The organism is Nonomuraea sp. NPDC052116 (assembly GCF_040680035.1).
GTDB lineage: Bacteria > Actinomycetota > Actinomycetes > Streptosporangiales > Streptosporangiaceae > Nonomuraea > Nonomuraea angiospora_A.
Map to the genome: position 1 here is coordinate 1 of NZ_JBFAWA010000022.1, position 57,671 is coordinate 57,671.

At 71.6% G+C, this 57,671-nt stretch carries 49 protein-coding genes and 2 pseudogenes (1 of these 51 running past the window's edge); 45 read left to right on the forward strand and 6 right to left on the reverse strand.

Annotation, left to right across the window (positions count from 1 at the left end):
- Positions 1 to 275 precede the first annotated feature (275 nt).
- From AB0L65_RS36020 to AB0L65_RS36105, 18 genes are all read left to right on the forward strand, one after another.
- Positions 276 to 1,055: a hypothetical protein gene (locus AB0L65_RS36020; RefSeq protein WP_364254748.1), complete on the forward strand. Its 780-nt coding sequence runs from the start codon at positions 276 to 278 to the stop codon at positions 1,053 to 1,055.
- Between the two features lie 127 nt (positions 1,056 to 1,182).
- A complete protein-coding gene (locus AB0L65_RS36025; RefSeq protein ID WP_364254751.1) occupies positions 1,183 to 1,473 on the forward strand; it encodes a hypothetical protein in 291 nt (96 codons plus the stop codon).
- A gap of 89 nt (positions 1,474 to 1,562) precedes the next feature.
- The gene (locus AB0L65_RS36030) at positions 1,563 to 1,856 is read left to right on the forward strand and encodes a hypothetical protein (RefSeq protein WP_350736926.1); all 294 of its coding nucleotides are present in this window, start codon (positions 1,563 to 1,565) and stop codon (positions 1,854 to 1,856) included.
- Positions 1,857 to 1,862: 6 nt separating this feature from the next.
- Positions 1,863 to 2,579 carry a hypothetical protein gene (locus AB0L65_RS36035; protein ID WP_364254754.1) on the forward strand — a complete coding sequence of 239 codons (717 nt, stop codon included), beginning with the start codon at positions 1,863 to 1,865 and terminating at the stop codon, positions 2,577 to 2,579.
- A complete protein-coding gene (locus tag AB0L65_RS36040) occupies positions 2,572 to 4,737 on the forward strand; it encodes a cysteine peptidase family C39 domain-containing protein (RefSeq protein WP_364254757.1) in 2,166 nt (721 codons plus the stop codon). Before AB0L65_RS36035 ends, AB0L65_RS36040 begins: the two co-directional genes overlap by 8 nt.
- Positions 4,734 to 7,331 (forward strand): ATP-binding cassette domain-containing protein, encoded by a 2,598-nt coding sequence (locus AB0L65_RS36045; RefSeq protein ID WP_364254759.1) that lies wholly within the window; start codon positions 4,734 to 4,736, stop codon positions 7,329 to 7,331. Before AB0L65_RS36040 ends, AB0L65_RS36045 begins: the two co-directional genes overlap by 4 nt.
- 1 nt (position 7,332) lies before the next feature.
- Entirely contained in the window at positions 7,333 to 10,515 is a 3,183-nt protein-coding gene (gene lanM / locus AB0L65_RS36050) for a type 2 lanthipeptide synthetase LanM (protein ID WP_364254762.1), read from the forward strand.
- Between the two features lie 14 nt (positions 10,516 to 10,529).
- A complete protein-coding gene (locus AB0L65_RS36055) occupies positions 10,530 to 12,788 on the forward strand; it encodes a TOMM precursor leader peptide-binding protein (RefSeq protein ID WP_364254765.1) in 2,259 nt (752 codons plus the stop codon).
- On the forward strand, positions 12,785 to 14,170 hold the full coding sequence (locus tag AB0L65_RS36060) for a SagB family peptide dehydrogenase (RefSeq protein WP_364254768.1): 1,386 nt from the start codon (positions 12,785 to 12,787) through the stop codon (positions 14,168 to 14,170). The genes AB0L65_RS36055 and AB0L65_RS36060 overlap by 4 nt, the downstream gene beginning before the upstream one ends.
- Positions 14,170 to 14,484 (forward strand): hypothetical protein, encoded by a 315-nt coding sequence (locus AB0L65_RS36065; protein WP_364254771.1) that lies wholly within the window; start codon positions 14,170 to 14,172, stop codon positions 14,482 to 14,484. Before AB0L65_RS36060 ends, AB0L65_RS36065 begins: the two co-directional genes overlap by 1 nt.
- A gap of 45 nt (positions 14,485 to 14,529) precedes the next feature.
- On the forward strand, positions 14,530 to 14,838 hold the full coding sequence (locus tag AB0L65_RS36070; RefSeq protein ID WP_364254774.1) for a hypothetical protein: 309 nt from the start codon (positions 14,530 to 14,532) through the stop codon (positions 14,836 to 14,838).
- Positions 14,835 to 15,752, forward strand: a complete 918-nt coding sequence (locus AB0L65_RS36075) for an ABC transporter ATP-binding protein (RefSeq protein ID WP_364254777.1) — start codon at positions 14,835 to 14,837, stop codon at positions 15,750 to 15,752. Before AB0L65_RS36070 ends, AB0L65_RS36075 begins: the two co-directional genes overlap by 4 nt.
- Positions 15,749 to 16,552: an ABC transporter permease gene (locus AB0L65_RS36080; RefSeq protein WP_364254780.1), complete on the forward strand. Its 804-nt coding sequence runs from the start codon at positions 15,749 to 15,751 to the stop codon at positions 16,550 to 16,552. The genes AB0L65_RS36075 and AB0L65_RS36080 overlap by 4 nt, the downstream gene beginning before the upstream one ends.
- Entirely contained in the window at positions 16,531 to 17,727 is a 1,197-nt protein-coding gene (locus tag AB0L65_RS36085) for a histidine kinase (protein ID WP_364254783.1), read from the forward strand. Before AB0L65_RS36080 ends, AB0L65_RS36085 begins: the two co-directional genes overlap by 22 nt.
- A complete protein-coding gene (locus AB0L65_RS36090; protein ID WP_355201267.1) occupies positions 17,724 to 18,362 on the forward strand; it encodes a response regulator transcription factor in 639 nt (212 codons plus the stop codon). The genes AB0L65_RS36085 and AB0L65_RS36090 overlap by 4 nt, the downstream gene beginning before the upstream one ends.
- 69 nt (positions 18,363 to 18,431) lie before the next feature.
- A complete protein-coding gene (locus AB0L65_RS36095) occupies positions 18,432 to 19,562 on the forward strand; it encodes a histidine kinase (protein WP_364254787.1) in 1,131 nt (376 codons plus the stop codon).
- A complete protein-coding gene (locus AB0L65_RS36100) occupies positions 19,559 to 20,182 on the forward strand; it encodes a response regulator transcription factor (protein ID WP_364254790.1) in 624 nt (207 codons plus the stop codon). Before AB0L65_RS36095 ends, AB0L65_RS36100 begins: the two co-directional genes overlap by 4 nt.
- Positions 20,183 to 20,329: 147 nt before the next feature.
- Positions 20,330 to 20,830 carry a hypothetical protein gene (locus AB0L65_RS36105; RefSeq protein WP_364255282.1) on the forward strand — a complete coding sequence of 167 codons (501 nt, stop codon included), beginning with the start codon at positions 20,330 to 20,332 and terminating at the stop codon, positions 20,828 to 20,830.
- 26 nt (positions 20,831 to 20,856) lie between these two features.
- On the opposite strand, the pseudogene AB0L65_RS36110 reads toward AB0L65_RS36105, so the two are convergent.
- Positions 20,857 to 20,991, reverse strand: a pseudogene (locus AB0L65_RS36110) (transposase domain-containing protein); the annotation flags it as partial.
- Between the two features lie 634 nt (positions 20,992 to 21,625).
- On the opposite strand from AB0L65_RS36110, the gene AB0L65_RS36115 reads away from it, so the two are divergent.
- From AB0L65_RS36115 to AB0L65_RS36150, 8 genes and pseudogenes are all read left to right on the forward strand, one after another.
- Positions 21,626 to 22,132, forward strand: coding sequence for a F0F1 ATP synthase subunit B (locus AB0L65_RS36115; protein ID WP_364254793.1), 507 nt, complete (start codon positions 21,626 to 21,628; stop codon positions 22,130 to 22,132).
- 40 nt (positions 22,133 to 22,172) lie between these two features.
- Positions 22,173 to 22,548: pseudogene (locus tag AB0L65_RS36120) on the forward strand (transposase); the annotation flags it as partial.
- Between the two features lie 602 nt (positions 22,549 to 23,150).
- Positions 23,151 to 24,176, forward strand: a complete 1,026-nt coding sequence (locus AB0L65_RS36125; RefSeq protein WP_364254796.1) for a hypothetical protein — start codon at positions 23,151 to 23,153, stop codon at positions 24,174 to 24,176.
- A 38-nt stretch (positions 24,177 to 24,214) separates the two neighbouring features.
- Entirely contained in the window at positions 24,215 to 25,585 is a 1,371-nt protein-coding gene (locus AB0L65_RS36130; protein WP_364254799.1) for a vWA domain-containing protein, read from the forward strand.
- Complete coding sequence (locus tag AB0L65_RS36135) at positions 25,582 to 26,532, forward strand: DUF6569 family protein (protein ID WP_364254801.1); 951 nt, start codon at positions 25,582 to 25,584, stop codon at positions 26,530 to 26,532. The genes AB0L65_RS36130 and AB0L65_RS36135 overlap by 4 nt, the downstream gene beginning before the upstream one ends.
- A 235-nt stretch (positions 26,533 to 26,767) precedes the next feature.
- Positions 26,768 to 29,656 (forward strand): M36 family metallopeptidase, encoded by a 2,889-nt coding sequence (locus AB0L65_RS36140; RefSeq protein ID WP_364254804.1) that lies wholly within the window; start codon positions 26,768 to 26,770, stop codon positions 29,654 to 29,656.
- A gap of 126 nt (positions 29,657 to 29,782) precedes the next feature.
- Entirely contained in the window at positions 29,783 to 31,015 is a 1,233-nt protein-coding gene (locus AB0L65_RS36145) for an amidohydrolase family protein (protein ID WP_364254807.1), read from the forward strand.
- Positions 31,016 to 31,328: 313 nt separating this feature from the next.
- Positions 31,329 to 32,570: a low temperature requirement protein A gene (locus AB0L65_RS36150; RefSeq protein ID WP_364254810.1), complete on the forward strand. Its 1,242-nt coding sequence runs from the start codon at positions 31,329 to 31,331 to the stop codon at positions 32,568 to 32,570.
- On the opposite strand, the gene AB0L65_RS36155 is transcribed toward AB0L65_RS36150, so the two are convergent.
- Entirely contained in the window at positions 32,534 to 33,451 is a 918-nt protein-coding gene (locus AB0L65_RS36155; RefSeq protein ID WP_364254812.1) for an RNA polymerase sigma-70 factor, read from the reverse strand. The genes AB0L65_RS36150 and AB0L65_RS36155 overlap by 37 nt on opposite strands.
- A gap of 203 nt (positions 33,452 to 33,654) precedes the next feature.
- Here AB0L65_RS36155 and AB0L65_RS36160 point away from each other — a divergent pair, with 203 nt between their 5' ends.
- The 3 genes from AB0L65_RS36160 (at position 33,655) to AB0L65_RS36170 (ending at position 35,751) form a co-directional block, all read left to right on the forward strand.
- Positions 33,655 to 33,999 carry a hypothetical protein gene (locus AB0L65_RS36160; protein ID WP_364254814.1) on the forward strand — a complete coding sequence of 115 codons (345 nt, stop codon included), beginning with the start codon at positions 33,655 to 33,657 and terminating at the stop codon, positions 33,997 to 33,999.
- A gap of 135 nt (positions 34,000 to 34,134) precedes the next feature.
- Positions 34,135 to 35,109 (forward strand): alpha/beta hydrolase, encoded by a 975-nt coding sequence (locus AB0L65_RS36165; protein ID WP_364254817.1) that lies wholly within the window; start codon positions 34,135 to 34,137, stop codon positions 35,107 to 35,109.
- Positions 35,110 to 35,157: 48 nt separating this feature from the next.
- Complete coding sequence (locus AB0L65_RS36170; protein WP_364254820.1) at positions 35,158 to 35,751, forward strand: NAD(P)H-dependent oxidoreductase; 594 nt, start codon at positions 35,158 to 35,160, stop codon at positions 35,749 to 35,751.
- Between the two features lie 145 nt (positions 35,752 to 35,896).
- Here AB0L65_RS36170 and AB0L65_RS36175 read toward each other — a convergent pair whose 3' ends face one another.
- The gene (locus AB0L65_RS36175) at positions 35,897 to 36,310 is read right to left on the reverse strand and encodes a hypothetical protein (protein WP_364254823.1); all 414 of its coding nucleotides are present in this window, start codon (positions 36,308 to 36,310) and stop codon (positions 35,897 to 35,899) included.
- Positions 36,311 to 36,434: 124 nt separating this feature from the next.
- Positions 36,435 to 37,754, reverse strand: coding sequence for a serine hydrolase domain-containing protein (locus tag AB0L65_RS36180; RefSeq protein WP_364254826.1), 1,320 nt, complete (start codon positions 37,752 to 37,754; stop codon positions 36,435 to 36,437).
- Positions 37,755 to 38,008: 254 nt separating this feature from the next.
- On the opposite strand from AB0L65_RS36180, the gene AB0L65_RS36185 reads away from it, so the two are divergent.
- From AB0L65_RS36185 to AB0L65_RS36240, 12 genes are all read left to right on the forward strand, one after another.
- Positions 38,009 to 39,001, forward strand: a complete 993-nt coding sequence (locus tag AB0L65_RS36185) for a LacI family DNA-binding transcriptional regulator (RefSeq protein WP_364254829.1) — start codon at positions 38,009 to 38,011, stop codon at positions 38,999 to 39,001.
- A gap of 310 nt (positions 39,002 to 39,311) precedes the next feature.
- A complete protein-coding gene (locus AB0L65_RS36190; protein WP_364255273.1) occupies positions 39,312 to 40,208 on the forward strand; it encodes a sugar ABC transporter permease in 897 nt (298 codons plus the stop codon).
- Positions 40,201 to 41,028: a carbohydrate ABC transporter permease gene (locus AB0L65_RS36195; protein ID WP_364254832.1), complete on the forward strand. Its 828-nt coding sequence runs from the start codon at positions 40,201 to 40,203 to the stop codon at positions 41,026 to 41,028. Before AB0L65_RS36190 ends, AB0L65_RS36195 begins: the two co-directional genes overlap by 8 nt.
- A gap of 22 nt (positions 41,029 to 41,050) precedes the next feature.
- A complete protein-coding gene (locus AB0L65_RS36200) occupies positions 41,051 to 42,331 on the forward strand; it encodes an ABC transporter substrate-binding protein (RefSeq protein ID WP_364254835.1) in 1,281 nt (426 codons plus the stop codon).
- Positions 42,332 to 42,356: 25 nt separating this feature from the next.
- Complete coding sequence (locus AB0L65_RS36205) at positions 42,357 to 43,454, forward strand: Gfo/Idh/MocA family oxidoreductase (protein WP_364254838.1); 1,098 nt, start codon at positions 42,357 to 42,359, stop codon at positions 43,452 to 43,454.
- Complete coding sequence (locus AB0L65_RS36210) at positions 43,451 to 44,356, forward strand: PmoA family protein (protein WP_350733993.1); 906 nt, start codon at positions 43,451 to 43,453, stop codon at positions 44,354 to 44,356. The genes AB0L65_RS36205 and AB0L65_RS36210 overlap by 4 nt, the downstream gene beginning before the upstream one ends.
- Positions 44,353 to 45,168, forward strand: coding sequence for a cupin domain-containing protein (locus AB0L65_RS36215; protein WP_364254841.1), 816 nt, complete (start codon positions 44,353 to 44,355; stop codon positions 45,166 to 45,168). Before AB0L65_RS36210 ends, AB0L65_RS36215 begins: the two co-directional genes overlap by 4 nt.
- A gap of 58 nt (positions 45,169 to 45,226) precedes the next feature.
- Entirely contained in the window at positions 45,227 to 49,165 is a 3,939-nt protein-coding gene (locus AB0L65_RS36220) for a carboxypeptidase regulatory-like domain-containing protein (protein WP_364254844.1), read from the forward strand.
- Positions 49,166 to 49,170: 5 nt separating this feature from the next.
- Entirely contained in the window at positions 49,171 to 50,205 is a 1,035-nt protein-coding gene (locus AB0L65_RS36225; protein ID WP_364254847.1) for a LacI family DNA-binding transcriptional regulator, read from the forward strand.
- A 56-nt stretch (positions 50,206 to 50,261) separates the two neighbouring features.
- Complete coding sequence (locus AB0L65_RS36230; protein ID WP_364254849.1) at positions 50,262 to 50,741, forward strand: hypothetical protein; 480 nt, start codon at positions 50,262 to 50,264, stop codon at positions 50,739 to 50,741.
- Positions 50,722 to 51,045, forward strand: coding sequence for a transcriptional regulator (locus tag AB0L65_RS36235; RefSeq protein WP_364254852.1), 324 nt, complete (start codon positions 50,722 to 50,724; stop codon positions 51,043 to 51,045). The genes AB0L65_RS36230 and AB0L65_RS36235 overlap by 20 nt, the downstream gene beginning before the upstream one ends.
- A 52-nt stretch (positions 51,046 to 51,097) precedes the next feature.
- Positions 51,098 to 51,820, forward strand: a complete 723-nt coding sequence (locus AB0L65_RS36240) for a class I SAM-dependent methyltransferase (protein WP_364254855.1) — start codon at positions 51,098 to 51,100, stop codon at positions 51,818 to 51,820.
- On the opposite strand, the gene AB0L65_RS36245 is transcribed toward AB0L65_RS36240, so the two are convergent.
- Together AB0L65_RS36245 and AB0L65_RS36250 are read right to left on the reverse strand one after the other, a co-directional pair.
- Positions 51,817 to 52,947 (reverse strand): hypothetical protein, encoded by a 1,131-nt coding sequence (locus AB0L65_RS36245; RefSeq protein ID WP_364254858.1) that lies wholly within the window; start codon positions 52,945 to 52,947, stop codon positions 51,817 to 51,819. The two genes, AB0L65_RS36240 and AB0L65_RS36245, sit on opposite strands and share 4 nt — an antisense overlap.
- Positions 52,947 to 53,228 (reverse strand): hypothetical protein, encoded by a 282-nt coding sequence (locus AB0L65_RS36250; RefSeq protein ID WP_364254861.1) that lies wholly within the window; start codon positions 53,226 to 53,228, stop codon positions 52,947 to 52,949. Before AB0L65_RS36250 ends, AB0L65_RS36245 begins: the two co-directional genes overlap by 1 nt.
- Before the next feature lie 145 nt (positions 53,229 to 53,373).
- Here AB0L65_RS36250 and AB0L65_RS36255 point away from each other — a divergent pair, with 145 nt between their 5' ends.
- The 4 genes from AB0L65_RS36255 to AB0L65_RS36270 form a co-directional block, all read left to right on the forward strand.
- Positions 53,374 to 53,790 carry a YbaB/EbfC family nucleoid-associated protein gene (locus AB0L65_RS36255; protein ID WP_364254864.1) on the forward strand — a complete coding sequence of 139 codons (417 nt, stop codon included), beginning with the start codon at positions 53,374 to 53,376 and terminating at the stop codon, positions 53,788 to 53,790.
- A gap of 93 nt (positions 53,791 to 53,883) precedes the next feature.
- Positions 53,884 to 56,046 (forward strand): hypothetical protein, encoded by a 2,163-nt coding sequence (locus tag AB0L65_RS36260; RefSeq protein WP_364254867.1) that lies wholly within the window; start codon positions 53,884 to 53,886, stop codon positions 56,044 to 56,046.
- Complete coding sequence (locus AB0L65_RS36265) at positions 56,043 to 57,167, forward strand: DUF58 domain-containing protein (protein ID WP_364254870.1); 1,125 nt, start codon at positions 56,043 to 56,045, stop codon at positions 57,165 to 57,167. The genes AB0L65_RS36260 and AB0L65_RS36265 overlap by 4 nt, the downstream gene beginning before the upstream one ends.
- A 167-nt stretch (positions 57,168 to 57,334) precedes the next feature.
- Positions 57,335 to 57,671, forward strand: the 5' end (the start) of a protein-coding gene (locus AB0L65_RS36270) for a transglutaminaseTgpA domain-containing protein (protein WP_364254873.1). It continues 1,820 nt past the right edge of the window; 337 of the gene's 2,157 nt are visible here — the first part of the coding sequence; the start codon lies at positions 57,335 to 57,337; its stop codon lies beyond the right edge, outside the window.

Sequence of the window (57,671 nt, forward strand, 5' to 3'; positions counted from 1 at the left end):
GGCCGAGCCGACGGACAGGATCGTGCTGCCCCGCTTGCCGCTGATGATGTCGCTGAACGCCTGCGGATCGACGCACCACCGCCCCATCCCCGGCCGGGCGGGCAGATGTCTCCCCGGTCGGGGCGGGCTCGCGGGTGACGGTCACGCCTCCGGTCGGCGGCGTCGGGATGAACGGCGCCGGATTGTTCGGTGCGGAAGCCACGAAAATTCCGATATGTGCGAAAAGTAACCAGTGATGCGTTGCCACCGCCGAGATCGGTTGTCATGATCCGCTTGTGACCCAGACAGGGGCTCCCGGTTCGAGGGCGACGGCTCGCGCGCCACTGGAGGTGCGGCTCGGCCGCGCGGCGATCGTGGCGTTCGCCATCTATCTGATCTTCCCCACGTTCGCGTACTACATCGAGAATCCACATCCCTGGCGCATCCCAGGCATCCTCCTGGCGATCGCGGTCCTCGCCCTCTACATCGCGGCCGGCTGCACCGGCCCGCGCGGGCCGTGGCACCGGTGGGCGGTGGGGGTCATGGCGCTCCTGGTCTACCTACCGCTTCCGTTCCTGGGCGAGTGGTGGGCCGCGTCGGGCGTCTTCCTCGCCGCGATGGCGCTGGGGCTCCTGCCCAGGCCGTACCCCCTGCCGGCGTTCCTGCTGGTGGCCGTCGCCGAGACGGCCAAGTCGATGGTGCTCGGCGACGATCTCGTGGGAGGGCTGTCCTGGACCCTGTCCCTCTCCGTGGCGGCCATCCCCCTGGCGGGTCTGACGCATTTCGCGGAAACGGCGCGGGTCCTCTACGCGACCAGGGCCGAGCTGGCCATGGTCGAGGTGGCGGCGCAGCGCGCACGGGCGATGGGCGAGCTGGAGGGCATCCTCGGCAGCCGGATCGACGCCATCGCCGAGCAGGGCCGCAGGGCCGTCGCCGGCGTGGAGGGCGACGCGGAGAACGTCAAGAAAGAGCTGGGCCGCATGCTCGACATGGCCCGCGAGGCCCAGAGAGAGATGCGCGGTTTCGCGCATCGGGAGCAGCGGCTCCCATCAGGAAATCCTGACTACCAGAAATGATGAACATCACGATATGTCGGTGTTAGTTGTTTCTGGCGGCTTTTGCCGCTGATGACGAATCTGGACCTCGTAGGCGGCCGCCCCTGACCCACCCGGAACCCCGGGGCCTCACCAACGAGGTGACCTCATGCCAGAAGACCCCACCCTGTCCCCGGAACTGCGCAGACAGATCGCCAGATTCGTCGCACGTGCCTGGTCCGACGAGTCGCTCAGGCGGGAGTTCGAACGAGACCCGCGCGCCGCCCTCGCCGAAGCGGGCGTCGACTGGCCGAGTGAGCTGGCCCCGCCCGACCTTCCTGACCAACCCGGCCAGGCCATCGACCTGGAGAGCCTCGAATCGTCCGCGGGCGGCGCCCTCGGCACGATCGGCACGGTGAGCTGCCCGACCGGATGTTTCTCCGGCGGACAGAGCGCCTGACGACCTCGTAAGGCGTGGTGGTGGGCAGTCCAGATGCCCACCACCTCGCCGGACCAGCATCTCACACACCCGCGGCGGGAGGACTTGTGATGACTGTGGACACGATCGGCTGGGACACGACTCAGCGCAGGGCGTTCGGCGAGCTGACCGCGAGGTCGTGGCTCGACGCCGACTTCAGACTCCGGTACGAGCGCGACCCCCTCTCGGTCCTGGCCGAGTACAACCTCCGGCCGGCCGACGGGGCGGGCGCCCCGACGCTGCCGCCGGAGCCCGGCGCCGAGCTCGTCATCGAGATCCTCGACGGGTCCGCGGAGATGCCGCCGCCCCCTCCGTGCCTGCTCAGCCTCTGCTTCTGCCTGTACACGCCGACCCCGGGAGAGTGACACGCGATGACCATGACCGCGACGGAGGCGCCAGGAGGCGAGCGGATCGACGAGCTCGTCTCCACGGTGCGGGCCAAGGCATGGCTCGCCGCGGCCGCGCTCATCCTGGTCGCGGGCTGCGCGGCGAGCTGGGCCTGGCTGGGGCAGGTCCGTGACGTGGTAGCCGGCACCGGCGTGCTGGTGGCGGGCGCCGGTCCCGTGCCGGTGGCCGCCCCCGTGCCCGGCAGCGTGGCCGAGGTCCTGGTCCGCGTGGGCCAGGAAGTGACCCCGGCGACGCCGTTGGCCGTGCTGGCCGACGAGCGGGGACGCAGGCACGTCGTGACGGGCACCGCGAAGGGACGGGTGCTGCGTACGGCGGCCCCCGGCGCGGTCCTGGCCGCGGGCGGCACCGTCGCGGCGGTCGACCCGGCCGCCGGCCCCCTGCGGGCGCTGCTCATGGTCGGCCGGGACAGGATCGGCGCGCTAGCCCCGGGTCAGACCGTCACGTTCGGCGGCACGGGCGCGCGGGGCCGGGTGAGCGCGGTCGAACCGTACCCCGCCTCGGGCGAGCTGCTGCGCCCGCTGTTCGGCGAGGCCCTGCGGGCGGACGGGCGGCACCTGGTGACCGTCGACCTCGACCGGCCGGCCTGGCCGGGCGCCACGCTCACCCCGGTGTCTGGGGAGATCACCGTCGCCGTCGTCCGCCCCGTGGACGCCCTGTTCTCCGGAGGGCGTCGTGGCTGAGCGCGCGACCAGGCCGCGGCCGGTCCGCACCGAGCGCCGGCCGCAGATGGAGGACGCCGACTGCGGGCCCGCCTGCCTGAGCACGATCTTCGCCCACCACGGCCTGCGCGTCCCCGTACGCGAGATCAGAGAACGGTGCGGAGTGGGCAGGGACGGCCTCACGGGAGCCGGGCTCAAGGCGGCGGCCGAGGAGTACGGCTTCACCATCGGCGGCTGGCGGGTGGAGGCCGACGCGCTGGAGAGCTTCCCCGTCCCCTCGATGATCTTCGTCGACCAGCGGCACTACGTGGTGCTGGAGGGAATGCGCAGGCGGTGGGCCTACCTCAACGACCCCGCCGTGGGCAGGATCCGGCTGAGCAGGGAGGAGTTCCGGCGGCGATTCAGCGGGATCGTGCTGGTACCGCGTCCGGGCGAGGGCTTCACGCCGGGAGGGCCGCGGTTCCCCATGGCCCGCTCGGTGCTGGCGAAGGTGCGGCCGTACCTGTCCACGCTGCTCGCCATCGCCGTCATGGCCTTCATGCTGGCCCTGCCCGCGGCGGTCACCGCGCTGCTGACCCGGCTCCTGCTGGGCAAGGTGCTGGTCGCCGGCGGCGCGGCCTGGTCCGCGCCCGTGCTCCTCGGGCTGCTCGGCTGCGTCGGCTTCACCCTGGCCGGCATGTGGGCGCAGCAGCGGCTGCTCGGCGCCGTGCAGCTGGCGATGGCGGCCGACCTGTCCGGCCGGTACGTGTGGCGGCTGCTCAGGCTACCGGGCGACCACTTCCACCGGCGGCAGACCGGTGGCCTGGTGACCAGGACGTCCTTCGGCGCGGGCCTGGCCCTGCTGCTCTCGGACCGGGTCGCCGCCGTCATCGCGGCCCTGCTCACCATGGTGGTGCACTCGTCGATCCTGTTCGCCTTCCACCCAGCCTTCGCCGCCGTCGCCGTGCTGCTGGCGGCGGTCAATCTGGTGGCGATGCGCGCGGTCAGCCGCCGCACCGCCCCGCACCAGCAGCGGCTCATCTTCGACGAGCACCGCAGGGACAGCATGGCGTTCAACGGCGTCTCGATGGCCGAGTCGCTGAAGGCCGACGGCGCCGAGGGATGGTTCTTCGCCAAGTGGGCGGGGCTGTCGGCGCGGACCATGTCGGCGGTCCAGGAACTGATGCGGGTCACGCAGGCGCTGATGGTGGTGCCCGCCGCGCTCGGCTCGCTCGCCGGGGCCACCATGGTGATCACCGGAGCGGTGCTGATGGCCCGCGGTGAGGTCACGATGGAGACCGTCATCGCGGCCCAGCTCCTCGTCGGCGCCTTCCTCGTACCCATGTCCTCGCTGGTCGGGGTCGGCGCCGAGGCACAGGTCGCGGTCGCGCAGACCAGCATGCTCGACGACGCGCTGCATGCCGAGCCAGACCCCCGCCACGCCGAGCCCCCCGGCGCCCCCGAGGGGGCGGGGGGCCTGCGCGGCACGGTGGAGTTCGACGGGGTCACCTTCGGTTACGACCGCCAGCACGGGCCGGTGATCGAGGGGCTGACGTGGCGCGCGGAGCCCGGCCAGCGCATCGCCATCGTCGGCCGCACCGGCAGCGGCAAGTCCACGGTCGCCCGCCTGCTCACCGGAGCGGCCGTGCCGTGGTCCGGGCAGATCAGGTTCGACGGCGTGCCGAGGGACGAGATGCCCAGGGAGACGCTGTCCACCTCGATCGGCTACGTGGAGCAGAGCCTGCAGGTGTTCGAGGGCACGGTGGCCGACAACCTGACGCTGTGGGACCCGACGGTTCCCGCGTACCGGCTGCGCCGGGCGCTCGGCGACGCCTGCATCGCCGAGGTGGTCCACCGCAGGGGAGGGCTGTCGGGCGGCTGGGTCGAGGAGCGGGGCCGCAACCTGTCGGGCGGCGAGCGGCAGCGCCTGGAGATCGCCAGGGCGCTCGCGCTGTCCCCCTCGGTGCTGGTGCTGGACGAGGCCACCAGCGCGTTGGACGCGGAGACCGAGGCCCTGGTGGACGCCAACCTCAAAGCCAGGGGCTGCACGTGCGTCGTCATCGCGCACCGGCTCAGCACCGTACGCGACAGCGATCTGATCCTCGTGCTGGACCGCGGCAAGGTCGTCCAGCGGGGAACCCACGCCGAGCTCATCGCCGAGTCCGGTCCCTACCGCACACTCGTCGAGGAAGCGGCATGAACGGCTACCCCGTCAGCGAGATCGAGCTGATCGACCCCTATGCCTGCTGGCACGTGGTCAGCGGCTCCGTCGACGTCCTGCTGGCGCCCGTGGACGGCCAGGGCCCCCGCCGCCGCGTCGTCCGCGTGGAGAGCGGGCAGCTCATGCACGGCTTCGCCGCCACCGACCTGCCGGGGGGATACACCGTTCTGGCCTCCCCGGCCGACGGGACGTCGGTGCGCCGCGTCCGCAGGGACGCGGGCGCGGTGTCGGCCTGGGCGCGCCGCCTCCACGGGCCCGGCGCGCAGGACGGCGCGGGCGGCGGCCGGCCGGCGCTCCGCCGCGCCGGCGCGGCGCAGGACCCGCCGAGCGAGCGCGAGCTGCGCGCACTGCACCGCGGGGCGCTGGAGCAGGTGCTGCTGCTGGCCGAGGCGGAGGAGGCCGACCGGGACAACTGGCGCGTGGCCAGGGTGGCGGCCACGAGCGAGACGCTCCGGCGGTCGTTCGCCGATGTCGGGGTGGCCGCCGGCGCGCCGCCCTCTCCCGACCGGCCCCGGACGACCGCCGAACACGCCGCGAAAGTGGTCAAGACGCTCGGCGACCACTGCGGGTTCGCCGTGCGGGAGAGTGCCCCGGGCCCCGACGCCGGCTCGGCGTCCGGCGACCCGCTCGGCGCGGCGCTGGACGCCGCCAGGGTCAGGCACCGGCGGGTACGCCTCTCCGGACGATGGTGGCGCACGGCCACCGTCCCCATGATCGGCTTCACCCAGGAGGACGGGCGGCCGGTGGCGCTCCTGCCGCACCGGGGCGGCTACCGCGCCGCGGACCCGGCGGCGGACCCATGCCGGGTGACCGAGTCCGTGGCCGCGCGCCTCGCCCCGGACGCCTGGCAGATCTACCCGCCGCTCGGCGAGGGCGTCGCCACCCCCGTCGCGCTGCTCAGGTTCGGCCTGCGCGGCGCGGGCAGGGAGCTGGCCTGGCTCCTCGCGGCCGGCGGCGGCGCCGGGCTGCTCGCGCTCGGCGTCCCCCTGTTCACCTTCAGCCTGCTGACCTCCGCGTCCAACCCCGCCGACCGGCCCGCGACGATCTGGACCGCGGTGATCATCGCCGCCATGGTGTGCGCGAGCGCCCTGCTCCTCGCCGTGCGCAACTCGGTGCTCGTACGCGTCCACGGACGGCTCCAGGAACGGCTCGAACCCGCCGTCTGGAGCCACCTCATCTCCCTCGACCTGCCGTTCTTCAACCGGTACAGCACCGGCGAGCTGGTCCAGCGCGCCAACGCCATCTCCGACATGCGCAAGGCGCTCGGCGAGGCCGCGGTCAGCTCCCTCCTCGGCGGCATGTTCTCCCTGTTCGGCCTGCTGGCGCTGCTCGCCGTGGACTGGCGGCTGGCCCTGGTCGCGCTGGGCGGGGTGGGCGCGCTGCTCGCCGTGCTCGCCGGGCGCGCGGTCCGGCAGCAACGGCACGAGCTGGTCATGCACGAGCAGTACGGGAAGGTCTACTCCCTGCTGTACGCGTGCCTCGGCGCGATCGACAAGATCCACGTCGCGGGCCGGGAGGCCCAGGTGTTCGGGCTGTGGTCCCGGCTGTTCGCGACACAGCAGCGCGCGGCCGAGGCGATCCAGCGCGAGCGGGCGGTGTCGACGGCGATCGGCGCCTCGGCGCAGCCGGCGCTGCTGCTGCTCCTCGCCACCACCGGCCTGGCCTGGGGCGTCCCGACGGCGTCCTTCGTGATCGCCGCCGTGGCGCTCGGCCAGTTCGTGCTCGCGCTCGGCCAGATGAACAGGGCGGTGGAAGCGGCCTTCGCCCTCCTGCCCCGGTTCGAGCGGCTGCGCCCGGTGCTGGAGCGGGCGCCGGAGACGTCGCCCGGCGCGAAGGACCCGGGCGAGCTGAACGGGCTGGTACGGCTCAGCGGCGTCTCCTTCGCCTACCCCGGCACCGCGATGCGGATCCTCGACGACGTGTCGATGGTGTTCAAGCCGGGCGAGTTCGTCGCGGTCGCGGGCCCGTCCGGCGCGGGCAAGTCCACGCTGGTACGGCTGCTGCTGGGCTTCGAACCGCCCCGCACCGGCCAGGTGCTCTACGACGGCGGCGACCTGCGCGACCTCGATCTGCGCCGCGTGCGCGCCCAGGTGGGCGTGGTGATGCAGCAGGCCAGAGTGCTCAGAGGCTCGATCCTGGAGAACATCATCGGCGACGTGCCCGGCGCGACGGAGGAGGACGCCTGGTGGGCGGCCCGCCTGGCCGACCTGGACGGCGACATCGCCGCGATGCCCATGGGCCTGCACACCGTCGTCGGAGAGGACAACGCGTCCTTCTCGGGCGGTCAGCTCCAGCGGCTGCTCATCGCCAGAGCGCTGGTGAAACGCCCGCGCGTCCTCATCCTCGACGAGGCGACGAGCGCCCTGGACAACCACACCCAGGCGCTGGTCAGCCGGAGGATCGCCGAGTTGGACATCACCCGGATCGTGATCGCGCACCGGCTGAGCACCATCAAGTCGGCGGATCGGATCTACGTACTCGACCAGGGGAGGGTCGTCGCCGACGGCCCCTTCGAGGAGCTGATGGACGACAACCGGCTCTTCGCCCGCATGGTCCGCCGACAGGAGGTCTGAGATGACGGTCTCGGTGCACGCCGGATACGCCGAAGCGCAGGGCGAGGGCCTGCTCGCGGTTCCCGGTGGGGACGAACGGCTGATAGCCGTGCTCGCCGCGGCGGCGCCCTTCCCCGAGCGCGTGTCGGGAGAGTTCTTCGTCCCCGTGGCGGGGCGCAGCCCGCGCCAGGCGTCCGAACGCACCACACGCTGGCTGAAGGCCGCCGTCGGCGACGACGAGGACGCCAAGCGGGCGCTGCTGCACCACCGCAGGCGCTCCGGCCGAGACCTCGGCGCCGGGCTCGTCGACGTCCGGCTCGCCGACCCGGGCAGGCTGCCCGACTGGGGTTACGCCCTGGTGGACTTCCTGCTCGCCCAGCCGCCCACGGCCGCGGCCGACCCCGCGTCCGGGCGGCCCGGCTCACCGTTCGTGGCGTTCAGGCGCGCCGTCAACCGGCTGGTGGACATGAAGGACGGGACGGTACGCGGAGTCCCCGTCACCCCCGAGGCGTGCGAGGACATCGCGGGCCAGCTGATCGAGCGCCTGACGCAGGTCTGCTTCTCCGGCTTCGCGTTCGAGGCGCAGCTCGCCGGCACCGCCAACGACGTGTCCGCCTGGCTGCAGAGCCCCGGTCTGGACGTCAGTCAGTCCGGCTGGCTCGACCGGCTGGAGACGCTCCCGGGGCTGGCCTACGTCATGGGCATGGCCTGCCTGCAGTGGCGGCGCGTCGTCCACGAGCTCTTCGACCGGTTGAACGCCGACCTGCCGGAACTGCGCAGGACGCTGTGGGGCTGGACCGCCCCTGGACCGGTCTCGGGATACTCCGGCGACTCGGGCGACCCGCACAACCACGGGCGGGTGGTCACGTTGCTCACCTTCGCCTCGGGCGAGCGGGTCGTCTACAAGCCGAAGGACCTGCGCTCGGTGGTCGGGCTGATGGACGTGTGCACCCTGCTGAACAACCACGGGCTGCCGCTCACCCTGCACACCCGCACGGTCGTCCTGCGCGACGGCTACGGCTGGGAGGAGTACGTCACCGCCGAGCCCGCCACCGACGAGGACAGCGTACGGCGCTACTACACGCGCCTGGGCATGCTGGCCAGGCTCGCCCAGTTCCTGGAGTGCCGCGACCTGTGGGCCGACAACCTGGTCGCCAAGGGGGACACGCCGGTCTTCATCGACCTGGAGAACGTCCTCCAGGGCCGCATCAGCAAGCCCGCCCTCATCGGCGACCGCATCCAGTCCCTGTGGGGGCAGGTCGAGGAGACGGTGGTCAAGACCGCCGTCATCAGCTTTCCCCGGGTGATCGCGGGCGGCGTCCAGTCGCACGACATCGGCTGCATGGCCGGACTGCAGGAGCAGGTCGCGCAGAACCCCCAGTTGTACCCGCTCGGCTGGGAGGCGCCGCCGTACCGGCCCACGTGGGGCGCGGGCGAGCTGGCCGACCCGAGCCGCTACGCCGACGAGGTGGCCGAGGGCTATCGGCAGATGCAGGACTGCCTGACGCGCAACCGCGAGCTGCTCGCCGACGCCTGCGGCCCGCTCGCGCTGTTGGAGGACGCGCCGGTCCGCTACATCTGGCGCAGCACCTGGGACTGCGTCGAGCTGCTCGGCATGAGCCTGAGCCCGGGGGCGCTGATCGACGGGATGGCCAGGGAGATCACCTTCGCCCACCTGTTCCGCAGCGCCCGCGAGACGCTGCGGCGGGACCCGGGGCGCGAGGACATCCTGGAGATCGTCGAGCAGGAGATCGACGCGTTCCGCCGGATGGACGTCCCCCTGTTCGTCTCCAGGCCCGGCTCGGACTCGGTGTTCACCCCCGACGGCGTCGAGATCCCCGGGCACTTCTCGGGCACGGCGTGGCAGCGGCTTCAGGACCGCCTCGCCGACCTGGCGGGGTTCCCGGTGGACGAGCAGCTCGCCGTGCTGGAGACCTGCCTCGACTTCACGGGCGCGGGGCAACTGCCCACCTTGTTCCCCGGCCCCGGGCCCCGGCCCCGCACGGTGCGCGAGCTGGGCCAGTACGTCTACGACCTGTCAGGCCGGCGGGCGGAACCCGAGGCCGAGGTGCTGCTCGCCCGCGCCGGCGAGCTCGCCGACCAGGTGCTCGCCAGCGCCGTCCCGCTCGGCACGCCCGCGGGCGGCCCCATCGGCGAGCGGTCCGGCTGGATCGGCGTGGTCACCTATCCCGCGCACGGCCTGGACCAGGTCGAACCCCTTCAGGGTGACCTGCTCACCGGTACCGCCGGCCTCGCCGTCTTCCTCGCCGAGCTGTACGCCAACACGGGCGCCCCCGGCCACTGGACGGCCGCGCAGGACGCGCTGGACGCCTCGGCCGAGTTCGCGACGCTGTCCACGCAGTCGGGCGTCTACCGCAGGATGTGCGGGACGCTCGCGCCCGTCGGGGCGTTCGTGGGCCTCGGCTCGACCATCTACGCGCTGAGCCGCTGCGGCGCCACCCTGGCCGACACCAGGCTCGTGGAGCGGGCGGTCGCGCTGGTGCCGCTCGCCGAGGCCCAGCTGTCCCTGCCGACCAGCGCCGAACCCGTGCTGGGCCGGGCCGGGCTGCTGCTCGCCCTGCACAAGCTGCGCGAGGCCGCCCCGACGGCGGTCCCCGCGGCCGAGGCGCTCGCCGCGCGGCTGCATGAGGAGCTGCTGGCCGAGCTGGCCGGCGGCGGCGCGGCCCGGTCGCCGTACCCGCCGGGCGTGCCCGCGCTCGACGGGGTGCCCACCGGGGTGGACGGGCTGGTGTGGGCGCTGGCCGCCAGCGCGAGCGCGCTCGGGAAGATCGGCGCTGCCGCCGCGCCGCTGCTGGCGCACCGGTTCGCCCTCGACACGCCCGGCTCGCTGCTCGCCGCCGTCGCCACCGCCCACCTCCTCACCGGCGAGGTGCCCGGCGACCTGCGGGAGCGCGTGGCCAGGTACTGCGCGCCCGACGCCGGACGTTCCTGCGCGCGGCTCGTCGTGGACGCCGAGGTGGCGCTGCACACGGCCCGCCTGACCGGCGACGCGGCGCTGGAGCGGTCCGCCCGCGAACTGGCCGCCGAGCTGCTGCGCCGCCGCGACCACACGGGCCGCTGGTTCGCCGACCGGCGACGCGCCGACCGCCTGTCCCTGTCCGCCACCGACGGGCTCGCCGCGGCGGGGCTCACCCTCCTCCGGCTCGCCGACGACCAGGTCGCCTCGCTGCGCCTCGTGCACTGACCGAAAGGAACGTTATGGACGCCCGACCAGCTTTCCGCCGCCATTTCAGGGTCGAGGTCATCGAGGGAGACGGGGTCTTCCTGATCAACGAGCGCGACACGCACGTGCTCACCGGCCGGTCGATCGAGGCGGTGGCCGGCCTGCTCGACGGCAAGCACACCGTCAACGACATCCTGGTCGCGGTGGAGCCGGACATCCCGCCGGAGAACGTCTACTACGTGCTCCACACGCTCAGGCAGCGCGATCTGCTGGTCGACGTCACCGAGGACGTGGATCGGAGGACGGCCGCCTACTGGGAGATGGCCGGACTCCAGGCGCAGGAGGCGGTGACCGCGGTGCGCGGCGGGCGGGCCGAGCTGCTCACCGTCGGGGAGGTGCCCGCCGAGGAACTGCGGGACCTGCTGGTCGCCGAGGGGGTGGAGGTGACCGGCCCCGGGGAGGACGCGGCGCTGACCGTCGTGCTGACCGACGACTACCTGCGCGGCGAGCTGGCCGACGTCAACCGGCGGCACCTGGCGGAGCGGCGGCCGTGGCTGCTGGCCCGCACGACCGGCCCCGTCCTCTGGCTGGGCCCCGTCTTCCAGCCGGGGGAGGGCGACGGCGGCTGCTGGCGATGCCTGTCCCAGCGGCTGGAGGGGCACCGGCAGTCGCTGACGTACGTGGAGGATCGGCTGCGGGCTGGCCGCCCGCTGGCCCTGCCCGCCGCCGACCTGGCGCTGACCCGCGGCGCGGGCGTGCGGCTCGTCGCGGCCGAGACGGCGAAGTGGCTGGCCGGGGCGAGGAACCCGCAGCAGCGCGACCTGGTCACCTTCGACACCATGCGCCTCGGCGCCACCCGCCACGAGCTGCGGCGCAGGCCGCAGTGCCCGGAGTGCGGCGACGACGGCCTGATGGCCGCGGCCGCGGAGTCCCCGGTCGAGCTGCGCTCACGACCCAAGACCTTCACCGCCGACGGCGGCCACCGCTCCAAGCACCCGGAGGACACCGCCGAGCGGTACGCCCACCTGGTCAGCCCGGTCACGGGCGTCATCCGCGAGCTCACCCGGATGGACACCAGGACGCCGTTCGTCAAGGCGTACGTGGCCGGGCACAACTTCTCCCGGGAGACCCGTGACCTCGCCATGCTGCGCAAGGGCCTGCGGACCCAGAGCGCCGGCAAGGGCATGACCGACCTGCAGGCCAAGGTCAGCGCCATGTGCGAGGCGATGGAACGCTACTCGGGCATCTTCCAGGGCGACGAGGCCAGGCGCACGGCGAGCCTGCGGGAGCTCGGCGCGGACGCCGTACACCCGAACGCCTGCTCGCTCTACAGCGACGCCCAGTACCGCACCCGCCGGGAGCTCCGCGCCACCTCCAGCTACTCCTACGTCAACGACCCCTTCGACGAGGACGCCGCGATCGAATGGACGCCCGTGTGGTCGCTGACCGAGCGGCGGCACAAGTACCTGCCCACCGGCTACCTCTATTACTACTACAACGACCAACGCTCCACCGGCCCGCTCTACACCTGGGCCGACTCCAACGGCAACGCCGCCGGCTCCTCCCTGGAGGACGCCGTCCTTCAGGGCTTCATGGAGCTCGTCGAGCGGGACGCGGTGGCCGTGTGGTGGTACAACCGCCTGCGCCGGCCCGCCTTCGACCTCGGCACCTTCGCCGACCCGTGGATCTCCGAGTTCCAGGAGGTCTACGCCGGTCTCGGCCGCGACCTGCACGTGCTCGACCTCACCAACGACCTCGGCGTCCCGGTGGCCGCCGCGGTCAGCCGCCGGGTCGACGGGCCGACCGAGGACATCCTCATGGCCTTCGGCGCCCACTTCGACGTGCGCATCGCCGTCCAGCGCGCCCTGGCCGAGCTGAACCAGTTCATCCCCGCGGTCATCGACGTCGGCCCGGACGGCGTCACCCGTTACCGGTTCCCCGAGCGCGACCAGGTCGACTGGTGGACGAACGCGCGCGTCGCCGACCACCCCTACCTCTCGCCCACCTCGATCTCCGTGCCCGCGTCCGCCTACGCCCGGCCGGCCACCGCCGACCTGCTCGACGACGTCGAAGCGGCCCGCGCGCTGGTCGAGGAGCGCGGGATGGAGATGCTCGTGCTCGACCAGACCAGGCCCGACATCGGCCTGCCGGTCGTCAAGGTCATCGTGCCCGGCCTGCGCCACTTCTGGCGGCGGCTGGCCCCCGGCCGCCTCTACGACGTGCCCGTACGGCTCGGCTGGCTCGCCGAGCCCACACCGGAGGAGCAGATGAACCCCATCACGATGTTCCTGTGACCGGCCCGGCACCCCTCCCCATGGTGGGGCTGCGCGAGGACGCGGTCGTCGAGTCCGCGGACGGCGTGCTGACCATCGCGCAACCCTTCGGCACGGTCACCCTGCGCGGCCTGCCGCAGGCCGTCGAGTCGCTGCTGCGCGAGCTGCCCGGCACGCTGGCGGACCAGGACGATCTGGCCGAGCGGCTCCTCGCGGCGGGCGGCAGCAGCCACGACGCTGCCCTGCTGTACCTGACGCTGTCGCGGCTGAGCGCGGTCCTCGTCCACGCGGTCGAGCCGCTGCTGCGGGTGGTGCCCGTCGCCCGCGACGCCCGGTTCCGGCTGCCCGCGCTCGCTCCGAGTGACACCGTGCGCCTGTCGAGGTTCGCGCTCGTCCGCAGGACGGATCAGGGACTCGTCCTGGAGTCCCCGCTGTCCCGGCACCGCGTCACGCTCACCGAGGACGCCATGCCGCTGCTCTCCGCGCTCGGCCGCCCGGTCATGGTGAAGGAGGCGCCGGAGGCGATCGGCCACCTCGTCGCCGCCGGCATGGCGTTCGCCGGAGACGCCGAGGAGCGGGATCCCGCGCTGCGCTCGTGGGACTTCCACGACCTGCTCTTTCACGCCAGGAGCAGAGCGGGGCGGCACGACCAGCCGTTCGGCGCGACCTTCCGCTTCCTGGACGAGACGCCGCCGCCACCGGTGGTCAAGCAGCCTCCCGAGGGCGCCGCCGTCGAGCTGTACACGCCCTCCCTGGAGGAGGCCGCCGCGGCCGACCCGCCGTTCACCACCGTGCTGGAGTCGCGCAGATCGGTGCGCCAGTACGCCGGCCCGCCGACGGTCCGGCAGCTCGGCGAGCTGCTCTACCGGGCCGCCAGGGTCAGGCGCGTCTTCGGGCCGGCGCCCGGCATGCCGTACGAGGCCAGCAGCAGGCCCTACCCGGGCGGCGGCGCCGTCTACGAGCTGGAGCTGTACCTGACCGTGGCCCGATGCGAGGGCCTGGACAGCGGCGCCTACTACTACGACCCGCGCGGCCACCGGCTCGTCACCCTCCCCGCCAGGGACGAGGACGCGCGGGCGATGCTGGCCGCGGCGAGCCTGGCCACGGGCGGGACGGCCAGCCCCGACGTGCTGATCACCATCACCTCGCGCTTCCAGCGCATGTCGTGGAAGTACTCCTCGATCGCCTACGCCGCCACGTTGAAGACCGTCGGCGCGCTCTACCAGACCTTCTACCTGGTGGCCACCGCGATGGGCATGGCGCCCTGCGGCCTCGGCAGCGGCGACGCCGACCTGGCCGCCCGCACCTTCGGCCTCGACTGGGCCACCGAGTCGTCGGTCGGGGACTTCCTCATCGGCGGCGCCCCCGCAGAGTCCGATCCGCACAGACAAGGAGACCGCTGATGGCCGAAAGCATCTACATCCTCGGGGACGAGGACCGCAGGAAGTTCGCCCGGCTGGTGGCGGCGGCGTGGCAGGACGCCGAGCTGCGGAGCCGCTACGAGAGCGGTCCCAGGGCCCTGCTGAGCCAGTACGGCATCGCCTACCCGGAAGGCGTGCCCACGCCGCCGCTGCCGCCCAAGCCGGAGGGCGAGTTCGACATCACCGACCTGGAGTCGGCCGCCGGCTCTTCCGAGCCCGGCACGGTCAGCACCATTCTCACGCTCACCAGCATGACCGGGCCGAGCGTCCCCAACACGACGGGCGACACGTTCTGAGCGATCGCGCTCTGTCCGGAATCCACACAGACAAGGAGACTTCTGATGGCTGAGAGCATGTACGTCTTCGGGGACGAGGACCGCAGGAAGTTCGCCCGGCTGGTGGCGGCGGCGTGGCAGGACGGCGGGCTGCGGGGCCGCTATGACGGCGACCCCAGGCCCCTGCTGAGCCAGTACGGCATCGCCTACCCCGAGGGGGTGCCCACGCCGCCGCTGCCGGCCCAGCCGGATGGCGAGTTCGACATCACCGAGCTGGAGTCGGCCGCCGGCTCTGTCGCGTTCACGACGGACGGCACGGCCAGCTCGATCGGCACCGCCCTGTGCAATTCGGTCTGCTTCGGCGACACACAGTGAGCGAGACGGTGATCGAGGTCTCCGGACTTCGTAAACGCTACGGGCAGTTCACGGCCGTGGACGGCATCTCCTTCGACGTACGCGAGGGGGAGGTGTTCGCTCTCCTCGGCACGAACGGCGCGGGCAAGACCACCACGATCGAGATCCTGGAGGGCTACCTCAGGCCCACCGAGGGCACGGTACGGGTGTTCGGCGAGGACCCGGCGGGACACCGCGCCCCGCGCGCCAGGATCGGCCTGGTGCTGCAGGAGTCCGGCCTGTTCGGCGACCTGTCGGCGGCCGAGACGGTGGCCGCCTGGAGCAGGTTCACCACCGGCGCCAGACCCGTGGCCGAGGCGCTGGAGCTGGTGGGGCTGTCCGGCCAGGCCCGGACGCGGGTCAAGCGGATGTCCGGCGGCGAGCGGCGCAAGCTCGACATCGCGCTGGCCACGCTCGGAAGCCCCGACCTGCTGTTCCTCGACGAACCGACCACGGGGCTCGACCCCGAGGCCCGCCACCGGGTCCGGGACCTGGTCAGGGATCTCGCGGCCGGCGGGATGACGGTGCTGCTCACCACGCACTACCTGGAGGAGGCCCAGGAGCTCGCCGGCCGGGTGGCCATCATGGACAAGGGCGGGATCGTCACCCAGGGCACGATGGCGGAGGTGCTGGGCCGGGGCTCGGGCCGGGTCGCCTTCGAGCTGCCCGAGGACACCGCCCTCGACGGGCTGCCGGTGGGCGAGCAGGACGCGCTCACCGTGACCGGGCGCCGGTGCGTGATCCTCACCACCGAGCCCGAGTCGGTGGCGCACTCCGTGCTCGGGTGGGCGCATGTTCGTGGCGTGCGGCTCAGCGGTCTGGACGTCCGACAGGCGACGCTCGAAGAGGTCTTCCTCGACATCGCCGGCGCGCGCGGGGAGGAGGCCAGGACGTGACCGCCTACACGCTCGCGCACTTCCGGCTGACCCAGACGCTGTTCTGGCGCACGCCGGTGTCGGTCGGCGTCGCCCTGTTCTTCCCCGTCGTGTTCGGCGGGCTGATGCCGCTGATGCTGCCGGGCGGGACCAGGGACGGGGCGCCGGTCGATGTCGCCATCATGACCGGCGTCATCGTGATGGGCATCGCCAACCTGGGCTTCATGACCCTGGTGGAGTCCTTCGTCGTGCGGCGGCAACTGCTGATACTCAAGCGGCTGCGCGGGACGGAGCTGCCCGACCTCGCCATCTTCGGCGGGGAGATCCTCACCGTGCTGTCGATCGGCCTGCTGCAGCTCGTGCTGATCGTCGGCCTGGCCAGGGTGATGCACGGTGTCGAGCTGCCGGCCAATCCCGCCCTGCTGGTGGTCACGGTGCTCCTCGGGCTCGCGGTGTTCGCCGCGATGGCCGTCGCGGTGAGCGGCAGGATTCCCGCGCAGGGCTCCACGGTCGTGGTGAGCCTGCCGTTCCTGCTGCTCGCCATCGGCCTGTCCGGGTTCGCCTACCCCGTCTCGGCGTTCCCCGGCTGGTTGCGGATCGTGTCCTCCTTCCTCCCGTTCGGGCGGGTGGCCGAAGGGGTCAGCACCGCCTATCTCGGGCGGGACTACGTGGGACACGCGGGGGCCGGCGTGCCCCCCAAGGTGGGGATCCTGGAGGGCTTCCTGGTCATGTGGCCGGGGTGGCTCGTCCTGGCCGCCTGGCTCGTCCTCTCATTGCTCGTCGCGAAAAGGTGGTTCAAGTGGGAGCCTCGCAGAGGCTGAGGGGCGTCGGGCCGGGCATCGTACGGCTGGCCCGTGCCACGGCCGGGGTCTTCCTCGTCGGCATGGCGGCCTTCGCCGCCGTGCCGCTCGCGGAGGCGCTCGGCGCCTACTCCTCCGTCAGGGTCACGACCGCGGTCGTCCTCATCATCGGCCTCACCGGCTGCTACCTGTGGCTGGCGGTGCGGGCCGTGCTCGACCGGGGTTCGCGGTGGGATCTCGCGGTGCTGGCCGTGATGTGCGTACTGGCCCTCGCCGTGCCGTTCGCCGCCGGGCCCACCTGGCTGAGCGTCGGGTTCATGCTTCCGCTCGCGTTCGCGGTCACGCTGCGCGGCCGGTGGGCGGCGCTGGGGTTTTTCGCCTCGCTGGCCGCCGGCCTGGTCCTGCCGGCCTCGCAGGACCTGAGCTGGGTGCTCTTCGGTTCCCTGCAGAACCTGCTCACGGCCGGCGCGCTCGCGGGCCTGACCATCTTCGCGACCTTGCTCGCCGAGTTGCAGCGCACCCGCGAGGAGGCCGCCAAGCTCGCCATCACCGAAGAGCGGCTCAGGTTCGCCCGTGAGCTGCACGACGTGTTGGGGCACAACCTCTCGGTCATCGCCATGCGGACCGAACTGGGCACGCGGATCCCGCCCGAGGAGATCGGGCGGCTGCGCCGCGAGCTGACGGAGATCCACGACATCGCCAGTCGCTCGCTGCACGACGTGCGGGCGGTGGTCAAGGGCTACCGCGAGATGTCGCTGGAGAGGGAGCTGAGCGGGGTGCGCCGGGTGCTGGAGACCGCCGGCGTCCGATGCGACTTCGCCGAACTGCCGCCCTCGCTGCCGCCGGAGGTCCGCGTGGCGCTGGCCTGGGCGGTGCGCGAGGCGGCCACCAACCTGCTGCGCCACAGCGACGCCACGGTCTGCCTGCTCGGGGTCGAGACCGACGGCGACCGCATCACGGTGACCGTCGCCAACGACGGCGTGCGCCCGGACGGCGACTCGATCGCCGCTGGCGCGGCGGCCGGAGCTGAGGCGACCGTGGGCGGGAGCGGCCTGGCCGGGCTCGACGAGCGGCTCGCGCAGGTGGGCGGGAGCTGCGGACGGCACACCGAAGACGGCTGGTTCACGCTGTCGCTGGACGTTCCCGGCCGCCTCCCGGCGGCCGCACTCACCTCTGCTACAGGAGACCGGAGATGATCAAAGTTCTGATCGCGGAGGACCACGACCTCATCAGAGGTGCCCTGATCGCCCTGCTGTCGGAGGAGCGGGACATCCGCGTGGTCGAGGAGGTGTCCAGGGGCGACGAGATCGTGCCCGCCGTCGTCGGCTCCAAGCCGGACGTGGCGCTGCTGGACATCGGGCTGCCGGGCATCGACGGCCTGGAGGCGGCGGGCCTGATCAAGGAGCTGGAACAGCCGCCGCCGGTGCTCATTCTCACCAGTGTCGGCACGCCCGGTAACTTCGAGCGGGCCATGGCCGCGGGGGTGCGCGGCTTCCTGGTCAAGGACGCGCCCGCCCACCGGCTCACCGACGCCATCCGGGTGGTGGCCAGGGGTGAACGTTACATCGACTTCGACGTGGCCGCCGACGGCGGCGAGCAGGAGATCGACACCAATCCGCTGACCACGCGGGAGATCGCCGTGCTGTCGGCCGTCGCGGCCGGTGGGCGGGGCAGCGACCTGCGGAGCACCTTGGGGCTGTCGATCCACACGATCAGGAACTACCTCGCCGCCGCCCGCCTGAAGACGGGCGCCCGCAGCGACGAGGACGCCGTGCGCATCGCGCGGGCGAACGGGTGGCTGAACGAGGGATCGGCGGCCGCCGGTAGTTGATTCGCGGGCCAGGAAGGGGTCACGATCAGTACGAAATCATGATGCATCCGGACATGTGGGAGTCCGCCGGTGGCCCAGGACAGCGAAGCGCAGGTCAGGTGGTTGACGACGGCCGTCGTCGCGGTCACCGGGGCACTGTGGGGGCTCACCCCGCTCGCCTTCCTGCTCAACGGCGACCCGGGCCGGGCCCTGATGGCGCTCGTACTGCTCGGAGGGCTGCTCGTGGTGTACGCCAGGATCGTCGCCCGGCACATCGCGGGCACGAGCCAGGGGCGTCACCGGGCGCGGACCTTCCTGCTGTTCGCCGTCGTCGTCTACGGGGCGATCCCGTTCCAGGGATCGGTGTGGATCTACACGCCGCTCGTCGTCGCCACCGCCGGGCTGCTCCTGCTGCCCTTCCGGTACGGCGTCATCGTGCTCCTGGTGGTGGCCGCCGCCGAGTACCCGCTGACGCTCGTCGAGTGGGCCCCGGTGGCATCCTCCGCGGCGCAGCGGAGCGCCGGAGTGCTCGTCGCCTCGGTGGTCGCCGCGGGCATCGTGCACTACGCGAGGTTCGTGCGGGAGCTGCGCGAGCTGCGGGTCGCGCTGGCCGAGATGGCCGTGGACCAGGACCGGCTGCGGCTGGCGGGGCAGCTGCACGACCTGCTCGGCCAGACGCTGGCGTCGATCACCCTGAAGACGGAGCTGGCCCTGGCCCTGGTCGACGTGGACCGCAGGCAGGCCGCCGCCGAGCTGGAGGGGACGATCGCCATCGCCGGCGAGGCGCGCGCGGAGATCGGCGAGGTCGTGGAGGCCAAACGCTCGCTCGACCTGGGCGCGGAGCTGACGGCGGCCGCCGCGCTGATCGAGCTCACCGGCGCGAGCTGCGACCTGCGCCTGGGCTTCAAGGAGATCGACAAGGAGACCGGCGGCGTACTCGGCTGGATAGTACGCGAGGCGGCCACGAACATCGTCAGGCACAGCGACGCCCGGCACTGCCTGATCGAGCTGGACGAGGTCGACGGACGCGTTCAACTGCTGGTGCGCAACGACGGCACTCGCCGCGAAACGGGCCATCAACCCGGTTCGGGGCTCGCCGGGTTGCGTCGGCGGGTGGAGAAACTGGGCGGATCCCTGGAGGCGGGCGCCACCGGGGAAGGCGTGTTCCAGCTGCGGGTGTGCCTGCCCGCCGTACACGATCGGGAGAGTGGTCACCGATGATTCGCGTCCTGCTCGCAGAGGACCACGGCGTCGTCAGGGGCGCCCTCACGGCCCTGCTGAACCTCACGGGCGACATCGAGGTCGTGGCCGAGGCCGACCGAGGTGACAAGGTCGTCCCGCGCGCTCTCGCCTGCAACCCGGATGTGGCCGTCATCGACATCGAGATGCCGGGCATCGACGGCGTCGAGGCCACCCGCCGTCTCAGACCGGCGATGCCGGACTGCCGCGTGCTCATCCTCACCGGCCTCGCCAGCGCCGGGCTGCTGAAGCGGGCGATGGAAGCGGGAGCGAGCGGATTCCTGCTCAAGGACGCCCCCACGGAGCGGCTGGCCGAGAGCATCCGCCGGGTCTCCCAGGGCGAGCGGGTGATCGACGCCTCCCTGGCCCTGGCCGCGATGAGCGCCACGGTGACCCCGCTCACCGAGCGGGAGGTGGCCGTGCTCGGCCTGGTCGGTTCGGGCGCCAGCACCGGCGAGATCGCCGCCGAACTGCACCTGTCGGCCGCGACGGTCCGCAACTACATCTCCAGCGCCATCACCAAGACCGGCGCCCGCAACAGGACCGACGCCGTCCGCATCGCCGCCGAATCAGGCTGGATCGAGGGTCTCCGCCACACCTGACCGGCCCTTGCTCATCCGGCATGCCGATCCTGGGGGCGGCGGGGTGCGGCGAAAGCGCGACGACAACGGCACGACAACGCCACGACAGGTCCGTTTCCTAACGTGTCTGTGCAAGGGGGACCCGGTTCGACACGGAGGGGAACACACATGCGTGGAAGGCAACTCGGCCTGGTCGTGGCTTCGGCGGCCGTCGTCACGGGGGCGCTCCTGACCGCCCCGGCCGCGGCGGGGGCGGCGACGACCACGGGCACGACGGCGGCGACGGGGGCGCGGGCGGCGGCAGGGCCGATCGACTGCGGCGGGTGGTGGCACTACACCGGAAACAACCCGCAGTCCGTACGGATGGTGCGGTGGGGCGGCGCCAACGGGCGTCCCCAGTTCAACGTCATGTCCGGCTACATCCAGGGCATCCAGCACGGCTGGGCCCAGCTCTCCGGGGCCAAGAAGGGCGACTGGGTCACGCTGGACGTGACCACCGACGGCGGCAGGACGTGGGGGTACTGCGGGCCGTTCGAGGCGCGCTGGGACGGCGAGATCGTCATAACGCCGGCCGCGCGCACGTCGAGCGACCCGAACCTGAAGTTCCGCGCCTGCGGCGCCCCGGCGGGAGTCCCCGGCAGCCGGGCGGTCTGCACGACGCCCTGGTGATCTGAACCGGGGTACACAAACGCGATCAGCAGGTGGACGACCACGTGTGCAGGGAGCTTGCGAACGCGACGCTCCCCGCACACGTGCGTGGTGATGGCCGCGTCCAGGACCTGGCGAGGGATCAGCGAGGTCAGCGCGCCAACAGTGCCCAGATCCGTCAACCGCCCCGAACTGCCTGCATCGCCTGGGGAAGATCACCGAAAGACGCAACCAGAAAGATCGCTATCTAAACGGCATTGGAGCGCTCACCGGACTCCCAGTACTCCAGTGGCACTTCGCGATCACGCCTGTAATTGGGCGGCGAGCGCTGCGCTCGACTCGGCCGCCAGCCCTTTTCACCCGTCCTGCACCGGGGCCCGGAGTTGCGTGCCCGGCATGGCGAGAACTGGCCAGCGACCTCGCCACTTTGGTCCCGGGCTGGGCACGCGCTGCCGTGGACCCAGGCGCAGGCACATCCGTGGAACGCGGGTCAAGTGTTCAGCACCGCCGACGAATCACGGTTGAACCCACCAACTCCGACGCATTACTGCCAAATATTGAGCGGTCCCGGGCCAATCTCTTCGCTTGCTGTCTCTTCGATTAAACCTCAGCGGGGTGCGCTGTTCGTTCCCCGCAGTGAGGATACCCATCGGCTTCAGCATGGATGTAATCGGCGCGATCGCAACGCTTTCTTCACTGCCTTCGAGATGTTAATTTAGTTTTTACATGTGCTCCTTTTCGTGATGCTGACCTCGATGTACGTCGGCAATTCGCTGCGCGTGGGCTCTGACGACCACGCCGACGAAAGGTCTATTCGTGAACCCCCTCTTCCCGGACAACTACTACGAGCCCGTTATCGGACTCGTCACGTTCCTCATCACTCTGTTCGTCGTCGGCAAATTGCTGGTACCACGCTTGCAGAAGACGCTAGCCGAGCGGGCCGACGCGATTGACGGCGGAATCATGAGGGCAGAGGAGGCCCAAGCCGAGGTCCGGAATCTGCAGCGGCAATACCACGAGCTGCTGGAAGAGGCCCGGCGCGAAGCGGCACTGCTGCGGGAGGAGGCCCGCGAGCAGGGCGCGCAGATCAGGGCTGAGCTCCGTGCGCAGGCGCAGGCCGAGGCTCGCCACCTCATCGGGGCGGCGCACGCCCAGATCGAGGCCGACAGACAGGCGGCGTTCGCCCAAATCCGCACGGAGATCGGCCGTCTGTCGACCGACCTGGCGGGCCGCATTATTGGGGAGTCATTGGAGGAGGACGTGCGGCATACCGGCATCGTGGAGCGATTCCTGGATGAGCTGGAGAACCGAACGGTCTCGTGAGGTAGCGGGCCGACGCGCCGGATTGACCGGCCCTCAGGCCATGCAACGCCTGCTGCGCACCGCGTGCTGGGACGCTGATGCCCTGCGTGATGACGTGCGCGGCCATGTCATCCGAACAGCTCGGCCAGGACGGTGTGCCGATCGTGGACGAGACCGGCTTTCTCAAAAAGGGCACCGGCTCGGCCGGGGTGCAGCGGCAATACACCGGCACCGCGGGACGGATTGAAAACAGTCAGGTCGGCGTGTTCCTGGCCTACGCCACAGGCTGCGGGCGGGCGCTGGTGGACCGGCGGCTCTACTTGCCGGAACGCTCCTGGCCGGCCGACCCCGGCCGGTGCGCCAAGGCCGGAGTGCCCGCCGAGGCCACCTTCGCCACCAAGCCCGCTCTGGCGACCGAGATCATCGCCGAGGCGCTGGATGCCGGTCTGCCGGCGCGCTGGGCCATGCCCGAGATCCGTAGGCTGCCAGCCATCCTCATCTTGGCCCGTTCCCGCACCACAGACCAGGTCCTGCACTGGTCACAGTGGAGCCGCCGCCATCAAGCCACCGCTCGACGCTGCCACTACCAGCGCAGATCCCACCCGTGACCGCGAAGTGTCACTGGAGTACTAATGCGGTGCGCCCTGCAGCGAACGGGTGGTCGGGTAAAGGCGATCAATGTCGCCCCGGTTGGCGAATAAACGACGCGCCATCGGCCGACCTGCCTCGGAAGGCACCCGGTCCGGGGTGGGCATCAGGCGGCCCACCGCTTCGCAGGTCAACGGGTGGGTTCGATGGCGCCGTTCAGGCGCGGGTGCGCCGTCAGGCGCGCCCCTGGGAGGGCAGTCCGAGCGGAGCGAGGTCCTTTGGGGTCAGGGTGGGTGTCAGCAGGCCCACCATCCAGTCGGGCAACGGGTGGGTGGTTTCTCGGCCCACCTACCCCGGTCAGCTTCGCTGACGTATTAGCCTGATAATCGCGTCCCGTTTTTTTCGGATGGGAGAGCGAATGAAGGCCGATCCCGTTGTTCTGCTTACGGCGGTGTTCAGTCTCGTCCTCGGTCTCGGTGCCTTCGCCTGGCAGTGGCGCGCGCCGGACGGCGGAAACGAGCGGGTGCACATGATCTCCTGGACCCTGCTCGCCCTCTTTCCCGTCACGCTGCTGTTCTCATTCTTCCCGCAGAGCCAATTCTCCGCCGAGATCAAGGGTGCCACCATGACGGGCGCCGTCGGGTTGTGGGCGTTCATCTGGTGGTACGGGCTGCGTTCCCTGCGCACCGCGGGCCGGGCCGACGAATACCGGAAGGAGATCCGCGCGCTGCGGGAGCAGATCGACACGCATGCCAAGATGCGGCAGCCGCGGCCCATCGAGGAGACGCGCACGTACGAGTACACGGTCCACGGCCGGCCCTCCCGGCGGCTCGTGCTGATCACCGGCGACCTGCGCAACGTCAAGGACGTGGACGTCTGGGTGAACTCCGAGAACACCGACATGCAGATGTCCAGGTTCCACGAGCGGTCGATCTCCGCCGTCATCCGGTACGAGGGCGCGCGGCGCGACCCCCTGACCGAGCGGGTGGTCGAGGACTGCGTGGCCGACGAGCTCGGCCGGCGGGTGGGCGCCAACGTGCCCGTGGAGCCGGGGACCGCCATCGTGACCGGGGCGCACCAGCTCGGCGAGCGCAACGGCGTCATGGGGATCGTGCACGCCGCCGCCGTCCACGGGGCCGCCGGCGTCGGGTACCGCCGGGTGGACAATCTGGGTACGTGCGTGCGCAACGTGTTCCTGCGAGCCGAGGAGATCACCGACGGCGGGCGGCGGGCCGCCTCGATCGTGTTTCCCATCTTCGGGACCGGCGAGGCGGCGGCCGACGTCGAGTCCACGGTCCAGAGCATGCTGACGGCCATTGTCGCCCACCTGACCGACGGCCGCCCCCGGCACGTCGAAACCGTCTATTTGCTGGCCTACACCGACGCGGAATTGGCGGTCTGCGAAAAAGCACTTGACGCCGGGGCGCATATCTCTCCGGCTGGGAAGGCCGGGAAGAAACGTACCCGGCAAAAATAGGTGTCGCCCGGCGGGCCGGATTCCTTAATCTCGATCTCGTGGACACCCCGACTCTTCTCCAGCATTTCAGGACGTACGACGCCCCTTTGGTCCTGTCCAGGGGCGGCGATCTGGCCTGGGACGACGCGGAGCTCCACCGCACTGCCCGGCTGAGCGACCCCGAGGGATACGCGCTGCTGGCGCTGGTGCCCGGTGTGCTCCCCTGGCAGCGGGCCCGCGTGCTGCTGTGCACGCTGGCCGCCTCGCAGGACGGCCTGGACGAGCGCACCCGCGCGACCCTGGCCAAGGTCACGAGGGCGCTCATGTTCGGCCTTCCGCCGGCGTACGCCGTCACCGCGCTCCTGGCGCTGCGGCGGCTGCGCGTCAACCACAAGCACGCCACGCGGGCCGTCGTCGCGTTCGTCCTGGAGCACCCGGAGGCCGACGCGCTCATCGAGGCGCGCCGGCCGGCGCTGGTCGACTGCTTCGAGCACGCGCTCGGCAAGGCGACCGCGCGCGGGTGCGCCCGCCTGATCGCGGAGGGCGACACCGGCTCCGGACGGCTGCGCAGGAGCCTGCTGCGCTTCACCTCCGACCCGGCCGCGGCGATCGGGCGGGTGCGCGCGCTCTACGCGCCCGGCACGTACGGCGCGGAGGCCCCGCAGGAGCCGCCGGCGCCGCTCGACCAGGTCGGGGAGCGCCCGCCGGTCGTGACGCCGACCAACCGGGGCGACATCGCCGCGACGCTGGTGCACCTCTACCGGGGTGGGCCGGCCGCCGAGCTGCGGCCCGCGCTGGCGGGCTACGTTGCCGAGGCGACGCGCGGGCTGCCGCGCCTGGCCGGCCACGTGGCCGTGGTGCTCGACACGTCGGGCTCCATGCGCGGGTACGGCGACCGCGAGTGGGCGGTCATGTCGCAGGCCGCGGCGCTGAGGCTGGTCCTGGCCGAGGTCTGTGAGCGCCTCACGGTGGTCGAGACGGGTGAGGTTTGCGAGCGCCTCACGGTGATCGAGGCCGCCGAGGCCCCCGAGGTCCGTGAACGCCTCACGGCGGGCGAGACCGTCGATGGCGCGACGGTCGATGGCGCGACCGACCTGGCGACCCGGCTGCTCGACGCCCTGGACACCCGCCCCGACCTGGTGGTGATCGTGACCGACGGCTACGAGAACGTCCTGCCGGGCGACCTGGCCAGGGTGGCGGCCACGCTGCCCCGCGCGGGCGTCACCACTCCGGTGGTGCTCTGCCAGGCCACGTTCACCGCCGGCGACGACCTGACCCTGCGCGACCCGGCGCCGCAGCTGCCGCGCCGGCCGTTCTGGCATCAGGACGACTTCGCCGGGCTGCTGCCGTGGCTGTTCGGCCACTGCGCGCCCGGCCGTGACTGGATCCGTACGGCCATGCTGAGCCGACTGGAAGGAGGACGCACATGACCGCACTCGAGACGCTCCTGCCCGCGCCGCTCGACCTGCGCGGCTACCGCGCGGGCGCGCCGCAGCGCGCCGGGGCGCTGACCATGGTGCCGATCTGGGGCCCTGAGCGGCCCGGCATCGTGCCGCCCCGCTCCGGGCTGAAGCTCGAGCGGGTCGTCGGGTACGGCCAGGTCGAGCTGCTCAACGGTGCCCGCGAGGGTGTGGCGATCGTGCCGCTGCACATCGGCTACATCCAGGACGCCGCCCAGAACCACGCCCTGTGCTCGGCGGCGCTGATGGGTGCCGGGCAGACGAGGCGGTTCGACGACGCCTGCTGCGTCCAGGCCAGTCAGGGCGGCTACCTGGAGGGCCGCGACCAGTGGTTCTTCGTGCTGCCGGTCGAGCTGCGGGCCAAGGCGCTGGAGCTGCGCGGGCACCACGACTACGCCAAGCTGTGGCCGGACATCTCCGAGCTCAACGCCGCGTGCGGGCTGCCGTCGCGCGGGCACCTGGAGCAGATCCTGTCGCGCAAGCGGGCGACGCTGACCCAGTTCCAGGGCCGGCTGGAGCTGCTGCCGGGGCAGCTCGGCGCGCTGTTCTTCGTGGGTGACAGGTTCGCGGGGCTGGAGTTGGCGCCCGGTCCGGTGTACTTCGCCGAGATGTGGATGGCGCTGGTCTGCTTCGCGTACGGGGTCGCCGCCTGGCGGGCCGAGCCCGAGCGGGCCCACGCGGAGCCGTACGAGGCGGGCAGCCTGGCCGAGCTGCGCGCGGAGCTGGCGCTCGACCGGGCAGCCCGTCAGGCAGAGGTGGCCTCCTGGCTGCCCGCGCCGGCCGGCGACGTGCGCATGGTCGAGGAGGAGCGCTACCTCGACCTGCGGCTGTCCACCGTGACCGGCGACGGGCTGGCCGGTCAGGTGGTCACCGAGCACGGGCGGCCGGTGTACGCGTCGCTGTTCGCGAGCCGGTAAATCCGGTTGCGGCGGGTCCACGACGACAGGTTGAATGATCAGTGCGGGAACTGCGCCGGGCACGGCGGGCTCAACCCCTCATGCCATGTAAGGGCGTCGTTTTGAGAACGGCTCTATGGTCCGCCGAGGCGCTGGCCACCGGTCCCGCACTGAGATCTTGCCAGCCCCCGGACTCGGTGTTACCTCTTGCGGGATGCGTGCAATTCGCGCATCCCTGAGACGCAGGAGGGAACCGTTGTCCTGGTTACGCAGTGCACTCGTCGCCGTCGCGCTCGCCGCGTCGGCACTACCCCTCGCAGGGCCCGCCCGGGGCGAACCCGGCGGGCAGGCCCCCGTCCATGACTTCCAGGCCGAAGAGCACGGCAAGCCGGACGTGGACAACCGGCAGGGCAGGGTCGCCCCGCCCGCCGGGCTGAACGCCCGCAGCGCCGGGTCGGCGGCCGAGATCCGCTGGAACGCTCTCGGCACCCCCGCGGCCGTCACCAGCGCCGAACCGCTGGCCGAAGGACTCGGGTCCGATCCCGAGCAGGCCGCCCGCACGTACCTCAAGAACAACCCCGCCGTCTTCGGCCTGTCCGCGCAGGCGGTGGACGCGCTGGAGCGGGTCGCGGTCAACCCCGTCGGCGCGGGTCACGCCGTGCTGCTGCGCCAGCGCTTCGGCGACCTGCCGGCCGGCGTGGACGGCCTCGTCGCGGTCGGCGTGGTGAACGGCCAGATCAGGCACGTCACCTCCTCGCTGTCCCGCGAGACGGAGGCGCCGCCGGCCGCGACGATCACCGCGCAGCAGGCGCTGGAGATCGCGGCCAGGGACGGCGGCATCGACCTGGCCACGGCGGCCACCAAGCAGGCGACGCCGGTGGCGGTGCCCGCTCCCGACGGGGTGCACAGCGCGTACCAGGTGGTCCTGATCGGCGGCTCGAGCGGCGAGGCGGCGGGGTTCACGACGCACGTGGACGCCGTCAGCGGCGCCATCCTCGTACGGGAGAACCTGGTCGACCACTTCGACCCCGAGAACCCGCGCTGGAAGGCCTTCCCGGCGAACCCGCGCGACGACTACTCCTCCCGCGACACCCGCCAGACCTGGTGCTTCGCGGCGGGCCCCGGCTGCGACTACGTGACCGGCGGCGACCCGGCGACCGGCAAGGCGTGGGACGTCGACCACACCACGGACGCCTCGACGAACACCAGCGCCGGCAACGCGACCAAGACGACCGAGAACCGGGCGAACGGCGACCCGTTCTCCGTCGGGACCCGCACGAACGTGCTCACCCCGAGCAGGAACTACCTCTTCCCGTGGAAGAACACCTGGCACGAGTCCAAGTGCGACCCGGCGGTGTTCGACCAGGACGGCGAGGCCGACCTGGAAGCCGCCATCGCCAACCTGAACGCGATGCACAACAGGATGCACGACTGGTCGTATCGGCTCGGCTTCACCGAGACCGCCTGGAACATGCAGGCGGACAACGGCGCCCGCGGCGGCCTCGGCGGCGACGCCGAGCAGGGGAACGCGCAGGCCGGCGCGCGGGTGCTGTCCGTGCGCGACAACGCCAACCAGATCACCGGCCCTGACGGGCTCGCGCCGATCACGAACATGTACCTGTGGCAGCCGATCGCCGGCTCGTTCTACTCGCCCTGCGTGGACGGCGACTACGACATGTCGGTCATCGGCCACGAATACACGCACGCGATCTCCGGCCGCATGATCGGCGGCCCGAACGCCGGCTGGAGCGGCGCCCAGGCCGGGGCCATGAACGAGAGCACCTCCGACCTGTTCGCGATGGAGCACCTCTTCGAGTACGGCTTCCGCCCCTCGGGCCTGACCCCGTACGTGACCGGCGGCTACGTGACCGGGGACAAGGAACGCGGCATCAGGAACTACGACATGTCCAAGTCGCCGCTGAACTACAGCGACGTCGCGTACGACATCGTCGGCCAGCAGGTGCACGCGGACGGCGAGATCTGGTCGGCGACCCAGTTCGACGTGCGCGCGGCGTTCGTCAAGCGGTACGGCGATGGCACGGCCAGGCAGCAGCGGGCCTGCGCGGACGGGCAGACACCGGTCGAGCGGTGCCCGGGCAACCGGCGCTGGGCGCAGCTGTCGTTCGACGCCCTGCTGCTGATGGCCTCGGGCGCGGTCAGCTACGTCGACCACCGCGACGCGCTGCTGGCGGCCGACGCGATGCGGTTCGGCGGCAAGAACCAGGACATCATGTGGCGCGCGTTCGCCGAGCACGGTCTGGGCAAGGGCGCGGCCAGTACCGGCGCGAACGACGCCGACCCGACGCCGAGCTTCGTCAACCCCGCGGGCAAGAACGGCTCGCTGCAGCTCAAGCCGCTGGGTGAGGCGAAGGGTGCGGCGCTGCGGCTGTACGTGGGCGACTACGAGGGCCGCGCGGTCCCGGTCGCCGACACCGACCCGGCGACGCCGCTGGGCGACACGGTGGAGATGACGCCCGGCGTGTACTCGTTCATCGTGGCGGGCAACGGGTTCGGGCACACGCGGCTGAAGTTCGTGGTGGTGGGCGGCGTGCAGTTGCCGCTCCCGCTGCCGCTGACCCGCAACCTCGCCTCGGCGGCGGGCGGCGCGACGGCCACGGGCGACGGCGTCAACCAGACCAAGCTGATCGACGAGACCGAGGCCACGAACTGGGCCTCGCTCACCGGCGCGCCCGCCGGCAAGTCGGTCGTCGTGGACCTGGCGGGCGACGCGCCGGTCAAGGTCCGCCGCGTGCAGGTGAGCGCGATGCTGCGGCCCAACGTCAACGACGCGGCCGACCCCGGCGGGCAGAACCGCTTCTCCAGCGTGCGCTCGTTCGAGGTGCTGGCCTGCGGTTCGGGCTGCACCGACCCGGCGAACTTCACGAAGATCTACACCAGCCCCGCGGACGCCTTCAAGTCGGGGCTGCCGCGTCCCCGGGGCGCCGACATGATCTTCAAGTCGTTCGACGTGCGGGCCACGAGTGCGACGCATCTGATGTTCCGGGTGCTCAGCACGCAGTGCACCGGCAATCCGCTGTACGCCGGTGAGCAGGACCAGGATCCGAACTCCGCGACGGACTGCGCCACGGCCAGCCCGCAGCGGGAGCAGGTGAGGGCGGCCGAGTTCCAGGCGTTCTCGCACTGAGGTCGTGATTCTTTACGGCCCGCGTCCTGTTGGGCGCGGGCCGTTCGCGTGCTTGCTTCCATGTAGTTCGAGGCCGTACTATTCGAGGCAGATCTAGTTAGATGTCGAATTATCTGGGGGAGAAGTATGCGTACCCTGATCCGTGGTGTCCGGGTCTTCGACGGCGAGCGGACCGTGCCGGCGGCCGACGTGGTGATCGACGGCGACCGCATCGTCACGGTCGCCATCGGCGGCGACCGTATCGGCGCGGTCGTCGGCCACGTGGACACCGTGATCGACGGCGCTGGAAAGACCCTGCTGCCGGGCCTGATCGACGCGCACACGCACGCGTTCGAGGGCGACCTGGCCGAGGCGCTGACGTTCGGCGTCACCACCGAGCTCGACATGAACAACCTGCCGCCGCTCCTCGCCGCTCAGCGCCACCAGGCCGCCGAACGCGACGACGTGGCCGACATCCGCAGCTCCAGCATGATCGCCACCGCCCCGCATGGGCACCCGACCCAGATCATGACCGCGGACGTGCTCAAGGCCCTCGGCACGGACCGCACCCTCGACACGGTGGCCGACTCGGGCGAGGCCAAGGCGTTCGTGGAGGCGCGGCTGGCCGAGGGCGTCGACTACCTCAAGATCGCCATCGACGACGGCGGGTCGTCCGGGATGCGGCTGCCCGCCCTCGGCCCCGAGCTCGCCGCCGTCCTGGTCGAGGCCGGGCACGCCGCCGGCCTGCGGGTCATCGCGCACACGGTCACCGCCAGGGAGGCGCTCATCGCCCTGGACGCGGGCGCCGACGGGCTGGCGCACCTGTACTCCGACGTGAACGAGGAGCAGTCCGAGGACATGGCGGCCAGGGTCGCCGCGTACGACGCGTTCGTGATCAGCACGATCACCTACATCGAGGCCGTCACCGGCGACCCGAACGGCCGGGAACTGCTGCGGGACCCGCGGATCGCCGCGCGCATGTCGGACCGCTCGAAGGCCACGTTCGGCCGGGAGTGGGCGGACATCCCCATGCACTCCCAGGGCGTCATCAACGCCTCGCACGCGGCCACGGCCCTGCGGCGCGCGGGGGTGCCGGTGCTGGCGGGCACGGACTGCACCCCGTTCGGGCCGGTGCACGGGGCGGGCCTGCACCACGAGCTGCTCCTGCTGACGGAGGCGGGCTGGACGGCGGAGCAGGCGCTCGCGGCGGCGACCGGCACCACGGCCCGCCTCTTCGGCCTGACGGACCGGGGCCGCATCGCCCCTGGCCTCCGTGCCGACCTGCTGCTCGTGAACGGCGACCCGACCACGGACATCACGGCGTCCCGGGCCATCGAGGAGGTGTGGCGAGGCGGCGTACGACGTAGGTTGGCCGACTGACACCCACCCTGCCAAAAGGATCAGCCCGGTCGATTGACCGCGTAATTGTTCGATCGGTCGTTACCCCATGTCGGCCCCACGATGCTTGCCGGCTGGGCGAGATCGGCCTGACCGAGGTGATGGCCGCGCTCAGTGCTCCGATCCGGCTCGGCCTGCTGCGGGTACCGGCCGACAGCCGTGACGCGGGTGGGGCGAGTCGCAGGCGCCGGTGGCCAAGTCAACGCTCAACTGTGTCGTGCCGAGTTGTCACAGACCGGGCTGCCGCCCTGTCTTACAGACGGACCGGACGTTGCGCAGCGACAGGAGCGAGACCTTGCCACCCACCGGCACCACCATCCGCCTTCGGGTCCGGATGAGCGCCCGCCCCATCGACGAGCCGCACCGCGCTTCGAGCCAGCTCGAGCTGCTGTTCGACCTCACCTTCGTGGTCGCGGTCGCCGCCGTCACCGCCCAGCTCGCGCACAACCTCGCCGACGGTCACGGCCTCGCCGCACTGGTCCCGTTCCTCCAGGTGTTCTTCGCGATCTGGTGGGCGTGGATGAACTTCACCTGGTTCGCCTCGTCCTACGACACCGACGATGTCGCCTACCGGCTGCTGACGATGGTGCAGATGGCCGGTGTGCTGACCCTCGCCGCCGGCGTGCCCGCCGCGTTCAGCCACTCCGACTACGGCATCATCACCCTCGGCTACGTCATCATGAGGATCGGGCTCGTCGCCCAATGGCTGCGAGCCGGTCTCGAAGACCCGGCCCGCCGACGCACCGCGCTGCGCTACGCCGCCGGCATCAGCCTCGTGACGGCGGGCTGGGCGCTGCGCTACCTGTTCGCGGAGCTGGGCCTGCTGCCCTCCTTCGCCGGGCTGCTGGTCCTTGTCTTCCTGGACGTACTGGAACTCTCGGTGCCGCGGTGGGCCGAACGGGCCAGGCCCACCACCTGGCACCCGCACCACATCGCCGAGCGCTACGGCCTGTTCACGATCATTCTGCTCGGTGAGAGCGTGCTGGCCGCGAGCAGGGGAGTCGAGGGAGCGCTCGAAGCGGGCCAGATCAGGGGGGCCTTCGTCGTCATCGCCGGTTGCGGGCTCGTGCTGCTGTTCGCGCTTTGGTGGCTGTACTTCCTCATCGAGGCGGGGGAGGGGCTCAGTGACCGCCGGCATCGCTCGTACCTGTGGGGGTACGGCCACTACGGCATCTTCGCGGCACTGGCGGCCCTCGGCGCGGGGCTGGAGGTGGCGGTGGAGCAGAGCGGGCACGCGGTCGCGGCGTCGCCGCAGGCACTCGGCTACGCTGTCGCCATCCCGGTCGGTGCGTATCTCGCGCTGCTGTGGGCCGCGCACGCGCTGGTCGCCGCCGAGCCCGTCATCTATCCCGCCGCGGTCCTGGGCTGCGTCGCCGCCGTCCTGCTGCTGCCGCTCGCGGCGCCCTGGATCGGGGTGGCCGCCGTGGTCGCGGCGATCACGGCCCTCTGCGTGCTGCTGGTCGCCGTCTCGATCACGACCGCGGCCGCCGGGACGCGTGGTCAGGGCCCGCGGCTGTCCACCCCCGCCGAGTCGTGACCTTCCGCGCTGGTGGACACCGCGGTGAGCTTGGCGGGGTTCATCATCCACAGCACCTGGTCGATGCCCTGGTCCGAGGCGTTGACGGTGACGACCGTGAACACCTGTCCGTCGCGGCTCAGCAGCGCTGAGGTCTGGCCGTTCGTGCTCGCCCAGGCCACCTCGACCCCGGCCCAGAACCGGCTCGCGAACGCCCTCACGTACTTCGCCACCCGCTCCGCGCCCGCCACGGGGAACCGGGAGGCGCGGACGGCCCCGCCGCCGTCGGAGTAGCTGATCACGTCCGCGGCGAAGAGCTCTTCCAACGCGGTCATGTCGCCGGAGCGGGCGGCGGCGACGAAGGCGATGAGGAGGCGGCGTTGTTCGGCTTGGGTCACGGGGGTGCGGCGGGCGACGAGGACGCGTTTGCGGGCTCGGCTGACGAGCTGGCGTATGGCGGGTTCGTTGAGTTCGAGGATGTCGGCGATCTGCCGGTAGGGGTAGTCGAACGCCTCTCGTAGCACGTAGGCGGCGCGTTCGGTGGGGGAGAGCCGTTCCAGGAGGAGCAGGACGGCGAACTCCAGGGCTTCGGCGCGCTCGGCGCCGAGGTAGGGGTCGGCGCCGGTGTCGACGGGTTCGGGCAGCCAGGGGCCGAGATAGGTCTCGCGGCGGACGCGGGCGGATTGCATGGCGTTGATCGCCAGCCGGGTGGTCGTGGTGGCCAGGAAGGCGGCGGGGTCGTCGACCGTGGCGCGGTCGTAGGCCTGCCAGCGCAGCCAGACGTCCTGGACCAGGTCTTCCGCTTCGGTGACGCTGGCCAGCATCCGGTACGCGATCCCGAACAGGCGTGGTCGCACACCGGCGAACACCGCCGCCGCCTGCTCCAGCTCCTTCACCGCCATCGCCCCCTTCGGCTGCCACCTGCCGCCTACCCCTTGAGCAGCGAGGGCAGACCGGCGGCAGGTAACAGTACCGGGAGATCTCCGCTGGTCAGCTCTGGATGGACTTGGTCTCGAGATACTCCTCGAGGCCGTGGCGGCCGAACACGGCGCCGGTGAGCCCGTACGTCGTGCTGTTGGCGATCTCCACGGCTTGGTCGTCGCCGGTGCTGCTCGGAGGCCATCGGGCCGATGCCGGTGGCCTCGTCCGCCGGGTCGTCGACGACGTGAACCTGACCGGCGTACCCCCGATGCGGCGCAACCCGCGGCTGTCCGACCACGAGCCGGGCAGCGCGATCAGGGCCGCGCAGGAAGAGTTCAACCGTACCTACTGCACCCTGCTGAGCCGGCTCGAGCAGGCCTTCAACGGCAGCCCGAAGCAGCTCGGGGCCGCCACCGGCACCATGTACGCGCTCAAGGGCCAGGCCCAGGCCCTGATGCGGATGCCCGACGAAGACGGCACCACCGCCGGCCCCACCTTCGAATACGTGGCGCCCGAACTGCGGCGGTGAAGCGCAGGCGGCACCCCGCCCAGGCGAACCGGGCTGGCGGATGCGCTCAATCAGGTCCTGCCCACGCAAAAGCCAATTGCGCTACTCTTGGTATCGATACTTGAGGTAGCGAAACTAGCGGGCTGGGGAGGACACATGAGCGAGGTCACCGCAACGGAGCGGTCGCCGCTGGGCATCCGGTTGATGCATGCCCTGGGAAAGGAGCCGGACTGGTTGGCGATGACGGCCGAGGAACTGGTCGTCTTGCGCGATGCGGTGAACCGCAAGCGGTCGTCCCGCCTGGCCCGGCTGATCACCGGATTTCCGGACCGCGGCGCCACGATCCAGTGGCAGGAGGTGGCGCTGCACGACCGCAGGCTCCGGGTCCGGGTCCACCGGCCCTCGGGCGGGCAGGCCGGCTTGCCTCTGGTGCTCCACGTGCACGGAGGCGGGTTCGTGGGCACGGCGGTGCAGAGCGACTGGGTCAACAGCCACCTCGCCGCGCGGCTGCCCGCGGTCGTCGTCTCGGTCGAGCACCGCCTCCTCGACCAGGAGACCCCGCTGTCGGCGGCCGTCGACGACGGCTGGGACGTGCTCCGGCACGTGGTGCGGCACGCCGGGCAGTGGGGAGTCGACCCGGCACGGGTCGCCGTCTTCGGTGAGAGCACCGGCTCGTTGGTCACTGCCCTGGCCGCGATCCGGGCCAGGGAGTCCGGCCTGCCCCTGCGGGCGCAGGTGCTGGTCAACGCCGCTGTCGACCTGACCTCGGCGGGGTTCGACCACGCCTCCATGCACCGACACGCCCATGGCCCGGGCCTCACCATGACGCAGATGCGGCTGTTCCAGCGGCTCGCCGTTCCGCCCGGATCGGATCCTCGTACGGTGTCGCCGCTGTACGCCGGCGACCTCGGCGGGCTGGCCCCGGCACTCGTGGTGGTGCCGACCATCGATCCGGTGGCCGACCACGGCCGCTGCTACGCCGAACGGCTGCGGGCGGCCGGGACGCCCGCGCGGCTCACCGAACATCCCGGAGCGACGCACGCGTTCCTCAGCATGCCGGGCCTGGTGCCGCAGGCGAAGGCCGCGCGGGCGGAGATCGCCGCGTTCCTCCGAGAGGCCTTCACCGGGTGATGGATCCCGGAGGATCCAGGAGTTGCGCGAGCGCACGAGAATAGGTGCGTGACTCACGTCCACATCGTCTACGCGCATCCGAGCGAGCGAAGCTTCACGCGCGAGGTTCTCGACGCGTTCCTGGGCGGGCTCGACGACGCCGGCCACCCGCGTACGGTCTCGGACCTCTACGCGATGGAGTTCCGCTCGGAGCTCACCTTGGAGGAGTACGAGCGCGAGTCCGGCCACCGCGCTGACGCGCGCGTCCCCGATGACGTCGCCGCTGAGCAGGCCAGGCTCAATGCCGCCGACGTGTGGGTGTTCATCTATCCGGTGTGGTGGACGGACTGCCCGGCGCGGCTCAAGGGCTGGTTCGACCGCGTGTGGACGACGGGGTTCGCGTACAAGCCCGCAGGCATGCGCGCGGCTCGGCAGGCGCTCGTCCTGTGCACGGCCGGGTACAGCGTCGCCGAGCTCGACGCGTCGGGTTGCCACCAGGCGATGAGGACGACCATGCTCACCGACCGGATCGGCGAGCGGGCGAAGGCGAGCGAGTTCGTCGTGTTCGGGGGTTCGGTGCTGCGCGATGGCGACCCCGATCACTGGGCCGCCGTCAAAGCCGGGCATCTGGCACGGGCAGCCGAGTTGGCGCGGTCCCTCTGACCGGCGGCGGTGAGCCAGGCCCTAACGCAGCTGCGGCGACCGAGCGCCCGCCCGTTGACCGACGAAGCGCGGAAAGGCCCGGCGCGCGGGGCGCCGGGCCTGGGGACCGCGTGTGGAGACGAGGTGGGTCAGGAGATCAGGCGGCTTAGTAGATGCGGTACTTGCGGCCGCAGTTGTCGAACTTGCCGGCCCAGCAGGTGAACGTGTAGACCTTCTTGATCCCCTTGCCGCTCCAGTTCCCGACCACCTTGCCGTCGAACGAGCGGTTGAACTTGTGCCAGCTGCCGTTCTGGTAGAACTCGAACCACACCCAGCCCTTCTTGCCGCCGACCTTGTCCACGCCGTACCACTTCGTGTGGACCACGTGGCCGCTCTTCCACGTCTTGCCGAACGTGTAGGCCTTGCGGTCACTGGAGAAGAACTTCCCCCAGCTCGTCCCCGTCGAAGTGGTGCCGGCAGCCGTGGTGGCGGTGGCGGCCTGGGCGGCGACCGGGCTCATGGCGAGGCCGGTGACAGCCATCGAACCGGCCAGAGCCGCGATCGCGAGAGTCTTACGCATTGGGTTCCTCCCCGTTTGTCGTGCACCGGTTGATCCGGCAGCAGGGACATTACGGAGAATCCATGCGATCAACTGTGGACAAATCCGCACTACGAGAGTGATGGGCAGCACACCTGCCAGGTGATCAACGGGCCGCGGCAGCGAGCCTGTCCGCCGGGAACGGGGTGAGCGGGAGCCGGGAGGACTTGGCCTGGGGCGCGGTGGTCCCGCACAGGGACAGGAACAGGTGGTCGACCAGGGCGAAGTCGATCGGGCTCGGGACGATCTCGCCGTTCTCGTCGATCCGCTGGTACTTCGCCAGGTTCATCCCGAAGGACAGCTGGCGGCTGCCGTCCGGGCTGGACAGTGACTGCGTGATCATCCCGAACACGCCCCCGTCGTGACCCCAGAAGCGGCCGCACGGCAGGTCGAGGGAGTAGAGGCCGAGGCCGTAGTTGATCGCGGCCCCGCCGGCCAGCACCGTCACCGTCTTCTGCATCTCGGCGACCTGCGCGGCGCCGACCAGCTCGCCGCGCAGCAGCGCGCGGTAGAAGCGGTTGAGGTCGTCCATCGTGGACACGATCGCGCCTGCCGTCCCGCCCCACGACATGTTGTAGACGCTGTAGTCGCGCGGCGGGTCGATCAGGCCGAACAGCGACTCGTACGCCTTGGAGTGCGGCCCCGGGATGACCGGGGTGCGCGGGAACGACGTGTGCCGCAGGCCCGCCTTGCGGATGACGTTGCGGGTGACGTACCGCTCGGCGTCCGTGCCCGTCACCTTCTCCAGGAGCAGGCCGGCCAGGATGTAGTTGGTGTTCGAGTACGACCCGGGGATCGCCCCGGGCTCGCCGGTCGGGGCGGCGGCCAGGCCCATCCCGACCAGTTCCTTCGGGGTGAACGTGCGGAAGCGGTTGTCGTCCAGGCTCTTGCCCGAGCCCTCCAGCAGCGACGGGAACGCCAAGCCGATGTAGTCGCCGATGTGGCTGGTGTGGTTGAGCAGCATCCGTACGGTGATCCGCTGGCCGCGGTCACCCGGGACCAGGTCGGGGAGGTAGCGGCCGATCGGGGCGTCCAGGTCGATGGCGCCGCGCGCCACCTGCTGGAGGATGGCCACCGAGACGAACGTCTTGGTGATGCTGCCCACCCGGTGCACCATGTCGGGCCGTACGGGGCGGCGCGTGTCGACATCGGCCACGCCGGACGCGCCCTGCCAGGTCTGGCCCTGGTCGCGAACCTGCGAGTAGATGCCGTACATGCCCGCCTCGTGGACGGCGTCCAGGGACTTCCGGAGCGCCTGCCGGTCCAGCCCGCCGTCCTGGCTCGTCCCGGTGGCGCTCGTCGTCTGCGCGGCGGCCGGTGCGGTGAGGGTCGCCGCGGCGAGCACGGCCCCCATCCCGGTCGCGAGGGCCAGCCGCCTGGCACGGCCCACGGTCGATAGCAGTGTCCTGAATCGGAGGGATGTCATGGTCGTCAGCATGATTGAGCCGGGCTCGTGAGGTTAGTCCGCTGTGTCACCGGGTCCCCATGAGCCGTGTCACCGGGTCCCCATGACACGGGTCATCCCGAACCCATGACACTCTCGGCCTTACGGACGATGCGCCTGGCGGGTGAGCAGGCCCGCCGATCCGGTACGGGTACTCTTCTAAACCGGTCTGTTCACCGTCGGAAAGGACACTGCGGATGCCCCATGCGGCGAGGCCCACGGTCACGCTGCACGACGTGGCCGCGGCGGCCGGAGTCTCGATCTCCACCGCGTCCAGGGTCCTGGGCGGCAGCACGCGCAAGGTGGCGCCCGAGAACGAGGCCCGCGTGCTGGCCGCGGCGGCGGCCCTGCGGTACACGGTGGACGCCTCGGCCAGGGCGATGCGCCGGGCGAGCGACTCGATCGCGCTCGTCGCCGACGACCTCACGACGCCGTCCATGGCCGTGGTCGTGGCCGCGATGGAACGCGAAGCCCGTACGGCCGGCGCGTTCGTCACCGTCTCGTCCACCATGGGAGCGGTCGAGCGGCAGCTCGAGACGGTCCGGGTGCTGCGCTCGCTGCGGCCGCGCGCGCTGGTGCTGACCTCCAGCCGGTTCATGGCGAACGCGCTCGGCGGGCGGCTGCTGAAGGAGCTCGGTTCGTACGAACGGGAGGGCGGCCGGGTCGTCATCGTCGGCGAGACGGACATGACTTTCGACGCGATCGGATTCGACGATTTCGCGGCCGGGCGCTCGGCGGGCGCATTCGTGGCGGAAACCGGGCACCGGCGGGTGGCGATATTCGGTGGCGCTCGCGAGCTTCGCAACATGGGCTCGCGTACGGCCGGTTTCATGGCCGGACTTCGCGCCGGGGGCCTTGCCGAGCGGGATATCCGGATCGTTTATTGCGAAGTCAGCCGCCAGGGCGGATTCGACGCGGCGCGGCGGCTGGCGGGGGAGGGGATGTCCGGCACGGACGCGGTTCTCGCGGTCAACGACACCGTCGCCATCGGCGCGATGTCGGGATTTCGCGCCGCCGGGCTGGCGGTTCCCGAGGACGTTTCCGTGACGGGCATCGACGATATTCCGCTCGCCGGGGATGTGACGCCGCGATTGACGACCGTCGCGCTTCCGCTGGCGCAGGCGGGGGTGGAGGCGATCCGTTTCGCACTGGGAAATGCGGGTGCGGGGCGGCGGCTCACCCTGGAGGGGCGGCTGATCGTGCGCGAAAGCACCCGCCCGAGGAAATAACCGCTCCCTTCGAGCGCGCTTGTGCCCGCTTCCGGGGAGGGCGGCGGTGGCGGCACCGGGCCCGCCGAGTTGCGTCCCGCCGGCGGACTCGCGGGTGGGCTCGATGGCGGTGGTGCTGGGGCCGTGGTGCTGCCTATGGCGGTGGCGAACGGGTCGCCGCACCGGGCGGTCTCGGGCGCTGTAGTCGGTCGGTAACACCCTTGACGCGTAGGTAACGCGCGTGCAAACTGCGGAATACGTTTTCCAACGGAATACGTTTTCCAGCAACCCCAGGAGGTCACGTGTGAGTGCTCTCGGCGAGCTCCAGCGCATGCGCAAGGGCAGCCGCGGACCCCTCGGCGGCGGCAATCGGGACAACAAGGCCGCCTTCGCGTTCCTCGCCCCCTGGTTCGTCGGCCTGCTGCTCATCACGGCCGGCCCGATCGTGGCCTCCTTCGTGCTGGGCTTCACCGACTACAACCTCATCCAGCCTCCGACCTTCAACGGCCTGGACAACTTCGCCCGCATGCTCACCGACGTCCGCCTCCACCGGGCGCTCGGCGTCACGCTGATCTACGTCGTCGTCTCCGTCCCGCTGCAGCTGGCCGCCGCCCTGGGGCTGGCGCTGCTGCTCGACAAGGGGCTGCGCGGGCTGGCGTTCTACCGCTCGGCGTTCTACCTGCCGTCGCTGCTCGGCTCCAGCGTGGCCATCGCGGTGCTGTGGCGGCAGATCTTCGGCGCCGACGGCCTGATCAACCAGCTGTTCGGCATCGAGGGCCGCGGCTGGATCTCCGACCCGGACACCGCGCTGTCGACGCTGATCATCCTGAACGTCTGGACGTTCGGCGCCCCGATGGTGATCTTCCTGGCCGGGCTGCGCCAGATCCCGAGGATGTACTACGAGGCGGCGGCCACGGACGGGGCGGGGAAGTGGACGCAGTTCAGGAGCATCACGATCCCGCTCCTGTCACCGATCGTCTTCTTCAACCTGGTCCTGCAGATCATCCACGCGTTCCAGTCGTTCACGCAGGCGTTCGTGGTCTCGGGCGGCACCGGCGGGCCGTCCGACTCGACCCTGTTCTACACGCTCTACCTGTATCAACGCGGGTTCCACAACTTCGACATGGGGTACGCCTCGGCGCTCGCCTGGCTGCTCCTGGTGATCATCGCCGGCTTCACCGCCGTCAACTTCTGGGCCGCCAAATTCTGGGTCGTTTACGATGACTGAACTCCGAAAGCTGATCAAGCACGCCGCCCTCATCCTCCTCGCCCTGGTCATGCTGTACCCGGTGCTGTGGATGGTGGTCAGCTCGCTGAGGCCCGACAACGAGATCTTCCGCCGCCCCGGCCTGATCCTCGACGGCCTCCAGACCCAGAACTACGGCGCCGGCTGGACCGCGCTGGCCTCCCCGTTCGGCCACTACCTGGCCAACTCGGCCATCCTCGTGCTGGCCTGCATCGTCGGGAACCTGGTGTCCTGCTCGATGGCCGCGTACGCGTTCGCCAGGCTGGAGTTCACCGGCAAGCGCCTGTGGTTCGCGATCATGCTCGGCACCATCATGCTGCCGATCCACGTGATCATCGTGCCGCAGTACATCCTGTTCTCCCAGCTCGACTGGGTGAACACGTTCCTGCCGCTGGTGGTGCCGAAGTTCCTGGCCACGGACGCGTTCTTCGTCTTCCTCATGGTGCAGTTCATCCGCGGCCTGCCGCGCGAGCTGGACGAGGCGGCCAGGATCGACGGCTGCGGCCACCCGAGGATCTTCCTGCGGATCATCCTGCCGCTGATGCTCCCGGCGCTCGCCACCACGGTGATCTTCACGTTCATCTGGACCTGGAACGACTTCTTCAGCCAGCTCATCTACCTGACGGACCCGGAGATGTACACGGTGCCGGTGGCGCTGCGCTCGTTCGTGGACGCCACGGTCTCGACCTCATGGGGATCCATGTTCGCCATGAGCGTGGTGTCCCTGGCCCCGGTCTTCATCGCCTTCCTCGTCGGCCAGCGCTACCTCATCCGAGGCATCGCCACGACCGGCGGCAAGTAATCCCCCGCGAAGAGGAATCATCATGCGACGAATAGCCCTCGCCATGGCGTCGGTGCTCATGCTCAGCGCGTGCGGCAGTGGCGGCAGCGCCGGTCAGGAGCTGTCGAAGGACCCGGTCACCCTCCGCTTCACCTGGTGGGGCGCGGACGAACGGCACAAGCGCACCCAGCAGGTCATCGACCTCTTCCAGAAGAAGTACCCGAACATCACGGTCAAGGGCGAGTTCAAGGACTGGAACGGCTACTGGGAGAGCCTCGCGACCACGGTGGCGGCCAACGACGCGCCGGACGTCATCCAGATGGACGAGCTCTACCTCTCCTCGTACGCCGAGCGCGGCGCCCTGCTCGACCTCGGCACCGTCGGCAAACACCTCAAGACCGCCGACTTCGACAAGTCCGCCCTGGACACGGGTGTGGTCAAGGGCAAGCAGTACGCGCTCCCCGTCGGTCTGTCCACGTACGCGATCGTCGCCAACACCGACCTCCTCGACCAGCTCAAGATCAAGCTGCCGGACGACAACACCTGGTCGTGGGAGGACCTGAAGAAGGTCGGCGACGAGGTGTCGAAAGCGGGCGGCGGCAAGGTCACCGGCCTGCAGTCACTGGGCTTCGAGGCGGGCGGGGTCAACATCTGGGCCAGGCAGGCGGGCGCGGCCCTGTTCGACGCGAACGGCAAGGTCGCCGTCCCGCCGGAGGTGCTGGCCTCGTACTGGACCTACATCAGGGACCTGGCCAAGCAGGGCGTCACGCCGTCGCCGTCGGTCACCATCGAGCGGGCCGGCGGCTCGCTCGACCAGTCGGGCACGGCCACGAACGCCTCGGTCTTCGCCACCTGGTGGAACACCCAGCTCAGCTCCCTGACCACGGCGAGCGGCGCCAAGCTGAAGCTGCTCAGGCTCCCCGGCGAGACGCAGGCCAAGTCGCCCGGCGCGTACTTTAAGTCCTCGATGTACTGGTCGATCTCGTCGCGCAGCAAGCACCCGGCCGAGGCCGCGCTGTTCGTGGACTTCCTGGCCAACAGCCAGGAGGCGGCCGACATCCTGCTGACCGACCGCGGCGTCCCCGCGAACAAGAAGATCCGCGCGGCCATCACCCCGAAGCTCACCGAAACGGACAAAGCCGCTGCTGAGTACCTGGACACCGCCAAAGTCGGGCAAGCCCCTAGAGTGACCCCGAACGGCGCCAGCGATCTCGAAGCCATCATCAAACGGCACACGGAAGAGGTGCTGTTCGACCGGGAGACGCCGGAGCAGGCGGCCAAGTCGTTCATCACGGAACTGCAGGCCGAGATCGACGGCGCCTGACAGACCCCCACATAGGAGCAACATCTTGAGTCAACGGAACTACCGGGCCGCGATCGTCGGGACCGGCGCGATCGCCCACGCGCACGCGCAGGCCCTGCTCGGGTCGGGGCGGGCCGAGCTCGTGGCGGTGGCGGACGTGGACGCCGGGCGGGCGGGCGAGTTCGCCGGGAAGTACGGCGGGCCGAGCACCCACGCGAGCCTGGACGACCTGCTGCGGGAGGAGCGGGTGGACCTCGTCCACCTGTGCACGCCGCCCCAGCTGCACGCCCCGCTGGCCATCGCGTGCCTGGAGGCCGGGGTCACGGCGCTGGTGGAGAAGCCGCCGACGCTCTCGCTCGCGGAGTTCGACGCGGTGATCGAGGCGGAGCGCCGCTCGACGGCGCACGTCGCGACCGTCCTGCAGCACCGCTTCGGGGCGGGCGCGCTCCGGCTGCGCCGCCTCCAGGAGGCCGGCGAGCTGGGCCGCCCGCTGCTGGCCACCTGCAACACCCAGTGGTACCGCGACGAGGCGTACTACGCGGTGCCGTGGCGCGGCACGTGGGAGTCGGAGGGCGGCGGCCCGACGATGGGGCACGGCATCCACCAGTTCGACCTGCTGTTCTCCGTGCTGGGCCCGTGGCGCGAGGTCACGGCCGTGGCCGCCCGCCAGGCGCGCCCGGTGGACACCGAGGACGTGTCGCTGGCGCTGGTGACGTTCGAGAACGGCGCCGTGGCCACGATCGTCAACTCCGTCGTGTCCCCGAGGCAGACCTCCCAGCTCCGTTTCGACTACGAGCGCGCCACCGTCGAGGTGGAGCACCTGTACGGCTACACCGACGACGACTGGACCGTGACCCCGGCGCCGGGCCAGGAGAGTGTGTCGGAGCTGTGGGCGCAGGGGCGCACGACCACCTCGAGCGGCCACGACGGCTGGCTCGCCGCCGTCTTCGACGCGCTCGACCGGGGCGAGGCGCCTCCGGTCACCGCCGAGGACACCCGCCGGACGATGGAGTTCATCGCCGCGCTGTACACCTCCGCCTTCACCGGCGAACGCGTACAGGCCGGACAGATCACTGCTGACAGCCCGTTCGCCCGGCGCATGGACGGCACGGGCGCCCCCTGGGAAAAGGTGAGGAACCCGTGACCCTGCAGGCCACGCACGCACTCGGCCGGTCGGTGACCGTCGCGGCCGGCGACGTCGAGCTGTTCACGTACGTCTACAGCCCCGACACGCCGGTGCTGGAGTCGCCCAAGCCGTACCTGCACCCGATCCGCACCCTCGGCGGCCGGCTGGTGTCGCTGTTCCGGCCGCACGACCACGTCTGGCACAAGGGCATCGCCTGGTCGCTGCCGCATGTCGGGGAGCACAACTTCTGGGGCGGGCCGACGTACGTGCACGGCCGGTTCTACGTGCAGCTCGAGAACAACGGCAGCGCCACGCACCGCGAGATGACCACCCTGGCGGCCACCGGCGAGCGGGTCGAGCTCGGGCACACGCTCGACTGGGCCGCGCAGGCCGGCGACCCGGTCATCGAGGAGCGGCGCTCGCTGGCCGCGCACGTCGTGGACGAGGCCACGTGGGCGCTGGTGTTCGACACGGAGATGACGAACGTGTCGGGCGGCACGCTCGCGTTCGGCTCCCCGACCACGAAGGGCCGCGAGAACGCCGGGTACGGCGGGCTCTTCTGGCGCGGGCCCCGGTCGTTCACCGGCGGGATCATCCAGTCGCCCGCCGGCGCGGGCGGCGACGAGCTGCGCGGCACGCGCGCCGAGTGGTTCGGCTTCCGCGGCCGGCACGACGAGAGCGGCGACCACTCGACGGTCGTCATGGTGGACGCCGCCGACAACCCGCAGCACCCGCCGCAGTGGTTCGCGCGCAGCGAGGACTTCGCCTGCCTGTGCCCGGCGCCGTTCTTCAGCGAGGAGGTCGAGCTGCCGGACGGGCAGTCGCTGCGGTTCCGGTACGCGGTCGTGATCGCCGACGGCGACCGGGGCGAGGAGGGCACGGAGCTGCTGGCCAAGCAGGGGAGGGCGGCGCTGGCATGACGTTCCCCGGAGGCACGTCCGTCAGCCGACTGGCGGTCTACTCGGGCAGCCCGTGCGCCGACGGCCTGGAGGGCGGCACGCCGCACCTGCACACGGCCTCGACGGAGGCGTACGTGGTCATCGGCGGGCACGGCACGCTGCAGACGCTCGACGTGAACGGGCTGCGCGAGACCGCGCTGAGCGCCGGGACGACCGTGTGGTTCACGCCCGGCACCATCCACCGCGCGGTCAACCGCAGGGGCCTGGAGGTGGTGGTCGTGATGTCGAACGCGGGCCTGCCCGAGGCCGGGGACGCGGTCATGACGTTCCCCCCGGAGATCGTGGCCGACCCCGAGCGCTACCGCCAGGCCGCGACCCTGCCCCCGTCGCCCCCGTCCGGCGGCCCGCCCCCGACCGGCGGGCCACCCGCGTCCTCCACTCCCCCCGAAGGACTCGCGCCCGGCGCGGCGGGCGCGCTCCGTGACATCGAGGAGGCCGTACGGCGCCGGCGCGAGCTGGCCGTCGAGGGTTTCCTGCGCCTGGCCGACGCCGCCGCCGACGGCGACCTGGCCCCGCTGCACCGCTTCTACGACCACGCCATCGCGCTCGTGCGCCCCAAGGCCGCGGCCTGGCGCACGATCTGGGAGGACACGGTCGCCGAGGAGACCCGCCGCACCGCCGGGATCCTCGACGCACTGGAGCGCGGCGACGGCGCGCACCTGCGGCGCTCCGCCCTGATGGAGAGCCCGCCGCACGACCGGTGGGGCATGTGCGGCAACCTCCGCGCGCACGACGTGGCCCACCCGATCGTCCACACCCCAGAACCGAGCTGATCGCCCACCGGCGCGCCCTGCGAGGGGCGCGCCGAATTCACCCCCCAGGAGCCCGGCGATGTTCCCCCAACTGCTGACCGCTGCCATGATCCTGATATCCACCCCGCCCACCACAGCCACAGTCACAGCCACCGTCACGGCGGGCACCACGTACTACGTCGACGCCGCGACGGGCGACGACGCGGCCTCGGGCCTCGACCAGGCACACCCCTGGAAGAGCCTGGGCAAGGTGAACGACACCACGTTCCGCCCGGGCGACCGCATCCTGCTGCGCGCCGGACAGCGGTGGACCGGCCAGCTCTGGCCCAAGGGCTCGGGCGAGAGCGGCGCGCCGATCACCGTCGACAGGTACGGCGAGGGCGGCAAGCCCCGCATCGACGGCGCGGGGCAGGTCGGCGACGCCGTCCGGCTGTTCAACCAGGAGTTCTGGACCATCCGCAACCTGGAGGTCACGAACGAGGTCCCGCCGACGGGCACCCCCGGCGAGAACCTGCGCGACCTGCGCGGCATCCACGTCTCCGGCGACAACAGCCAGACCCTCGACGGCTTCGTCATCGACGGGGTGGCCGTGCACGACGTCACCGGCCAGGTCAACTGGATCAGCGGCAGCACCGACAACAACGCGCCCGGCGTGCGCTTCAAGACCGGGTGGGACGGCTCGAAGAAGACGGGCGGCATCGTGTTCGACACGACGGTGCCGGACATCCACACGCCGCCGGACAAGGCGACCGTCCTGAACGACGTGGTCATCCAGAACTCCACGGTCGCCAACACCTCGTTCGCCGGGATCGTGTTCAAGCAGTACACCGGGGACGGCAAGAACGACGCGGGCGAGACGATCGCCACGGCCACCGGCTGGGGCACGCGGCAGAACGCCGACGACCCCAAGTTCACCCCGCACACGAACATCGTCATCAGGAACAACCACGTCACCCAGGCCGACACGGCCTACGGCTGCAACGGCATGTACCTCACGAACGTCCGGGGCGCGCTGGTCGAGCACAACGTCGTCTACCGGGCGGGCACCTCGGGCATCGAGTCGTACTACGCCGACGACGTGACGTTCCAGTTCAACGAGGTGTACGAGACGCAGCAGAAGGCCGGCGGCGCCGACTCCAACGGGATCGACCCGGACAAGGGCACCACCCGGCAGGTCGTGCAGTACAACTACCTGCACGGCAACGGCGACGGCGTGCTGCTGTGCCAGTTCGCGTTCGGTGACGCCGTGGTCAGGAACAACGTGATCGCGAGCAACACCCGCTACCAGATCTACCTGCACTCCGACCGGGCCGCGACCGCCAAGGTCTACAACAACACGATCTACAACGACAGGAGCGACTACCTCATCTACGGGTACGGCTCCTACATCGAGGCCCGCTACGACATCTCCGACAACCTCCTGTACTCCACGCGCCCGGCGACGCTGACGACCAGCCCGACCATCGCCTACAGCCACAACCTGTACGGCGGCGCCGACCTCGCGGTCCCGGACGGCGACACCGGCGCCGTGGTGGCCGACCCGCTGTTCGCGAAGGCGCCGCCGACCGGCCCGTACGGCACGCCGGAGTCGGGCCCCCGGCTCGACACCGCGTACGGCCTGCGCGTCTCCTCCGGCTCGTACGCGATCGACGCGGGCGTCGAGATCGCCGGGAACGGCGGTCGCGACTACGCCGGGACCCCGCTCTACAACGGCGGCGCGGACATCGGCGCCTTCGAGTACACCACCGCCCAGGACGCCACCACCGAGTCCGTCACCGGCACCGCCCGCACCCCCTCGGGCGTCCCCGTCGCGGGCGCGACCGTGACGGCGGCGGGCAGGACGGCGACCACCGGCGCCGACGGCCGCTTCGCGATCAGGGACCTCCCCTTCGCCGACGGCGTCGAGGTGACCGCCGCCAGGAACGGCTACGCGAGCGCCACCGGGACCGTGAACGTGCGCCCCGGCAACACCGTCACCGTCCGCCTGACCATGGCCTCGGCCAGTACGGTCGGCTCGGTCACCGGACGCGTGCTCGACCAGGCCGCCCGCCCGCTGCCCGGCGCCACGGTCACCGTCAAGGACGGCGACCAGGCGCTCGCCACCGCGACCAGCGGCCCCGACGGCGCCTTCACCGTGGTGAACGTCCCGGTGGGGGAGGGATATCTGGTCCAGGCCGCGTCCGGCGGATACGTGACGGCCGGCCGATCAGGGTTGACCGTGGAGGCGGCCACCGCGACCGACGCGGGCGCGCTGCTCCTGGTCCGCCCGATCCCGGACTACGTGGCCGTGCACGACTTCGACGACCTGCCGACCGGGCCGCTGACCAGCGGTGACGGCCTCACCGTGAGCGGCTCCGGCGGGGGCGTCGAGGTCGTCGAGACGCCGGGCGGCAAGAGCCTGAAGCTCACCCGCACCGCGAACAGCGGCAGCACCGGCGTCTCCCGGACGTTCGCGCTCAAGGGCGTCGTGACCGTCGAGGCCCGCGTCATGAGCGAGCAGCCCTACACCTCGGGCAACCACTGGTGGTCCGTCCCCTATGTCAGGAACGCGAGCGGGCAGAACGCCGTCAGCCTCGCCTTCACCAAGAACACGATCGTCGCCTACGCGGGCACGACCACGCGCACGGTGGGGGCGTACGAGCCGGGCCGCTGGTACCACGTCAAGGCCGTGATCGACACCGTCAACCAGCGCTTCGACCTGCTGATCGACGGCCGGAAGGCGCTCGAAGGCGCCGCGTTCAGGACCGCGATGGACACCGTGGCGCAGATCGACTACTACGCCAACAGCACCAACTACGGCGGCATCCACCTCGACGACCTCCGGGTCGCCCAGGGGGTCGGCCTCGCCCGCGACGACGCGGGTCTGCTCAGCGTCGGCACCAGCCAGGGCCCGCCCGACGGCGACGTGCTGGACGTGCCCGCCCGGGTCACCGAGGTGGAGGTGACCGCCGTGGCCCGCAGCCCGTTCGCCAGGTCGGTGAGCATCTCCGGCGAGCGCACCGCCGGCGCGCAGGCGACGCGGAAGGTCACGCTGGGCGCGACCGGGGCCGAGGTGCCCGTCGTGGTCACCGCCGAGGACGGCACCGAGGCCACCCACACCCTCCAGATCAGGCGCCGCCCGCTCGCCCAGGACACCACCCTGTCCGGCCTCGTCCCGGACGCGGGCACGCTGGAGCCGGCCTTCGACCCCGACGTCCTCGCATACGCCCTGACCGTCCCCGGGGACCGGGTCGGGTTCACGCCGACCGCGCTCAACCCGAAGTCCGCCATCACGGTCCAGGGACAGCCGGTCGCGAGCGGCGCCGCCGCCCCGCCCGTACCGCTCCCGGTCGGGGACACCGAGGTCGCGGTCAAGGTGGTCGCCGAGGACGGCACGGCCGACGCCACGTACCGGATCAAGGTCACCCGCCCCGAGCCCCAGCTGCCGCAGGACGGCGCCACCGCGCCGCCCGCGCGGGCGGAGCTCTCGACCACGAGCGGGTGGCGGCACGGCCTCCACGACGGCACCTACGACGTGACCATGAACCTCTGGCACGGCGTCAACGCCAGCGTGTTCGTCCTGTACGAGAACGGCAAGGAGATCGCCAGGCGCGACCTCACCCCGAGGACGCCGTCGGCCCAGAAGGCCACCGTCCCCGTCACCGGCCGCCCCAACGGCGCCTACGTCTACACCGGCGAGCTGCTCAACCAGGCGGGCCGGACCGCCACCACGTCCGTGCGGGTCGTCGTGACCGACGCGAACCCCGGCAAACCCGTGATCGGCTCGGACAACTGGGACGGCGACGGCGACTACACCATCCGCATGAACATGTGGTGGGGCACCAACGCCACCTCCTACCGCCTCTACGAGGACGGGGTCCTCATCGACAGCCGGCAGCTCGACGCCGCCACCCCGGCCGCGCAGAGCGCCGCCACCGTCCTGTCCGGACGGCCGGCGGGGACGCGCACGTACGTGGCCGAGCTGGCGAACGCGGCGGGTGTGACCAGGAGCGACCCGCTGACTCTGGTGACAGAATGACCGGTATGGAAGAGGGGTCCACGGCCCCGCCCACCCTGCACGACGTCGCCCGCGAGGCGGGCGTGTCCATCGCGACGGCGTCGCGCGCGCTCAACGGCAGCACGCGCAACGTCAGGTCCGAGAACGTCTCCAGGGTGCGCGCGGCGGCGGCCAAGCTCAACTACGAGCCGCATCTGTCGGCGCAGGCCATCGCGAAGGGTTCGACCAGGACCGTCGCGCTGGTGGTGCGCGACGTGGCCGACCCCTACTTCTCCTCCATCGCCGCCGGGGTCACCCAGGCGGCCGAGGCCGCGCAGCTCATCGTCACCATGGCGGTGGCCGACGGGTCGCCCGAGCGCGAGCTGGAGATCGTCAGGACGCTGCGGGGCCAGCGGCCGCGCGTGATCATCGTCGCGGGCAGCCGGGTCGCGGGCTCGGCGACCCGGGACTCGCTCATCGAGGAGCTGGAGGAGTACCGGACGGCGGGCGGGCGGGTCGTCATGATCAGCCAGCGGGACCTGCCGTTCGGCACCGTCACGATCGACAACCACGGCGGCGCCCGCGACCTCGCGCGGGCGCTGGTGGAGGCGGGATACCGGCGCTTCGCCGTCTTCCACGCCGCCGGCGAGCTGCGCACGTCCCGCGACCGGCACGAGGGCTTCCGCGCGGGGCTGGGCCCCGGCGTGCCCGAGCCGCTGGCGATCGAGACGGCCTTCACCCACACGGGCGGCTACGACGCGGCGCGCCGGCTGGTGGAGCGGGGGCTGGCGGACGTGGAGGTGGTGTTCGCGGTCAACGACGTGATGGCGATCGGCGCCATGACGGCCTTCCGCGACGCCGGGGTGGTCCCGGGCGCGGACATCGGGGTGGCGGGCTTCGACGACCTCGCCTCGGCGCTGGACGTGGTGCCCGCCCTCACCTCCGTGGCGGTGCCGCTGCGGGAGGCGGGCCTGAGCGCGATGCGGCTCGCGCTGTCGGACGAGGAGAGCGCGGACGACGTGCGGCTCCCGGCCCGGGTCGTCCTGCGCGAGAGCACACCTGGAGCTCCACGACTTTCCTGAGAGGAAAGTAGATGCTACTTTCCTCTCGGGAAAGTAGTCGACCACGGGGGTTGCACATGAATCCGCAGGATGCCCAGGCTTCGCTCAACCAGATCCGCGCCTTCCAGGACAAGACCCGCAAGGAGATGATCCGCAAGATCTTCCCCTGGTCTTTCGTGATCATCTCGGCGCTCGCGCTCTTCGCCATGTTCACGTCGATCGATCTCGATCAGCCTTGGAAATCCATCGCTAACGGGCTCGGGCTCGCCGTGTTCATCGGCGTGGGACTCCTGTACTCGCTCGGGGTCTCCGTCCAGCCGAAGCCCACGCTCCCGATGATCGGGGTCATGATCGGCGTGACGCCCTTTCTCTTCGTGTTCTTCATCATCGGCCGGATCGTCGGCTTCGCCTTGTTCGGTCTGCCGGCGCACGGGTTCCTGTCGCAGGCCATGGTCGGCGGCGCTCTGGCGGCCGTCGTGTACATCGCGATCATGCCCGTGGCCCGCAGGATCATCACATGGATTGCGCTGCAGGCCAATGGACCCACAGTTCGATGAGTTCCTGCACGTGCCCGCGCGGTTGTCGGTGGTCGCGGTGCTGGCGCCGGCCGACTGGGTCGACTTCGGGTTCGTGAGGGACGCGATCGGCACCAGCGACTCGGCGCTGTCCAAGCAGGTCTCCGCACTGGCCGGCGCCGGGTACGTGGAGGTGCACAAGGGGCAGGACAAGCGGGCGCGGCGCACGTACGTGCGGCTGACCCCCGCGGGGCGGCTGGCGTTCCAGCGGCACGCGGCGGCGCTGGAGCGGATCGTCGCGCTCTCCCGGATGCCCGCGCCGGACGGGCCGCCCCCGCCCGAGTGACCGGGCGAAAAGGACGTGCGGAACGGCCGGTCCCCGGGGCACGATCATGCCCATGGAATATGAGGAGCTGATCCGCGACGCGCTGGGCACGCCGTTCGAGGGGTGGGACTGGGCGGTGTTCCGCGGCCGGATGACCACGGCCGGCGACCTGCCCTGGGACTACGAGCGGCTGGTGCGCGACTGCCTCCCGCGCACGCCGTCCCTGCTCGACCTCGGGACCGGAGGGGGCGAGCTGCTGGCGTCCCTGACGCCGCTCCCGCCGCGCACCGCCGCCACCGAGGGCTACCCGCCGAACCTCCCGATCGCCCGCGACCGCCTGGAGCCGCTGGGCGTCGAGGTGGCCGAGTCGACTGGGCACTTCCCCGACGGCTCGTTCGAGCTGATCGTCGACCGGCACGAGTCGTACGACCCGCACGAGATCCGCCGCCTCCTGGCAGAGGGCGGCACGTTCGTCACCCAGCAGGTGGCAGGGCGCGACCTGGAAGAGCTCAACGCGGCGCTGGGCGGCCCGCCGCACGAGGACCACGCCTGGGACCTCGCCGGCGCGGCCGCCGCGCTCGACGCCGCCGGACTCGAGGTCACCTGGAGCGCGGAAGCCAGCCAGCCCGTCGCGTTCCACGACGTCGGAGCGCTCGTGCTGTTCCTGCGGGTCGTCTCCTGGCAGGTCCCGGGCTTCGACGCCGGCGCGTACGAGGACCGCCTCCGTGCCCTGCACGATGACATGCCGCTCCAAGCGACCGCCCGCCGTTTCGCCCTGACGGCCCGGCACCGTTAACGGTCAAGCTGGGGCGGCGGCGACGAGGGGGCGAAGGGCACCGCGAGCCGGAGCCCCACGCTGGGCGCGAAGCCCAGCAGCGAGCTCTGCGCCATCGGCGGCAGCTTCTTGAACCAGGCGGGCGACGGCACGCCCCACTGGCCCCGCGCCGGGTTGAACAGCCGCCCGACCGCACCGTTGAACCCGCCCGCGATGCCGCTGAACAGCGCCACGTCCCCGAGCGTGGCACTCCACGACTTGCCCTCCACCCTGGCGTTCCAGAAGGCCGGCACGCCGCCCGCGAGGGCGCCCATGGCCACGTTGTTCACGAGCGGGCGGCTGGCGGCGAGCCCGGTGAAGTACTTCGTCTGGCCGAGGGGTCCGGTGAAGCCGGCGACGGTGGAGGCGTTGGCGGTCTGGGCGAGGGAGAGGATGGAGATGTCGAGGGGGTTCTGGCCGAAGACACCCCTGGCCACGCCGCCCGCCAGCAGGTTGCCGCCGAACGACCAGCCGTGGATCTGGCCGTACTTCCCCAGGGCGGCCAGGGCCGTCTGGCGGAAGCCGCCGCCGGCGTACATGCTGAGGCCGCGCACCAGGCCCGACCTGCCCATCATCGTCGAGAAGCCGCGCACGGCCGCCGCCGCGGCGGCGCGCACCGCGGCGAAGCGGCTCAGGATGCCGGTGGCCGTCGCCGCCCCGCGGGCGGCGGTCGCGGCGCTGGACGCCCACACCGCGAACGTGCTCAGGCCCGCCGCCGCCAGCGACGCGACGACACCCGCGGACACCGACGCGATCAGCGAGGTGATCAGCTGGTTGAGCGCCTCCCTGGTCTTCCTGGACGCCTCCACGGCCTGGTCGAGCACGTCGGCGGCGTTGCCGAGCCCCTCGGCCGCCGTGGTCCGGAACTCGGGGGCCAGGTAGCCGCGCCACTTCTGCCGGAACACGTCCGCGTCGCCGCCGATCCACCCCTGGAGCGAGCCGGGGATGGGGGAGAGCGCCGGCTCCAGGCCCTCGATGCCGTTCTTGAGCCGGCGGCAGGCCGCGGCCATGGCCAGCAGGCGCTGCTCCTGCTCGTCGTCACCGATCGAGGCGACGGCGTTCTTCAGCGTGTTGACGAGGTCGACGACGGGGGCGAAGGGGCCGGACATCAGCCGCCCCCCAGCCGCTCCGCGCTCTCCCGCAGCCCGGTGGCGGTGTCGTCGAGCTTGGCCACCAGGTCCTTGGCGAAGCCGAGCAGCTCCTGGTGGAACTCCTGGTACGTCTCCTCCAGCTCCTTGCCGCCGCGCTCCAGAAGGCCGAAGCAGCCGTCGGCCGGCGCGGCATTCCGCTCGAAGTCGGGCAGCAACGGCTTCAGCGCGTCCCGCGCGTCCTCGCACCGCTTTCCCGCGGCCAGGAGCGCGCCGGGATCGATCCGGATTCCACCGCTCATGAAATGGCACCTTTCCCACGGATTAGCCGCTGAGAAATCTGCCATTAATCCATTGGTCAGAGCAATGAAACTTCGCATGCTTCAACTTTTTCCGAAATGGCGGGCCTCCCCCGTACTCTCCCGTCGCAGAGACCCGGGAGGTACGGTGAACGACTTCGACCCCGAAGAGCTGGAACGGATCACCGCGCGGGCGGAGGACATGCTGGCCCGCGTCGAGGAGCTCAGGAGCGAGATCGACGTGGTCGTCGGCCACGGCGAGGCGGCGGACGGTCAGGTACGCGTGACCGCCGGCGCCTCGGGCCGGCTCATGGACGTCGTCCTCGCGCCCAGGGCCATGCGGCTGGACAGCCAGAAGCTGGCCGAGGCCGTGCTGCGGGCCGCGCAGGCGGCCCAGGACGACGTCGCCGCCAAGGTCGACGCCGTCATGGCGGAGACGCTGGGCGGCGCGCTGCCCGGCAGGGAGCTGCTCGACGAGCAGTTCGGCAGCGTGCTGGAGTCGTTCGAGTCGTCCATGGACGAGCAGTTGCGGGCCATCGACGATCGGACGCGTGACAGCCGGTGATCGGACACTTTCAGGTTATTTGAAGGAACCTCGCGATCCGCGGACGCCCCCCTAGGGTGTCCGCGGGCACGTACACGTACGGGATGTGAGTCGGTGGCCATTCGGTGGCGGAATGCGGCGGGACGGCGGGCGGCGGGAATCGTCGCGGGCGCCCTCGTCGCCGTGCTGGTCGGCGTCGGCCTGTTCCTGGGCCAGGGCGTCTCCAGCGCCCGCCCCAAGCTCTCCGACGTCGGGGCGTGGCTCGGCAGTGCGCTCAACGGTGAGGTGGTGCACGCCAACGGCCTGTCCGGGCAGCTGGACGGCCGCGTGGACCTGGCCTCCGCCGAGGGTGAGCCGCTCAAGGTGGTGCAGGACGGCAACAACGTGCTCGTCATGGACTCCACGGGCAAGGTCGGCCGCATCGACCCCACCCAGCTCGAGGTCGCCCAGACCAACACGCTCGGCGCGGGCGGCATGCAGATCGTGATGGGCGGCGGGAAGGCGTACGGGGTCGACCCGCGGGCCGGCACCGTGCAGCAGCTCGACCCGCTGACGGTGAGCACGATCGGCTCCCCGCTCACCCTCAAGGCGCCGCTCGGCCAGGCCGGCCTCGGCAAGGACGGCACGCTGTGGGTGCCGGTGCCCGAGGAGGGCACGCTGGTCCAGGTGAAGGACGGCCGGCAGGTCAAGGCCGTGACGGTCGGCGAGCCCGGCGACCCGCTCACCCTGACGCTCGCGAACGGCGCCCCGCTGGTCACGAACTCCGCCGCCGCCTCCGCCATGCTGATCGGCCCGGCGGGCACCCGGCTCCAGGTGTCCCTGCCCAGCACGGTGACGGGCGCGGGCGGTGGCGGGCTGCTGGTCCCGGCGGTGGCCGAGAGCCAGATCGTGCCGATCCTGGAGCCCAGGAAGGGCGCGCTCGTCCTGGTCGACACCGCAGGCGGCGGGCTGACCACGGTCTCGGTGAAGGGCGGCAAGCTGGGGGCGCCGCAGGCGCTCGGGCGGCGCGTCTACATCGCCGACGAGAGCAAGGGCCGGCTCATCGTGTACGACACGGTGGCCAAGGCGTTCGAGCCCGAGAAGGTCGTCACGGGCAAGGCGGGACCGCTGGAGGTGTTCGTCAAGGACGGGCTGCTCTGGGTGAACGACCAGTTCAGCGAGACCGCGCTGGTCATCGAGCAGGACGGCAGGGGACACCGGGTCGGCAAGTACGACGAGGCGCTCGGCCAGAAGGACACGCCGACCCCGTTGCCGATCCCGACCTTCACCCCCACGGTGGTGCAGCCGACCGAGGTGCCCACCCGCTCGACCAGACAGCCCACCGGGAAGCCGACGTCCGTGCCGACGAAGACGAAGACGGCCGCGCCGACCGTGACCGTGACGAAGACCCCCACCCCGACCCCCACTCCTACGGACACGCCGACTCCGACTCCGACCCCGACTCCCACTCCGACGCCGACCCAGACCCCCGATCCGCCGGGATCCGTGACGGCCAAGTCCGGGCCCGGCTGGATGGAGGTCACCTTCACGCCGTCCCGCCAGGGCACGGTCAAGGCGTACACGCTCAAGGGCGCGTCCGACGTCACGCCGTCCCGCGTGCAGCCCGACGGGCCGTACCAGTTCCGGGTGAACGGCGGCCGGTGCGACCAGGAGTACACGTTCCGGGTGGTCGCCGAATGGTCCGGCGGCGAGGTGGAGTCCCAGCCGTCCGTGCCCGTGCGCCCGTGCGTCGCGCCGGGCCGGCCGTCCGGCTTCGCCGCCAAGGGCAAGAACCACGGCGCCGACCTGACCTGGTCCGCCCCGGAGAACGCGCGGGACGGCGGCGTCACGTACACGCTGGACGGGCCCGGCAACCACCCGGGATCGCCCGACGGCACCGGTGCGGAGGTCACCGGGCTCAAGAACGGCCAGTCCTACACCTGGACGCTGCGGGCCAAGAACGCGGCGGGCGAGAGCGAGGAGCGCGCGGAGGCCACGGCCGACCTGCGCCCGCCGTCCGCCCAGTTCAGGAACGCCAACAACAACAACAGGGACACCCTGATCCGCTCCGGGCCCAGCGCCGGCGCCGAGGCGGGGCGCATCCCCAAGGGCGAGTACATCACGATGACCGTGCTCTGCCAGCAGAAGGGCGCCGCCTTCACCGACACGGACACGGGCATGAGCAGCGACGTCTGGAACAAGGTGGAGTCCGGCCGCGGCAACGGGTGGCTCAACGACGTGCTGATGGACACCCCGAAGGGGGGCTTCCCCGCGGCCCCGCTCTGGGAGTGCGAATGATCACCAGGGCGGGATGGGGCCTGGCGGCGGCCTCGGTGCTGGTCTACGCCGTGGGGGCGCCGTTCGGGTACGCCCAGGCGGCGGTCCTCGCGGTGGCGGGGCTGGCCGCCGTGGGCGCGGGCGCGCTGTGGACGCTGCGCGGTGCCGGGCTGGACGTGCGCCGGGAGCTGACGCCGGTGAAGGTGGCCAGGGGCGACCCCGCGGTGGCCCTCCTGCACGTGCGCAACACCGGCCGCCGGCGCCACGCCGGGCTGGTGGCCCGCGACACCTGCCGGGGCGCGTCCGTCACGGTCGAGGTGCCGGCGCTGGCGCGCGACACCGCGCGGACGGTGTCGTACCGGCTGCCCACCCGGCGGCGCGGGGAGACGCCCGTCGGGCCGCTGCTGCTCGACCGCACCGACCCGTTCGGGCTGGCGCGGCGCTCGATCGCGTACGGGCGCACCGACCTGCTCCTGGTCCGGCCGCGTACGGTGCCGCTCGCGCCCCCGCACGCCGGCCGCCGGCGGCAACTCGACGGGCTCGACTCGCGCTCCGCGCCGAACGGGGCGATCAGCTTCAACGGGCTGCGCGACTACGTGATCGGGGATGACCTGCGACACGTCCACTGGCGCTCCACGGCCCGCACCGGCGTCCTCATGGTCAAGGAGCTGACCGACGTCAACCTGCCGAGCACCGTCACGGTCCTGGACACGCGGCACTCGTCGTACGAAGGGGACGACGAGTTCGAGCTGGCCGTGGACGTGGCGGCGTCGGTGGCCTGCGCGGTGGCGCGCGACCGCTTCCCGGTGCGGCTGCTCACGGGGGCGGGGGAGCTGCTGCACTCCAAGGGCGGGCCGGGCGAGACCGAGGAGGTCCTGGACCGGCTCGCCGTGGTGGAGCGCTCCGAGCAGGCGGACGCGCCGCTCCACGCTCTGCGGCGGGCCGGCTCGGGCGGGGCGCTGGTGCTGGTCAGCGGGTCGTTCGACGGTCTCGCGGACGCGGCGGCCGTGCGGCGGCGCTTCGACGAGGTGCTGTTCGTGCGGGTGGGCGAGCCGGTGGAGGGCGGGCGGCCCGCGGCGGCCGGGGTGACGGTCATCGAGGTCAGCGACCTGGCGGAACTGGCGGCGGCATGGCCCCGCTAGCCGGTCCGCCGCCCCACGACGTCGCGGTGCCGCAGGGGCGCACCGCGACCCCACCGGACCCCGCCCCGGCATCGGCAGGCGCTGCGGGTGTCGGACCAGCGTCGGGCGTCGGATCGGCGTCGAGTGGCGGGCCCGCTTCGGGTGGCGGGTCGGCGGGTGGCGAGCCGGTGGGGGCGCCGGGACCGGGGCCGGTGCGGGGGCTGGTGTCCGTGGGGGTCGTGGCGTTGCTGGCCGCGACCGCCGGGCTCGCGTTCGACGGGGTGTTCCCGTTCGCCGCCCTGCTTCCCGTGGTCGGCCTGGCGGCCGGGGTGCCGTGCGTGCTGTCGGTGGCGCTGTACGGCCGGTTGCCGCTCTGGGGAACGGTCCCGGTCAGCGTGCTGGGCTGGCTGGTGGCGGTGTCGGCGACCCTGTTCAGGTCGCAGGCCTGGCTCGGGTTCCTGCCCGGCCCGGCCGCCGTGCGCGCGGCGCTGCTCGGCGTGCGTGACGCGGGCGGCCGGCTCCTGA

Coding starts and splice junctions, on each gene's coding strand:
- AB0L65_RS36025 (WP_364254751.1), top strand. CDS start 1,183: ATGCCAGAAGACCCCACCCTGTCCCCGGAACTGCGCAGACAGATCGCC.
- AB0L65_RS36030 (WP_350736926.1), top strand. CDS start 1,563: ATGACTGTGGACACGATCGGCTGGGACACGACTCAGCGCAGGGCGTTC.
- AB0L65_RS36035 (WP_364254754.1), top strand. CDS start 1,863: ATGACCATGACCGCGACGGAGGCGCCAGGAGGCGAGCGGATCGACGAG.
- AB0L65_RS36045 (WP_364254759.1), top strand. CDS start 4,734: ATGAACGGCTACCCCGTCAGCGAGATCGAGCTGATCGACCCCTATGCC.
- lanM (WP_364254762.1), top strand. CDS start 7,333: ATGACGGTCTCGGTGCACGCCGGATACGCCGAAGCGCAGGGCGAGGGC.
- AB0L65_RS36055 (WP_364254765.1), top strand. CDS start 10,530: ATGGACGCCCGACCAGCTTTCCGCCGCCATTTCAGGGTCGAGGTCATC.
- AB0L65_RS36065 (WP_364254771.1), top strand. CDS start 14,170: ATGGCCGAAAGCATCTACATCCTCGGGGACGAGGACCGCAGGAAGTTC.
- AB0L65_RS36070 (WP_364254774.1), top strand. CDS start 14,530: ATGGCTGAGAGCATGTACGTCTTCGGGGACGAGGACCGCAGGAAGTTC.
- AB0L65_RS36090 (WP_355201267.1), top strand. CDS start 17,724: ATGATCAAAGTTCTGATCGCGGAGGACCACGACCTCATCAGAGGTGCC.
- AB0L65_RS36100 (WP_364254790.1), top strand. CDS start 19,559: ATGATTCGCGTCCTGCTCGCAGAGGACCACGGCGTCGTCAGGGGCGCC.
- AB0L65_RS36105 (WP_364255282.1), top strand. CDS start 20,330: ATGCGTGGAAGGCAACTCGGCCTGGTCGTGGCTTCGGCGGCCGTCGTC.
- AB0L65_RS36135 (WP_364254801.1), top strand. CDS start 25,582: ATGACCGCACTCGAGACGCTCCTGCCCGCGCCGCTCGACCTGCGCGGC.
- AB0L65_RS36145 (WP_364254807.1), top strand. CDS start 29,783: ATGCGTACCCTGATCCGTGGTGTCCGGGTCTTCGACGGCGAGCGGACC.
- AB0L65_RS36155 (WP_364254812.1), bottom strand. CDS start 33,451: ATGGCGGTGAAGGAGCTGGAGCAGGCGGCGGCGGTGTTCGCCGGTGTG.
- AB0L65_RS36165 (WP_364254817.1), top strand. CDS start 34,135: ATGAGCGAGGTCACCGCAACGGAGCGGTCGCCGCTGGGCATCCGGTTG.
- AB0L65_RS36175 (WP_364254823.1), bottom strand. CDS start 36,310: ATGCGTAAGACTCTCGCGATCGCGGCTCTGGCCGGTTCGATGGCTGTC.
- AB0L65_RS36180 (WP_364254826.1), bottom strand. CDS start 37,754: ATGACATCCCTCCGATTCAGGACACTGCTATCGACCGTGGGCCGTGCC.
- AB0L65_RS36190 (WP_364255273.1), top strand. CDS start 39,312: ATGCGCAAGGGCAGCCGCGGACCCCTCGGCGGCGGCAATCGGGACAAC.
- AB0L65_RS36195 (WP_364254832.1), top strand. CDS start 40,201: ATGACTGAACTCCGAAAGCTGATCAAGCACGCCGCCCTCATCCTCCTC.
- AB0L65_RS36200 (WP_364254835.1), top strand. CDS start 41,051: ATGCGACGAATAGCCCTCGCCATGGCGTCGGTGCTCATGCTCAGCGCG.
- AB0L65_RS36215 (WP_364254841.1), top strand. CDS start 44,353: ATGACGTTCCCCGGAGGCACGTCCGTCAGCCGACTGGCGGTCTACTCG.
- AB0L65_RS36220 (WP_364254844.1), top strand. CDS start 45,227: ATGTTCCCCCAACTGCTGACCGCTGCCATGATCCTGATATCCACCCCG.
- AB0L65_RS36225 (WP_364254847.1), top strand. CDS start 49,171: ATGGAAGAGGGGTCCACGGCCCCGCCCACCCTGCACGACGTCGCCCGC.
- AB0L65_RS36230 (WP_364254849.1), top strand. CDS start 50,262: ATGAATCCGCAGGATGCCCAGGCTTCGCTCAACCAGATCCGCGCCTTC.
- AB0L65_RS36235 (WP_364254852.1), top strand. CDS start 50,722: ATGGACCCACAGTTCGATGAGTTCCTGCACGTGCCCGCGCGGTTGTCG.
- AB0L65_RS36240 (WP_364254855.1), top strand. CDS start 51,098: ATGGAATATGAGGAGCTGATCCGCGACGCGCTGGGCACGCCGTTCGAG.
- AB0L65_RS36245 (WP_364254858.1), bottom strand. CDS start 52,947: ATGTCCGGCCCCTTCGCCCCCGTCGTCGACCTCGTCAACACGCTGAAG.
- AB0L65_RS36250 (WP_364254861.1), bottom strand. CDS start 53,228: ATGAGCGGTGGAATCCGGATCGATCCCGGCGCGCTCCTGGCCGCGGGA.
- AB0L65_RS36265 (WP_364254870.1), top strand. CDS start 56,043: ATGATCACCAGGGCGGGATGGGGCCTGGCGGCGGCCTCGGTGCTGGTC.